The sequence below is a fragment of the Paraliobacillus sp. X-1268 genome (assembly GCF_003426095.1).
In the GTDB taxonomy this organism is placed as follows: domain Bacteria; phylum Bacillota; class Bacilli; order Bacillales; family Amphibacillaceae; genus Paraliobacillus_A; species Paraliobacillus_A zengyii.
Genome location: NZ_QJSK01000020.1, coordinates 1 through 50,639 on the forward strand (window position 1 = coordinate 1; position 50,639 = coordinate 50,639).

At 34.2% G+C, this 50,639-nt stretch carries 55 protein-coding genes and 1 pseudogene; 14 read left to right on the forward strand and 42 right to left on the reverse strand.

What is annotated here, in order from left to right; translation table 11 throughout:
* Positions 1 to 106: 106 nt before the first annotated feature.
* The 4 genes from D2K62_RS15695 to D2K62_RS15710 all read right to left on the reverse strand — a co-directional run bounded on the left by D2K62_RS15695 (position 107) and on the right by D2K62_RS15710 (position 4,540).
* Positions 107 to 1,387, reverse strand: a complete 1,281-nt coding sequence (locus D2K62_RS15695; protein WP_117161723.1) for an ATP-binding protein — start codon at positions 1,385 to 1,387, stop codon at positions 107 to 109.
* Positions 1,384 to 2,517 carry an SIR2 family protein gene (locus D2K62_RS15700; RefSeq protein WP_112180334.1) on the reverse strand — a complete coding sequence of 378 codons (1,134 nt, stop codon included), beginning with the start codon at positions 2,515 to 2,517 and terminating at the stop codon, positions 1,384 to 1,386. The genes D2K62_RS15695 and D2K62_RS15700 overlap by 4 nt, the downstream gene beginning before the upstream one ends.
* A gap of 371 nt (positions 2,518 to 2,888) precedes the next feature.
* On the reverse strand, positions 2,889 to 3,467 hold the full coding sequence (locus D2K62_RS15705; RefSeq protein ID WP_157967895.1) for a hypothetical protein: 579 nt from the start codon (positions 3,465 to 3,467) through the stop codon (positions 2,889 to 2,891).
* 188 nt (positions 3,468 to 3,655) lie between these two features.
* Complete coding sequence (locus D2K62_RS15710; protein WP_112180332.1) at positions 3,656 to 4,540, reverse strand: helix-turn-helix domain-containing protein; 885 nt, start codon at positions 4,538 to 4,540, stop codon at positions 3,656 to 3,658.
* Positions 4,541 to 5,744: 1,204 nt separating this feature from the next.
* On the opposite strand from D2K62_RS15710, the gene D2K62_RS15720 reads away from it, so the two are divergent.
* Genes D2K62_RS15720 through D2K62_RS15730 form a run of 3 tightly spaced genes read left to right on the forward strand, consistent with a single transcriptional unit; the run spans position 5,745 to position 8,981 of the window.
* Positions 5,745 to 6,806, forward strand: coding sequence for an arginase family protein (locus D2K62_RS15720; RefSeq protein WP_112180330.1), 1,062 nt, complete (start codon positions 5,745 to 5,747; stop codon positions 6,804 to 6,806).
* A gap of 3 nt (positions 6,807 to 6,809) precedes the next feature.
* Complete coding sequence (locus tag D2K62_RS15725; RefSeq protein ID WP_112180329.1) at positions 6,810 to 7,754, forward strand: hypothetical protein; 945 nt, start codon at positions 6,810 to 6,812, stop codon at positions 7,752 to 7,754.
* Positions 7,755 to 7,763: 9 nt separating this feature from the next.
* Positions 7,764 to 8,981 carry an MFS transporter gene (locus D2K62_RS15730; protein ID WP_112180328.1) on the forward strand — a complete coding sequence of 406 codons (1,218 nt, stop codon included), beginning with the start codon at positions 7,764 to 7,766 and terminating at the stop codon, positions 8,979 to 8,981.
* A gap of 225 nt (positions 8,982 to 9,206) precedes the next feature.
* Here D2K62_RS15730 and D2K62_RS15735 read toward each other — a convergent pair whose 3' ends face one another.
* From D2K62_RS15735 to D2K62_RS15765, 7 genes are all read right to left on the reverse strand, one after another.
* Positions 9,207 to 9,770, reverse strand: a complete 564-nt coding sequence (locus D2K62_RS15735) for a hypothetical protein (RefSeq protein ID WP_117161724.1) — start codon at positions 9,768 to 9,770, stop codon at positions 9,207 to 9,209.
* A gap of 122 nt (positions 9,771 to 9,892) precedes the next feature.
* On the reverse strand, positions 9,893 to 10,339 hold the full coding sequence (locus D2K62_RS15740; protein WP_117161725.1) for a thermonuclease family protein: 447 nt from the start codon (positions 10,337 to 10,339) through the stop codon (positions 9,893 to 9,895).
* A 49-nt stretch (positions 10,340 to 10,388) separates the two neighbouring features.
* A complete protein-coding gene (gene dnaB / locus D2K62_RS15745; protein ID WP_117161726.1) occupies positions 10,389 to 11,684 on the reverse strand; it encodes a replicative DNA helicase in 1,296 nt (431 codons plus the stop codon).
* Positions 11,681 to 12,004 (reverse strand): hypothetical protein, encoded by a 324-nt coding sequence (locus tag D2K62_RS15750; RefSeq protein WP_117149116.1) that lies wholly within the window; start codon positions 12,002 to 12,004, stop codon positions 11,681 to 11,683. Before D2K62_RS15750 ends, dnaB begins: the two co-directional genes overlap by 4 nt.
* Positions 12,001 to 12,549, reverse strand: a complete 549-nt coding sequence (locus D2K62_RS15755) for a DnaD domain-containing protein (RefSeq protein WP_157967896.1) — start codon at positions 12,547 to 12,549, stop codon at positions 12,001 to 12,003. The genes D2K62_RS15750 and D2K62_RS15755 overlap by 4 nt, the downstream gene beginning before the upstream one ends.
* 206 nt (positions 12,550 to 12,755) lie before the next feature.
* Positions 12,756 to 12,953 (reverse strand): helix-turn-helix domain-containing protein, encoded by a 198-nt coding sequence (locus tag D2K62_RS15760; protein ID WP_112180322.1) that lies wholly within the window; start codon positions 12,951 to 12,953, stop codon positions 12,756 to 12,758.
* A 209-nt stretch (positions 12,954 to 13,162) separates the two neighbouring features.
* The gene (locus D2K62_RS15765; protein WP_112180321.1) at positions 13,163 to 14,314 is read right to left on the reverse strand and encodes an AI-2E family transporter; all 1,152 of its coding nucleotides are present in this window, start codon (positions 14,312 to 14,314) and stop codon (positions 13,163 to 13,165) included.
* Positions 14,315 to 14,562: 248 nt separating this feature from the next.
* Here D2K62_RS15765 and D2K62_RS15770 point away from each other — a divergent pair, with 248 nt between their 5' ends.
* Positions 14,563 to 16,932 (forward strand): polyprenyl synthetase family protein, encoded by a 2,370-nt coding sequence (locus tag D2K62_RS15770; protein ID WP_112180320.1) that lies wholly within the window; start codon positions 14,563 to 14,565, stop codon positions 16,930 to 16,932.
* 187 nt (positions 16,933 to 17,119) lie between these two features.
* Here D2K62_RS15770 and D2K62_RS15775 read toward each other — a convergent pair whose 3' ends face one another.
* The 4 genes from D2K62_RS15775 to D2K62_RS15785 all read right to left on the reverse strand — a co-directional run bounded on the left by D2K62_RS15775 (position 17,120) and on the right by D2K62_RS15785 (position 20,110).
* Positions 17,120 to 17,569 carry a VanZ family protein gene (locus D2K62_RS15775; protein WP_112180319.1) on the reverse strand — a complete coding sequence of 150 codons (450 nt, stop codon included), beginning with the start codon at positions 17,567 to 17,569 and terminating at the stop codon, positions 17,120 to 17,122.
* A gap of 145 nt (positions 17,570 to 17,714) precedes the next feature.
* Entirely contained in the window at positions 17,715 to 17,876 is a 162-nt protein-coding gene (locus tag D2K62_RS18985; protein ID WP_198663149.1) for a hypothetical protein, read from the reverse strand.
* A gap of 183 nt (positions 17,877 to 18,059) precedes the next feature.
* Positions 18,060 to 18,410, reverse strand: coding sequence for a hypothetical protein (locus D2K62_RS15780; RefSeq protein WP_232824170.1), 351 nt, complete (start codon positions 18,408 to 18,410; stop codon positions 18,060 to 18,062).
* Positions 18,411 to 18,742: 332 nt separating this feature from the next.
* On the reverse strand, positions 18,743 to 20,110 hold the full coding sequence (locus D2K62_RS15785) for a hypothetical protein (RefSeq protein WP_117161727.1): 1,368 nt from the start codon (positions 20,108 to 20,110) through the stop codon (positions 18,743 to 18,745).
* 308 nt (positions 20,111 to 20,418) lie between these two features.
* Here D2K62_RS15785 and D2K62_RS15790 point away from each other — a divergent pair, with 308 nt between their 5' ends.
* Positions 20,419 to 20,550: a DUF4023 domain-containing protein gene (locus D2K62_RS15790; protein WP_112180317.1), complete on the forward strand. Its 132-nt coding sequence runs from the start codon at positions 20,419 to 20,421 to the stop codon at positions 20,548 to 20,550.
* Between the two features lie 48 nt (positions 20,551 to 20,598).
* Here D2K62_RS15790 and D2K62_RS15795 read toward each other — a convergent pair whose 3' ends face one another.
* The 3 genes from D2K62_RS15795 to D2K62_RS15805 all read right to left on the reverse strand — a co-directional run bounded on the left by D2K62_RS15795 (position 20,599) and on the right by D2K62_RS15805 (position 22,613).
* Positions 20,599 to 21,354 carry an AAA family ATPase gene (locus tag D2K62_RS15795; RefSeq protein ID WP_117149111.1) on the reverse strand — a complete coding sequence of 252 codons (756 nt, stop codon included), beginning with the start codon at positions 21,352 to 21,354 and terminating at the stop codon, positions 20,599 to 20,601.
* A gap of 311 nt (positions 21,355 to 21,665) precedes the next feature.
* Entirely contained in the window at positions 21,666 to 21,944 is a 279-nt protein-coding gene (locus tag D2K62_RS15800) for a hypothetical protein (protein WP_117149110.1), read from the reverse strand.
* Between the two features lie 36 nt (positions 21,945 to 21,980).
* Positions 21,981 to 22,613, reverse strand: a complete 633-nt coding sequence (locus D2K62_RS15805) for a DUF3990 domain-containing protein (RefSeq protein ID WP_112180314.1) — start codon at positions 22,611 to 22,613, stop codon at positions 21,981 to 21,983.
* Positions 22,614 to 23,116: 503 nt separating this feature from the next.
* Here D2K62_RS15805 and D2K62_RS15810 point away from each other — a divergent pair.
* The 4 genes from D2K62_RS15810 to D2K62_RS15825 are packed head-to-tail and all read left to right on the forward strand — an operon-like array spanning position 23,117 to position 25,611.
* Positions 23,117 to 23,704 (forward strand): DNA-3-methyladenine glycosylase I, encoded by a 588-nt coding sequence (locus D2K62_RS15810; protein ID WP_112180313.1) that lies wholly within the window; start codon positions 23,117 to 23,119, stop codon positions 23,702 to 23,704.
* On the forward strand, positions 23,694 to 24,008 hold the full coding sequence (locus D2K62_RS15815) for a nucleoside triphosphate pyrophosphohydrolase family protein (RefSeq protein WP_112180312.1): 315 nt from the start codon (positions 23,694 to 23,696) through the stop codon (positions 24,006 to 24,008). Before D2K62_RS15810 ends, D2K62_RS15815 begins: the two co-directional genes overlap by 11 nt.
* 21 nt (positions 24,009 to 24,029) lie before the next feature.
* Positions 24,030 to 24,935: a helix-turn-helix transcriptional regulator gene (locus D2K62_RS15820; protein WP_117161728.1), complete on the forward strand. Its 906-nt coding sequence runs from the start codon at positions 24,030 to 24,032 to the stop codon at positions 24,933 to 24,935.
* A gap of 22 nt (positions 24,936 to 24,957) precedes the next feature.
* Positions 24,958 to 25,611 (forward strand): hypothetical protein, encoded by a 654-nt coding sequence (locus D2K62_RS15825; protein WP_117149109.1) that lies wholly within the window; start codon positions 24,958 to 24,960, stop codon positions 25,609 to 25,611.
* A gap of 155 nt (positions 25,612 to 25,766) precedes the next feature.
* Here the strand turns inward: D2K62_RS15825 and D2K62_RS15830 are convergent, their stop codons facing one another.
* The 10 genes from D2K62_RS15830 to D2K62_RS15870 all read right to left on the reverse strand — a co-directional run bounded on the left by D2K62_RS15830 (position 25,767) and on the right by D2K62_RS15870 (position 35,110).
* The gene (locus D2K62_RS15830) at positions 25,767 to 27,098 is read right to left on the reverse strand and encodes a 2-hydroxycarboxylate transporter family protein (protein WP_117161729.1); all 1,332 of its coding nucleotides are present in this window, start codon (positions 27,096 to 27,098) and stop codon (positions 25,767 to 25,769) included.
* A complete protein-coding gene (locus D2K62_RS15835) occupies positions 27,095 to 28,306 on the reverse strand; it encodes an NAD(P)-dependent malic enzyme (protein WP_117149107.1) in 1,212 nt (403 codons plus the stop codon). Before D2K62_RS15835 ends, D2K62_RS15830 begins: the two co-directional genes overlap by 4 nt.
* Positions 28,307 to 28,526: 220 nt before the next feature.
* Entirely contained in the window at positions 28,527 to 29,252 is a 726-nt protein-coding gene (locus D2K62_RS15840; RefSeq protein WP_117149106.1) for a response regulator, read from the reverse strand.
* Positions 29,242 to 30,849 carry a DcuS/MalK family sensor histidine kinase gene (gene dcuS / locus D2K62_RS15845; protein ID WP_255421375.1) on the reverse strand — a complete coding sequence of 536 codons (1,608 nt, stop codon included), beginning with the start codon at positions 30,847 to 30,849 and terminating at the stop codon, positions 29,242 to 29,244. Before dcuS ends, D2K62_RS15840 begins: the two co-directional genes overlap by 11 nt.
* 377 nt (positions 30,850 to 31,226) lie before the next feature.
* Positions 31,227 to 32,210, reverse strand: a complete 984-nt coding sequence (locus D2K62_RS15850; protein ID WP_117161730.1) for a DUF3231 family protein — start codon at positions 32,208 to 32,210, stop codon at positions 31,227 to 31,229.
* Positions 32,210 to 33,061 carry an NAD(P)/FAD-dependent oxidoreductase gene (locus D2K62_RS15855; protein WP_232828034.1) on the reverse strand — a complete coding sequence of 284 codons (852 nt, stop codon included), beginning with the start codon at positions 33,059 to 33,061 and terminating at the stop codon, positions 32,210 to 32,212. The genes D2K62_RS15850 and D2K62_RS15855 overlap by 1 nt, the downstream gene beginning before the upstream one ends.
* A complete protein-coding gene (locus D2K62_RS19210) occupies positions 33,049 to 33,312 on the reverse strand; it encodes an NAD(P)-binding protein (protein ID WP_232828035.1) in 264 nt (87 codons plus the stop codon). The genes D2K62_RS15855 and D2K62_RS19210 overlap by 13 nt, the downstream gene beginning before the upstream one ends.
* Positions 33,313 to 33,870: 558 nt before the next feature.
* A complete protein-coding gene (locus D2K62_RS15860; RefSeq protein WP_117161731.1) occupies positions 33,871 to 34,209 on the reverse strand; it encodes a DUF1048 domain-containing protein in 339 nt (112 codons plus the stop codon).
* Positions 34,210 to 34,223: 14 nt separating this feature from the next.
* On the reverse strand, positions 34,224 to 34,550 hold the full coding sequence (locus D2K62_RS15865; protein ID WP_112180305.1) for a PadR family transcriptional regulator: 327 nt from the start codon (positions 34,548 to 34,550) through the stop codon (positions 34,224 to 34,226).
* Between the two features lie 209 nt (positions 34,551 to 34,759).
* Positions 34,760 to 35,110, reverse strand: coding sequence for a DUF2200 domain-containing protein (locus D2K62_RS15870; RefSeq protein ID WP_117161732.1), 351 nt, complete (start codon positions 35,108 to 35,110; stop codon positions 34,760 to 34,762).
* 577 nt (positions 35,111 to 35,687) lie between these two features.
* Here D2K62_RS15870 and D2K62_RS15875 point away from each other — a divergent pair.
* The 4 genes from D2K62_RS15875 (at position 35,688) to D2K62_RS15890 (ending at position 37,565) form a co-directional block, all read left to right on the forward strand.
* Entirely contained in the window at positions 35,688 to 35,774 is an 87-nt protein-coding gene (locus D2K62_RS15875; protein WP_112180303.1) for a YjcZ family sporulation protein, read from the forward strand.
* A gap of 218 nt (positions 35,775 to 35,992) precedes the next feature.
* Positions 35,993 to 36,439 (forward strand): hypothetical protein, encoded by a 447-nt coding sequence (locus tag D2K62_RS15880; protein ID WP_117161733.1) that lies wholly within the window; start codon positions 35,993 to 35,995, stop codon positions 36,437 to 36,439.
* Positions 36,440 to 36,746: 307 nt separating this feature from the next.
* Positions 36,747 to 37,310 carry a hypothetical protein gene (locus D2K62_RS15885; protein WP_117161734.1) on the forward strand — a complete coding sequence of 188 codons (564 nt, stop codon included), beginning with the start codon at positions 36,747 to 36,749 and terminating at the stop codon, positions 37,308 to 37,310.
* 57 nt (positions 37,311 to 37,367) lie between these two features.
* A complete protein-coding gene (locus D2K62_RS15890) occupies positions 37,368 to 37,565 on the forward strand; it encodes a hypothetical protein (RefSeq protein WP_117161735.1) in 198 nt (65 codons plus the stop codon).
* 173 nt (positions 37,566 to 37,738) lie between these two features.
* Here D2K62_RS15890 and rsgA read toward each other — a convergent pair whose 3' ends face one another.
* The 14 genes and pseudogenes from rsgA to D2K62_RS15960 all read right to left on the reverse strand — a co-directional run bounded on the left by rsgA (position 37,739) and on the right by D2K62_RS15960 (position 49,562).
* The gene (gene rsgA / locus D2K62_RS15895) at positions 37,739 to 38,782 is read right to left on the reverse strand and encodes a ribosome small subunit-dependent GTPase A (protein ID WP_117161736.1); all 1,044 of its coding nucleotides are present in this window, start codon (positions 38,780 to 38,782) and stop codon (positions 37,739 to 37,741) included.
* 167 nt (positions 38,783 to 38,949) lie between these two features.
* Positions 38,950 to 39,404, reverse strand: a pseudogene (locus tag D2K62_RS15900) (GNAT family N-acetyltransferase).
* 364 nt (positions 39,405 to 39,768) lie between these two features.
* Positions 39,769 to 40,515: a class I SAM-dependent methyltransferase gene (locus D2K62_RS15905; RefSeq protein WP_117161737.1), complete on the reverse strand. Its 747-nt coding sequence runs from the start codon at positions 40,513 to 40,515 to the stop codon at positions 39,769 to 39,771.
* 240 nt (positions 40,516 to 40,755) lie between these two features.
* Complete coding sequence (locus tag D2K62_RS15910) at positions 40,756 to 41,229, reverse strand: GNAT family N-acetyltransferase (RefSeq protein ID WP_117161738.1); 474 nt, start codon at positions 41,227 to 41,229, stop codon at positions 40,756 to 40,758.
* A gap of 192 nt (positions 41,230 to 41,421) precedes the next feature.
* Positions 41,422 to 41,940 carry a DinB family protein gene (locus D2K62_RS15915; protein ID WP_117161739.1) on the reverse strand — a complete coding sequence of 173 codons (519 nt, stop codon included), beginning with the start codon at positions 41,938 to 41,940 and terminating at the stop codon, positions 41,422 to 41,424.
* A 210-nt stretch (positions 41,941 to 42,150) separates the two neighbouring features.
* Entirely contained in the window at positions 42,151 to 42,717 is a 567-nt protein-coding gene (locus tag D2K62_RS15920; RefSeq protein WP_117161740.1) for a histidine phosphatase family protein, read from the reverse strand.
* A 232-nt stretch (positions 42,718 to 42,949) separates the two neighbouring features.
* Entirely contained in the window at positions 42,950 to 44,203 is a 1,254-nt protein-coding gene (locus tag D2K62_RS15925) for an aminopeptidase (protein WP_117161741.1), read from the reverse strand.
* Between the two features lie 161 nt (positions 44,204 to 44,364).
* Positions 44,365 to 44,559 carry a hypothetical protein gene (locus D2K62_RS15930; RefSeq protein WP_117161742.1) on the reverse strand — a complete coding sequence of 65 codons (195 nt, stop codon included), beginning with the start codon at positions 44,557 to 44,559 and terminating at the stop codon, positions 44,365 to 44,367.
* Positions 44,560 to 45,206: 647 nt separating this feature from the next.
* Positions 45,207 to 45,743 (reverse strand): HAD-IIIA family hydrolase, encoded by a 537-nt coding sequence (locus tag D2K62_RS15940; RefSeq protein WP_117161744.1) that lies wholly within the window; start codon positions 45,741 to 45,743, stop codon positions 45,207 to 45,209.
* 475 nt (positions 45,744 to 46,218) lie between these two features.
* Entirely contained in the window at positions 46,219 to 46,488 is a 270-nt protein-coding gene (locus tag D2K62_RS15945; protein WP_117161745.1) for a hypothetical protein, read from the reverse strand.
* A gap of 179 nt (positions 46,489 to 46,667) precedes the next feature.
* On the reverse strand, positions 46,668 to 46,796 hold the full coding sequence (locus D2K62_RS19325) for a hypothetical protein (RefSeq protein ID WP_255421376.1): 129 nt from the start codon (positions 46,794 to 46,796) through the stop codon (positions 46,668 to 46,670).
* Between the two features lie 112 nt (positions 46,797 to 46,908).
* Positions 46,909 to 47,193: a hypothetical protein gene (locus tag D2K62_RS15950; protein ID WP_117161746.1), complete on the reverse strand. Its 285-nt coding sequence runs from the start codon at positions 47,191 to 47,193 to the stop codon at positions 46,909 to 46,911.
* Positions 47,194 to 47,417: 224 nt separating this feature from the next.
* The gene (locus D2K62_RS15955; protein WP_117161747.1) at positions 47,418 to 48,194 is read right to left on the reverse strand and encodes an SDR family oxidoreductase; all 777 of its coding nucleotides are present in this window, start codon (positions 48,192 to 48,194) and stop codon (positions 47,418 to 47,420) included.
* Between the two features lie 429 nt (positions 48,195 to 48,623).
* Positions 48,624 to 49,562 (reverse strand): helix-turn-helix transcriptional regulator, encoded by a 939-nt coding sequence (locus D2K62_RS15960; RefSeq protein ID WP_198671314.1) that lies wholly within the window; start codon positions 49,560 to 49,562, stop codon positions 48,624 to 48,626.
* A 107-nt stretch (positions 49,563 to 49,669) separates the two neighbouring features.
* Between D2K62_RS15960 and D2K62_RS15965 the strand changes: the two genes are divergently transcribed.
* Positions 49,670 to 50,161, forward strand: coding sequence for a cysteine hydrolase family protein (locus D2K62_RS15965; RefSeq protein ID WP_117161749.1), 492 nt, complete (start codon positions 49,670 to 49,672; stop codon positions 50,159 to 50,161).
* Positions 50,162 to 50,639: the final 478 nt, after the last annotated feature.

Here is a 50,639-nt window from a genome sequence, read left to right on the forward strand (position 1 = left end):
ACATCGAGTAGAAATAATTCATTTGAATGAAGATAGTTGGAGAATGAAGCATAGATCGACTATATTTGGTCAACAAAGTGTTTCAAATTAACAAGCAAAAATTGTGTCATTCTACTTGACGGTCACACTTGGATTCAATACGATGAATCAATGGATTTATATGATCGAATTGAGCGTATTTATTTAACATATCGTACACAAGATACAACTTTGCATTAATTATAAATTTTTCACACCAACCAATCTCTTTATCATCTAATTCCGAACACCATTCATATAAATATGAATAACCAGAAACATCTCTGTAAACTGTATGTATCTGCTCACTAGTATCAAAATAATAATTGCCGATAAAAAATTTGCCTTGATTTGAGTGCCATTGGAGTTCTCTCATCGTATTTAGAAAGTCTTCATGTCCAGACCTCATTTCATTTACTGAGATGTACTCAATTATTTCTTTAATATACTCAAAAACTTCTTTAGAAGAATGTACTAATGATTTACTATATAAAAACGGCAACCAATTCTTGAATCCCCAACCTTTTTCTGCAGCCCTTTTATTACTTTTTAATAACCTTTTTATAAACGGCTTTTGAGTTTGCTCTTTTGCGCTAAAAAGTATTGATAGAATCTCTGAGTTATAAAAATCTGATGATAAAATGTTAATTTTATTACCTGTATCAGCTTTAGTGTCTAATTTGATAATATTTAAATCGGAATTTTTCAACCCAAAAACTCCCTCGTGGGAATATTCGCCATTAAAATCTATTAAATGAAACGAACTTTTGTTTTTAAATTTAAAAGAATCAATATTAAACAATTCATTATAAACTTTAGCTAGTGTGTTAGATTTTCCACTACCTGTATTTCCAAATATCCCTATATGAGATGCAAAGAAACCATTTATTGAAAAAGTAATATCAATATTCTCACTTAATGACTTTCCAATAGAAAATTGCAAATTTGTATGATCTTCGGGGTTTCCTCTTCCATTATTTAAATATACATTTTCTATTTGTTTTTTTGTGGGAATAAATGCCAAGTTACCTATCATCGGAAGATGCTTTATACCACTATTAAATGTATCATTTTCAATGAAACCTACAATTTGAACTTCTAATAACCTTAAAATAGACCCTTTTGAAAACCGATCATCGACTAATTGTTCTCTTTTTTTATTTAATAGATCTTCAATATATTCTGCCTCTATTTTTCCTACTAGGTCAATAAATCCCTTTTTAATAATTATAAAACCATTTACTGAAATATTATTTATTATATCCCCCTTATATATAAGGGTAGATTGATTCATATCTTTTTCCACTTGAACTTTTATTCTTGTTCCTCTTACCTCTACTACGTTTCCTATTTGCAAAGGGGAACTCATTTTACAACACTTCCAAACAAAAGTTCATTGAATTCCATAAAATCTATTGGTGGCATGTCTTTTGATGGTTCAATTATTACAACATTATTATTTTGAGCACTACTCAATAATTTTTCGATTATACTAGCATCTCCTTGCTTATAAACAAAAATGTAAACTCTCAAGTACGGATTATGTAATGATCTTTTTATTAAATTACGGATATGTTCATCTGCAAATGAAAAACCAAAAACAATTAGTATAGTCTGGTCTTTTTCCAACTCATAACTTAATAGACGGAGCATACTATAATAATATTCGTCTAATACTGTATTTTTGAATTTAGACTTTTCAGGATTTACTATCATTAATTTTTTATATTCATTAAAAAATCTTTCTAATGATTCTTTATTCCTTTCAGCTATTTCCATCATATTTGACTCAACATCTTCTGAATCACTCAAGTTCAAATAATCTGATATTATTTCCTGATCCTTTTTGGTTAACGTTAAATTGCTAGCAGCATCGCGAACTTTCTCTAATAGGCTTAACCTCATCTTTATTTCAATCTTTTCTTCATTATCCTCAATTAATTTATCCCACGTTACTGACCCGTGACATTTTATTAAATTAATAGTTGATAATTCTTTTTGATAATTATCAAACACACCATTTTTTGAAACTGTTTTATGAAAATTCTCTGAATTAAGGTTGCGAGTAAAATAACCACTACCTCCGTCATTGAAAATGAATGACGGATTGTCTTTTAACTCTAAATCTATAGCTTTTTCAAAAAAAACGTCATAATTTGTCGTGAATATATTAGCTCTCTTCGGAGAAATCCTTGAATTACGCGCATTCATAATATTGCATAATCTATTTATAAACACCCTATACTTAGGTGTAATAGCAAATTCGCATTGATATGTCTCATCTAACAACTCGATATTTTTATCTACAACCTTGTTGAAATAATGTAAATATATCAACTTCCGTATAGAAGAATTATCATCGACTTTTTCTGATAATACTTTCTCAATATTACCTAGAGATGGGAAATATGGTATTGATGCTCCTGAACCAATTAGAAAATTAATATTTTTCTCAGCTATTTGATTTTTTAGTTCTGTTAAGATTTTATTAATATCCATTTCTCTCCCCCTATTAGTTTTTAAGTCTATATAAACAGTTGAAAATTAAAATAAATATAAAGTTTAACACCATCAGTTCATTCGTTCATTCAAATATTGATCTCTAGTATTCTATTCTAGTCCATTTATACTAACTTTTAAATATAATTAGCAGAATATGTTGATTTTTTGTATAAACAAACCGAATTTATTGTTTTATGTAGAAATAATATTAGATTCTCCCCTAATATATCCTTTAGCAATTGGAATGGTCACAGCAGTTTCCTTCTCACTATTTAGCTATAGTAAAAATTAAAAGAGACTGCAATAACTCAAAGTTATCCAGCCTCCTCTCTTTGTGTGTTTTTTTATATAATAAAAATATTTTCACTTTACTCTGTTAGTATAATCTCATTTTCTATGCTATTGGATAGTGTTATGTTAAGTACTTCCTTTACTTGCAATACAATTTCAATTAACTCTTTATGGTCAAGAGAAATTTGTTCTTGGGAATGTGCTATGTTATTTCGCAGTTTTTCAACTTTTTTAAAGAAAATTTTGCAAACCTGTTTAGAAGAAAAACCTAGTTTATCTCTTAGATAATCTGATTTTTCAATAATAGTCCCTTTGTCACATATTTGAATACTATCTATAAGTGATAAGGCTTCATTCTTATTACGTCTATCCTTAAATAATTTATTTGCGAGATTTACTCTTAATTCACTCAATAAATCTTTCCAATCATCATTTTGATACTCACCTTTAATTAACTCTATTAAACTCATCTCTAATATCGAGATAAGACTAAATGCTAACATTCTTATTGGTTGTTTATGTAAATCAGCAACAGTAACTAACTTTGTAACTCTATCTTTTTCTAGAACAAAGACACAATCCTTCTTTTGGATGATATTTAATACTTCCGTTAATGAAGTTGAATCTGATATTAAATCTCCCACTTCATCTGACAAGGCCACTAATATGCGTATCTAATACACGTAGCCTTGGCTCTTCTTCTCCTGGTTTAAACCGTTCACCGTAATGACCTCGATCGTCAAAATCAACTACCTTTAACCATTTATCTTCTAAAAAAGCCGCTGTCGATAGACATCTAGGGGGCCCACTTTATTTTTTATCCATTGACTGCGGCCAAATTCTGTCAAAATCTTGAACAATTCTCAACCTTTTCCTTATCTAATATTTTGATTAAATGCTCCTTTTTTGTCAATTCAAATATATACCGTGCATGCGATATGAACTTCTGCCCCTCCTCTAATTGATTCAGTTTTAGTAAATTGTTCCCCTTTTGATAATGTAATTCACCAAATAGATAAAGAGAATCCTGTTCAACGCATAGTTTAATGGCGCTTTCTGCATATAAAATCGATTCCTGATTTTGATTTAAGTTGGTTAACGTTTTCGATAAATTATAGTAAATACGGATTTTTATATTTTTGTCTTGGAATAATTGGAGTTGCTCTAAGTTTTTTAACGTTTTTCGATAAATCTCTGCAGATTTTTCATAATGATCAAGTTCATCATAAATGATTGCAATACTATTTAGAATCTCTACTTGCCTTTCAGAATAAATACCGTTAATGGTAGGTGTTAAGTCTAGAGCCTTATAAAGATTAGATAAGGCAAATCCCTCTTCTTTGTAGATATGAAAATGACTAATTGCTTCATGCCAAAGTAGAAATTGTTGGTTTCTAGCTGATTTTAAAATAGGATTATTTTTTTCTTGTTTAATCATCCAAAGGACTTCTTGATAATCTTTATCTCGAATGTGTTTTCGCACAAAATATAGAAATTCTTCAACATAATCAAATCTAGGATTATTTACTAGTGAAAAGAAGTAATCTAGTGTGACACCCAGCCGGCTTACAAGCTCTGCTAAAGTGCTACTCAACGGTAGTATATCCCCATTTTCAATCTTACTAATTTGAGCCTGGGTGCAAATCTCATCGGCTAGCTTTTTTTGAGACATTTTCATTTCAAGACGCAATTTCTTCAATGTGGTTCCAATAGCGGAATAATCACGCATGCTTTGACCTCCTACGCTAAAAATCTAAATATTCCTACAATTATATATTAACACATATAATGGATGATAAGTTAGATATTGTATTCTAAATAAGTGAGACTTGATTTTATGACAAATTCGAGAAATTTTATTATGTATTATGATGAAAACAGTTAAGAGAAGGAGGGGAATAAATGAATCGTTTTCTTAAATCAATAATGGTTATTTTACTTACTCTCAATTTACTAAGTTTTTATTCAGTTTCTCAGGATCACGATCAAAATCTAGCTAGTCAAGGTGAAGATTCTATTTCATACGATTTACCCCATGAGCATTGATTGAAAGTCTAATAAGACTTTTAATAGATAATCCTAAATAAAGGAGGTGAGATTCATGAAAAATATTGTCCTAAAACCAGTTAGTGAAAATGAATTAAGAAAAATGGAAGAAAAGCGTAATGCACAAGGTCGCTGTGCACAAGGACGTTGCTAACAATGCAAGGTGTAGAGGACAAATGTCCTCCACACCTTTTACCTATTGAGTTAATTTAATTCATTTTATATAGATGGTACATGAATAACTTATTTTTCTATAAAAATAGAAGTAAATAAGGAAGGATTTTTGATGCTAAATTGATAAAAATTGAGGGAAGATTTTATGAAAGTTTTACTTATTTTGATAGTTTATATTTTTTTTACATTCATTAGTACTTACATTCATGAATTGGGGCATGCAATTAGTGCTACTATTTTTGGGGCAAAAAAGGTAGTCATTACTAGTAAACGTTCAGGGTTTCAATTTGCTTTTAAAACATTTTTTGACTTTAAACGAAACATGAGCAATTTTGAAAATATCTTTATAAGTATTTCTGGAGTGTTATTACAGTTGTGTTTATCATTTATTCTAGTTACTCAACCATTCTTTACGGTATTTACTTTAATATCACTCATATATATGCCAAAGGTATTAATAAATATCCTACCATTCTCTGAATTGGATGGAAAATTCGTTATATATTCAACACCCTTGAAATATAAGAATATTGTCAGATTTTCACTACATTTAATGTTTTATTCTGGTTCGACTTTTTCTCTGTATTTACTCTTGAAACTTATATCAGAATTAACGAAATACGAAATAATGACGTACGGAACACTATGCTTTTTATTATGGATTCGAATAAGCATTAACATTGTAAACTATTTACACGAAAGAAGGTTACAATATGGGAAAACCTAAATATATTCTTGAACAAAATAAGCAGGGTGAACTTTTTATTAGTGATGATAAATTGGAGAGTTTTTGGAAAACAGAGAAAAATCATATAACAAAAGATCTTATAGAATACAAAGAAGATGTTTTTTTTAATTTTCCAGGTACGCTTGTTTCTAATAAGAATGTAGTGAACATAATCGGAGTACCCTATTCAGGAGGTTCAAATCAGCTATCATCCGCAGTAGATGCATTTCCAACCATGCTTAGGTACTTAAGTACGAAGACACCAATATACCCTACGATAGATGGTGTTAAAACAAGTGGCATATTTGATATTAACAAACTGCAAACAATACTTGATGATTGTTTGATACGAGATTTAGGAAATATTGATTTCAAGGAATTTTCTGTAGAAGAACTAGAATCAAAAGTTAAGAGTTATATAAAGAATTGTATAGAAAATAAATCAAAATTCTCTTTTATAGGTGGAGATCATTCCATTACTTATTATATTTTAAAAAATCTACAACTAGGTGAAAGAAATGTTACTTATATTCATTTGGATGCCCACTTAGATTGTGGAATGGATCCTTTTAGGTTAGATAATGATATACACCACGGTAATTTTGTGCGGCACTTATTAACAAATAACATAGTTGATCAAGTGATCCAATTAGGAGTAAGAGGGATGAGAGCAATAGGTCAATACTACCAAGATCCAAGGCTACATACTATTCCAAGTAAATATTTAAATAAGGAATCCGTAAATAATCTGTTAAGAGAGCACATCGATACGAATACCTTGGTTTATGTCTCATTTGATGTAGATGTATTAGATCCTAGTGATTTTCCAGATGTTGATTTCCCTTCACCTGGTGGACCTTCAATAGATACTGTTCTTGATATAATAGAGTGCTTCCATTCAATTCCTAATTTAATAGGCTTTGATTTTGTAGAGGGAAAAGGAACATCTGCTGTAGATGATATTCCTTATCATTATGATTTGTTGTCATACATTTACACTAGATTATTAAATGTTTTGAGTAAAAACAAATTTACAATTGGAGGTTAGAATATGAATTATGACTCACTAATGCAAGAGATCTCAGAAATGCTAAAACATGAAAAGAAACAAGGTCTCCTCCATCATGACTTTATGGCACTTGTGAATATAGCAAAAGAACTGTTACCACTTGGTTATAGTATAAATAACATAGAGGATATTTGGACCAAATATCGATTAAATAACCTAGAGCAGAACCAATATCGATTAGATCCTGATTTGTTTGAAGGATTTGATGAAGTAATTGGTGAAGAAAACATTATAGAGTGTATAAAGAACAAAGGCGTTTTTGGAACTTTTCACTATGGCGCCTATCGGTATGTTCCATTATATCTCAACAATTATGTTCAAAGTAATGTCTCTTCTTTAGATATAGTGGTAGATAGAGACTCTTTCGAAAGTGAAAATGGTCTTGTGAAATGGAAAAAACTTAGAACTAAAGCAGATGTGAATTATATTATCTCTGAAGAGTATGGAAGTGGTTTAAAATTATTGCGAACACTTAAGCAAAGGGGGAATATTCTTTTGTACTTAGATGGTAATACTGGTTCAGGAGAAGATTCTAATCCAATGTCTTGTAAGCATATTACATCTAGAGTAAAAATGAGAAGTGGAATCTATAGACTGGTATCTTTACTCAAAAAGGATTTATGTATTATTGTGGCTGATCAACCAAAAGAGGGATATAACAGATTAATTGCCTACAAGCCTTTTTCTGTAAACAAGCGTAATATTGAATTAGGTGTTGAGGATAGCTATTCACTTTTTAGAAAGTCTATTCTAGAAAGACCAGAATTATGGCGTTTTTGGTATAGACATCATAATTATGTTGAACAATGGCAAGCATTATTTATAAATAGTGTAGTACCTTCTCCTCAAGTGCAATGGGTTGAGGAGGAAACCGGATTAGGAATTGATTTAAGGACAGGAAACGTTTATCAAACAGAAACTATTTGAGGTGCAACAATGAAAATTTGGAAAAACAAACGCTTTTTACTACTGTTTTTTGCACGATTTATCGCATTAATTGGAGATGGCATGCTTTTTCTTCTTTTACTTAAAATGTTGGAATTGCTTGGAACAGGGAGTGTTGGTATTTCTATCTACTATTTATCAGCAGGAATACCAGCGTTTTTGTTTGCCATCCCTGCTGGTGCATATGTAGAAAAGAGTAATTTGCAAAAGACAATGATCGTAACTGATGTGATAAGAATAATTCTGATTGGAGCATTTGTTGCAATTGATTACTTCTTTGTTTCTTCACCAGTGTTTATCTATCTACTCTTATTTTTAATTACCATTAACGATATGTTCTTCCTACCGGCCAGTCAATCTCTATTACGATGGGTAGTACCAGAAGAACACAGACCTCAGGCAAATGGACAATTACAAGTTGCGATGATGACTGGAAAATTACTTTCTTACTCCTTAGGCGCATTCCTACTTAAGGTAGGAGTTCCTTTAAACACCATGCTGTTTGTTGTGGTATTGACGTTTGCCCTATCTATTCTCCTCACGCAGTTTATACGACCCTTTGTTAGAAATGCAGAAGATACGGGTTCAAAAGCGCTTCAAATGGCAAAAGAAGGTCTCGTCTTTATTAATAAAAGGAAAACAATGAAGAAATTATTTATCCTATTCGGCCTAGCATGGCTAATTGGTTCATCTATTGATATTTTTCTTATCTCGTATCTACAGAATGAGTTGGGAATGGGAACTGAAAATCTTTACATCATTACAACTTTTTCTCTCGGAGGGATTATCACGGGGGCCTTTATAGCGCCAAAGCTCTATCAGACGTTCAATAAGAAAATTGGTTTTTACTTGCCAAGTCTCTTATTCGGCTTAGCTATATTGGGGTATGCTTTAAAGCTCCCACTAGTCATTTTATTATTCTTATTAATGATCGGCGGTATAGCGCAAGGCATTTTCCTCACCTTTCTCAATACCTATTTGCAGGAAGTCACAGCACAGCACTATTACGCAAGAGTGTCCAGCTTTTACACGTTATTAATGAAAGGAGCAAGTCTGCCAGGATACTTTATCATCGGTCTGTTGATCACCAACACTAGTGTAATCACAGTTGGATATATAATTGGAATTTATATGATTGGATTGGCTATATTATCCTTCATGATCTTACCAAATATGAGCAGGGGCGAGAGCGTAAGGGAGAACAGCTGAAAATAATAAAGGTGCGACTTACCGAATAATCTTGTTTAACGTTTTTTACGAACAGTGTCTGGCACTGTTCGTAATTTAACCGGAGAGGCGGAAACAATTTTCTTAGCTTTAGGTGCCTGGCACTTCCCGAATAATCTTGTTTAACGGAATTTTGATTATATATCTTTATCGAGTTCTAATAAAATCAATCATAACAAATCCGCCCAAAGCGTTACACCTTCAACACTAATTAACAATCTTAACTTCTTTACTAATCCCATCACTTTTGTCGCTATTCATATAGTCATTCATTACCTTTGTTGCTGATGAAAGTAGCTCTTCAATGTATGGATCATTATCAATATTTAGTGAAAACAGTGCTTGTCCGAATAGTACATCGACTTTACGGATATCCACTTCTTTACCAACATACATTAGATCAACTAATGATATAAGTTCTTTTATTGCACCTTCCCTTAAACGTTCAAATTTATCTTTTTTTATGAAAATGAAGTCCTCTTTCCGTTTACTTTTTTCGAGGGAACTTTCCATGATGGTTTTTATGTAAGGATAAAAACTACTTAAGCTAGTTGCTCGTTCTAGTGCTTGAATAGATAAGTATGAAAACTGGGCATTGTCAATTTCATATAGCGAAGAATATAGCGCAAATATCTCCTCTACATCCGCTAGGGCATCTCGATATAAGTAGTTTTGAATCCTTGAACTTTTAGTAAAATAAGAAATTAGTTCTTCTGGCAATTTCAATCTAGATACCGCTTCAACTGGCATTAATTCACCTAACTTGGACATATAGACCTACCTCCATTATACCTCTTTGAATTTTCACTATTGGTTTTATGTGAATTATATCACATAAGGTTTTAAACCGTAACTTTTATTTTAAAGTGTGAAACCTATTAATCAAGTCACCACTATAGACTGCCGCTCCCCCATATCCCCTTGCAGCCATCCTTTGCATTCATCTGTGCATTTACATACCGTTGATAATGTTTATATGGCGGATGATAGACATAGGCTACATGGGCTAATCCTTCTTCCAACAACAACTCATTTAGCATCACTCCATCAAGCCATAGATAAGCTAGCAATCTACCATAATTGTCATACCTCGGCCCATCATATTCCAACTGCACCTGTTTTCCTAGCAGTATCTGTCTCGCCTTGGCAACCGCTTCTGCACCAAGGGGTTCGTCTGGGATATCCGGGTGGACTGTTTCAGGTGCATCAATTAACAATAACCGTACATCAACACTATTTCCGTTTAACTCCACTTCGATCGTGTCAGCATCAATAACTCGTTTTACCAATGCCGTATCTAATGATTCCGGTTCAACCGCTATCTGCTCGTTCGTTTCCATCTCTGGTTCCACTCCCTCGTTTACGAAGTAGCATCTATCATCAAGCCTTCTATGCTTCTTGATATTTTTCGCTCATTCCATTATTTATCAAATTTTGAAACCGTCCAAATTCCTTGAAAAAGGCTAACTCCACAATTCCAGTTGGGCCATTCCGTTGTTTTGCCAGAATAACTTCCAAGCTGTTTTTATTTTCTGCCTCCCGATCGTAATAATCGTCCCGATAAAGAAAGGCAATTACATCTGCATCTTGCTCAATGTTGCCCGATTCTCTTAGGTCAGACATAATCGGTCGTTTATCTGGACGCTGTTCGACACTTCTGGATAACTGTGACAGGAGCACAATTGGAATATTCAACTCCAACGCTAGTAGTTTTAACTCCCTGGTTATTTCTCCTATTTCTAAATCACGCCGTTGCCTCTGGGTGTTTGGTGTGATTAGTTGCAAATAGTCAATAATGGCTAGATGCTTTACATCTGGATAATCATGAGTGGTTTTTCTTAGCGATGCGCGAATATCACTGATCGTACGGTTATGTTCCTGAATCGAAAGCTTCCAGTTGGAAATCTCACCAACTGCATGGATTGCGGTGGCATAGTCCTGTTCACTGAACATTAAGCTACGCCACTTTTGATTATAGATAGTTGCTTCAGCTGATATTAGTCGCTGGAGCAGTTGTTTTTTTCCCATTTCTAAGCTGAAAAAAGAACTCATTCCCTGATTGCGGCAATGTCCTGCAGCTATATTTAAGGCAAACGCTGTTTTTCCAACGGATGGACGAGCCGCAATGATTATTAATTCACCTGGCTGCAGGCCACCGGTCATGTTGTCGAAATCGGTATAGGACGTTGGCAAGCCCGCGGATGCGCCTTCTCCCGTGAAGATCATGTTTGAGATTTCTTTGAGACAATCCGTGTTATCCGTTTCTTGCTTCTCCATGCCGACCTCCTGATATGTCTGCAAGGACGCAATCAGTTTTTTTAATCCTGCGTCGCTTGGTTTGGTGGCATACTCGACTGCTAATTCACGCGATTTACGGTGACGATATGCTTCGAAAATCAGTCGCTCGTAGTGAACGAGACTTTCTGTGCTAGGGACTGACTCGGCAAGTTTTAACAGATAAGTCGTACCACCCACTTGCTTGATGGCCTCCTTTAGATTCGTCGTCACCGTAACCAAATCAATCGTTTGCTGCTTTTGTGCTGCTTGTTGCATCGCCCGGAAAATAAGCTTGTGTTTCTGGGATGCAAACTGTTCTTCGGTGACCGTTAAATTGCTAAACAACGTGCCTTCCAACAAGACGGAACCTAATACCGATTCTTCCGCTTCGTAGTTTACAAGATTCATTGACTCATCCCCTTGAAAAGTGTGTCGAGTAGCTGTTTAAACTGAAGTTTCGTTTCCTCAGGGACTTGGGCTGCTTCCTTTTTCCATTGCCGCATTTGCTCTAGATAGATATTGGGTGCTGGTGGATAGGCAGCGATTTCTGCAAGGGTCGGTGGATATGGGTACGCCGCTGCATAGGCAGACAGCTTTTCTAGGACATTATTGTAGTCCATCTGCTTTAACTGTGGCAGCAGAATGTCTACTTTTCTTTTCGTGATCACAAACTTTGGATATAGCTCCGCAATCGTATCTATAATATCAAATGCTTGATTCGCATTCATGACTGCATCCCCCTACGAATTTCATCTAACACTGCCCGATTTTTACTTTTATTTGTGACAAAAAACTGGGTCGATCGAGATCCCTTTTTCTGTAGTTGATAGTTTGTCGCTTGCTCCAAGGTCGTTACGCCTGCTTGTGCCCATTCTTTTAAAATTGCTTCGAGATAACTGTATGTTCTGCCACCTTTTTGTGCGGCAAGCTTAATCGCTTCGATCACAATTGCATCGCCTAAGTCATCACACCAGGCAAGAAATGACTCGCGCACAATTGGTTTGATGATGCCGAAGTTTTGTTCATAGACTGTATAAGCATTTTGTTCCTTTCCTCTTCCTTCTTCTCTGTTTTTTTTATCTATTTCTTTTTCTTTATGTATGTCCCGTGTTTCGTTACCGAATGGCACCGGGTTTGGTTCCTCGTGTTGTACTTCGAATTGTCCGCGTGAAGCTGGTGATAAGTTTTCAAAATAGGCAACCAATGATTTCATTTGATACGATGCCGCTTTGCCTTTCACACCTGGTTCAAAACGAATCAATTCATTTTCCATCAGTACTTTTCTCGATTCAGATATTCTTTGGCTCGATAACCCTGACAAATTTCTGATGATTGAATTTGGGGCATTAAACGTCGCCATCCATCTAGCATTATTATTCAGCACCATCAGCGTGTGCCATAATAGCACCACATTAGGCGGAATTTCATGAAATGACATCCATTCTTTAAACGCATTTAGTTCCTTAATATAGTTCATCTTCATTCCACGCCCTTTCTTACTACAGACGCACGCGCTTTTTCACGAACCCAACCATCAATCGCTTCTTTTGAAAAAAGAATTTTCCGCCCAAACCGAATATGTGGCAAGCTCCCCTCGCTAACCAAATCATAAATCGTATCCGTATGCACCCCTAAATACTTTGCTACTTCTTTCACCGTAATCGTACAAGTTTCCATTGTTTCATCCTCCTCTATTTTGTCTTTCATATGTATAATCGTTAGCAAGCAGATGTTAGGTGTCTACGTCCGATCAAATAGGTTGGGAGAATTTCAGTCTAGTAAATGGAGAGATCAATAAAAAAGTGCCAGGTACCTCGTCTGGACATATGTCCGAACGTGGTACCTGACACTGAAACTGCGGTATATTTTTCAAATTTTGCTATCAACTATTCTTCCATTTCATAATATCCGCGGTCTTCTCCATAATACTTGTTATATCGTTTCTTAAACTTATAGAAAATATAGGAACCAATTACTTTTACGATCGCATAGCCTGGAATACCAAGAATGACACCGATAACCCCAAATAAATTACCTGCAATCAATAATACAAGAATAATGGTTAATGGATGAATTTTCATCGTTCTCCCCATGATGTTTGGAGAGACAAAATTCCCTTCTAAAAATTGCACTGCAATCCATACAATTGCTAGCTTTAGCAACATAAATGGCGAGGTAACGATTGCAATAATGGCAGCTGGAATAATGGCAATAGTCGGTCCTAAATAAGGAACAACACTTGTCACTGCTGCGACAATAGCCAATATGAATGCATAATCGAGTCCTATGATTAGGTAACCAATAAATAATAGAATACCAATTACGGATGCGACAATAATCTGGCCTTGGATATAAGAACCAACTTGCGTATCGATATTAGTTAAGATTTGCTTGGTATCCTCTCTAAATTTCGGTGGAAATAATCTAACAGTATAATGTTGAAATCTTTTACCATCCTTTAATAAGAAAAACAAAATAAATGGAAAGGTTATAATAGATACAATTGTACTTGTAATCGTACTAGCAATACTCTGTATCCCTTGAAAACCATTAGAAATATAACTTCCAATTAATTGTGGTAATTCGCCTAATCTCTCCATTACCCAGTTATAACCATTATCATAATAAGGACCTAAAAAGGAATTCTGTACCCAATTTGTCGTGCTATCTCCAAGCTGTTTTAAGTAGTTTGGAAAAGATTGAACTAAATCTTTTATCTGTGCTTCGATAGCTGGAGCAGTTAACAAGATAATTCCAGTTAAGGCACCACTTATACCGAGAATAAGAATGATAACTCCCCAAATTCTTTTAATCTTCAATTTCTCAAGTAAATCTACAATTGGATTTAATAAATAGTAAGCAATAAATGCTAAAATTACTGGTGTTGCTATGGTAGATAAAATGACTTCAAGTGGATAAAAGATAAAAGAAACTTCAGTATAAATATATATGGTAATACCAACCAAAATGAAAAAAGCTAATATGTAAAAAATATTCTTTCCACCAATTAATCTTAAAAATCTATTTTGTTCCTCCATTTAATACGCCTCCTTAAAAAATAATATACCTTTTCTTTTAATGTACCCATAGTGTTGAATAAAGAAACATGGTAGCAGGGGACTTTTGTCGCTTCCCCACCCGTGGGGCGAAACGAGGTATACTATTCAGACACATATAATGTTAGAATAATTGATAGCAATAGAGAATAACTTGAAACAAATACATAGGTTATTTCGTATTTTGTATTACAAAAATAAATCCACATCATAAATCGAGGTTATGTATAATGAATCAACCGATAGCCACACATACAGAGTCATACTACCGAATCGCTGAAGAGAAGGCTACACTGTACTTTGAAGCGTTATCTAATCAAGTGATGCAGAAGACGTATGTCCCTACTCTTACTGAAGACTTTCATCTTTGGAAACAAAATCATATTCGGCATCATTTATTACGCGCCCCATTTTCTTTTGGACAAAAAAAAGCGGAAAGACTAGGTTATCATGCGTATATGCAATGGTTGAATAAAACAGGTAAGCTTGATCATTACCTCGAACGAAGTATTGCCTATATCTATATGAGAGATTTAGGAAAGGCACTCGATGAGACAGCTACACAGTTAAGTATTGAGCGTGCTGTGAAGAATATAAAAGACCATATGCTAACAGAACTTGGAAACAACAAGAAGGAGAGTCTTAATCAGGTAGGCTTGTACCGTTGGGCTCAAAAAGAAGGATTAGAGTCAGCTACGATTTGGGTGATCAACAAACTAAAGCGAGTAGCTGATCATATTCCTAGCGGGATGGATGCAGAACATGCACAACGTAAATTGATTAAAACGATTGCTGGAGTCGTTATGCACGCATATGAAGAAATGAATGATTCTATAACAGAAGAAGTCCGCTCGAAAAAATTGGATGAGGCAATTCGATTAGGATATTCGTATGGTCTCACGTATCCATTTATTGATGATCTTTTGGATGCCAATGTCCTTACCTTACAAGAAGAAAAGCGATATTCTGATTTAATACGTACGTCATTAATCACAAGAAATGTACCAGAGTTGAGCAATTGGACAGGAAAGAATAAAGAACTCATTTCATTTATTCATTCAGAATTAAAAGAAGCCTTTGAATATATTAAAGCGCATCAAGACCCAGAGACGATTGATGCGTTTTTTGAACAAGCTTACGTTTTCTTCCAAGCACAAGAAGTAGATCGTGATAAAGATTTATCTAATCCAAATTACACGAATGAAGAGCTTTTTATACCAGTCATCTTAAAGTCAGCTTCTTCTAGATTAATCGTTCGTTCGGTTATAAGTGCAGAACAAGATGAAGGATTCGACCAACGCACGTTTTATTATGGGATATACAATCAGTTAGCAGATGACTTTACTGATATGTTTGATGATTTAGATGAAGGAGCGGTAACACCTTACACGTATTATTTGACCCATCATGAGAGTCGACCGGATCTGATTAACCCGTTTGAGCTATATTGGGCGGTAATCGCTCATTTAATCCACGATGTATATCACTCCGATCTAAAGACTTGTGAAGTCATTTTAGACCGGGCAATTAATGGTTTAAAACGCTATAAAAGTAGAATGGGTAGTAAAGCATACAACGAAGTGATCCAATTGTTCTTTTTTGAACAACCTGAATTTAACAACCTTATTCAACAGATGGTCAAAAAAGCGGATGATGTGGATTTTTTCGATAAATTACTTCGAGATGATATTATTCTAAGTTTTAAAAAGCAATCGAAGGAACAGGAAGCGTTTCTAGATACGTTCAAACATGTGCGTGGACAAATAAACAAGTATTTACCTATTGCTAAAAGTAGTGCATTACCTTTTGACAGTATTGTTGAGGGAGCAAATTATAGTTTAGAAGGTGATGGGAAAAGGTTAAGGCCAATCATGACATGGGTAATGGGTGTAAAAGAATTTGGTTTAGCAGAGTCTGCCATCGTTCCTTTACTGAAATCACTAGAATATATGCATACGGCGTCACTAATTTTTGATGATTTGCCATCGCAAGATAATGCTACGTTCCGAAGAGGTAATCCAACTCTTCATGAAGTACACAACGTTGCAATCGCTGAATTGACGGGACTCTTTTTAACGCAAAAGGCAATTGAAGAGCAAACACGCTTAGATCAATTTGACTCACATCTAGTACTTCAATTGATTCAATATACAGCAAAAGTAACAGCGGATATGTGTAAGGGGCAAGCATTGGACTTGGATGCTAAAGGCAAGCAATTGCGTTTAAAAGAATTGAATCAGATGTGCTTTTACAAAACAGGCATTGGGTTTGAAGCATCCCTCGTCATCCCTTCTATTCTAGCTAAAGCAAGTGATGTTGAAATAGCTGCATGGAAAAAGTTTGCTTATCATGCTGGTATAGCATTTCAGATAAAAGATGATTTGCTAGATGTAGAGGGCGATCAGTCTGTAACTGGAAAACCAATTGGGAATGATGCGGATCATGATAAATCCACGTATGTTTCAGTCCTCAGCGTAGAAGGTGCCAAGAAGGAGATGTGGGATCATTACTGCATTGCTCTCGAGTTATTAGAAGAAATCAGTCCTAAAAGTCCTTTTTTGAAACACTTTTTGCATTATATAGTAAATCGAGACCATTAACGGTTAGCTTAGTTAAACGAAAATCTGTCATACGATACTATCGCAAAAGTCCATTCCAATCTATGAAAACATGGTGTTGATGGCGGACTTCTCTAAAAATGCTCGTCATCATGCAGCAGGACTCAATATCAAACTTGTAAATGGTATTGAATTACGATTTTCCCTAAAATCGTCCCATGCTTCCACTCTATAATCCAACAATCGCGAGAAGGTTTTGCAAATTTTCTCGTGTTGGTTCTTGGAGAATAACAAATGGCCGTTGATTAAAATAGATTAAGCCAAGAAACAAAGGGACCAGTATAATGCTGTAAACAGCAAATAACTTAAAAACAAAACGATTACGGTATTTAATCATATATAATACAAGCAATGGTACTGATAATCCTACTGTAATACCTAACAAATTTGCAATAGCATCTAGAAATTCGGCACTCCTATTTGGTAGCATATATTGACGATACTCTTCCACTGTGCCAACCGTCACTAAAAAAACCCAAGCAACACTTATTCTTTGTTTAACAGTTTGATTATGCGACATGGCCACAACAACTATCCCAACCAATAGTGAAATAATCCCATAACTAAAAAGATGCATCTGCTTATCCATACCAAACATTACATCATAATAAAATTCCATTGTCCTCATCCTTTTAAGTTAAGTGTAACCACAGCCGACGGATCATAGACATAGTAAGCAGGGGATGATTCTCTGCTTCCTTTTTGAATAAAAAAGTGTCAGTTTCCAGGCACCTCTTGAAGAAACGCACCTATTAGCAAAAAATCTATTTCTTTCTAATTTCCTTGATTTCATTACGAATTTCTTTTAAATATTCATTTCTTTCTTTTGATCTTTTTAGTAAAGTAACTACAAAATATATCCCAAAGCCTAAAATACCAACATAAAGAAGAATATATAAAAAGTTAAAAAATACAAGTTGTTCCATTTCAATCACCCTTTCCTGCCATTAAGATTTTATCATATAAATTTAATATTCTTCTTAAACTCCCTCAGTTAGATTCGATATGCTCGCTTATTCGCAGGATTTCAAATCACTTCTAAGAACTAGGATTTACTTGTGTAGACGAAGCCTTCTTCAACTAAAGTGACACCCGTTACTTCAAGAACTTTATTTCTTTAAACTATCCAATAAAATATATCCAAAAACAACGCCAGCGATTATTTGAAATGTTGGACTATCAAGCATGTTCATCTCTGGTACTTTAATCGATACTGCTTCTAAATCAGCAAATGGTAAAAAAGACATTGCTATTATATAAAAAGATGGTAATCCAATCGCAATAAACTTTATCCAATCAAATGTCCATTGTTTATTCTGTTTAATTTCAATTATCAACTTTGGTAATCTTAGTAAGAGTCCAATAACAACAGGAAATATAGTTGCATATATTACAACAGGCATTAAACTATATCTGATAAGGGATTCCTTTACAAAGAAAACCTGAAATTTACTTGCCAAATAAATAATAAATCCAATAACAACTGTCGAACCAAAATAATAAAAAAACCTTTTAATAAAGCAACCCCCCATTGAAAAAGATTTACTTACTTATATATGAATATAATTACTTTAATATTTCAATATCCAACAAACTTACAGGTGGTGACAGGCACTCAGGCGAAAAGTGATTTTATCACCTCTATAAAACAAAGATACACTATCTAGAAAAGGTAGCAAATGGTTGACACTCCTCGAAAATATAAATCGATTTTCTTCGTGTGATGCGAACTCTTTGAAGCTTTCTTTGTCTTGTGGGAACAACAAATGTTTTCGATGGGCCAAGTCTGTCCCTATTTGATTTTATCTAGTTCGTTGACAAATGCGGGTTTGCGCTCATAGGTTTGCTTTAGTTCGTTGACCAATTCTTGGAATATTGACTCTCCGCACGCTTTTTGGTATATTTTCAATTTCCTACAAACGTTTCGATACATTTTTCTGTCTGTTGCTCGCTCTGCTTCGCGCCTAATATATTCTGTGAATAGTTGATTAAGTTCATCCGGATAATCATTCGTTAAATACGGATAGAGTTCTGTAATTGTCATTGGTGATTCCTTACAGTATTTAAGCAGCTTATCTCCTCGGTTCTCTGCTTTTGCCATGTATTCATAGACATATGGTAGATGGTCTGATTTGTTCTCCAACACATCGAATATCTCTTCTACTACAGTTTTCCATTTTTCAGTAGGATATAAATCTTTCAACCTACCATATGCATCGTATTCATTATCATAAACAAACTCCAGGAGGATTTCCTTTTGTTTTTCAACTTCATCTTGTGCTTCATAGACTTGTAAACGATATTGCTTCCATTTTTTCACGAGGCCAAGATATTTAATATCGTTGTTTTCTCCATCTTCACACAGTTTTACAGCAAACGAAAAATCCGCCTTTTCGATTGCTTTCTCAATGGCCATTTCCCTAAAGTTTTCAAATTCCAAATTTTGATTGATAAACTGATTCGCCTCTTCCAATTCCCCATTACGTTCCAGAATTTTAAACTGAAGCTCTTTCAGTATTGTTTGATCATAACTCGACGACCAAGAAGAGGTCGTTGAAGCTTGTGTTAAAAGCTTATCCAACGTTTTCTCCAGCATTTGTCTAGCAGAGGACCTGGCAGAATAAACCGTACACACATCTAACAGCTCATGACGGAAATCACTCCAGTCATCATAGCGCTTATGCATTGCTTCCTTCAAAATTAGCTGAAAGATACTATCCTGTTTGTGATGATCGCTAGATAGAAGCACCAAAGAAGAGCCATCCCTAATAAGAGTGGTACTTTCATTAATTATATAACCAACTTCTCCATTGGAATCATCCGCAAATTGAAGCATCTCAACAACTATTGAAAGTATGGCAATTCCCAAGTGGACAGCTGTCTCTTCTTCTCCACTGACAAGCTTCTCCCTACCTTTTTGAAGCACAAGCTCGGCTCCTTTTAGTGCAGCATATACATTCCCCCGAGAGATGAACCCCTGCCTTTTATACGCATTAATATACTTTCGAATTAATTGTTTACTAGCCTTCACTTCATCATTAGGGGTGAGTAGCTTATATTCCACTTTTTGCTTCACATTTTCATCACCCTTGACTAAATCCATAACTAATTCAACCAAGTCCTCTTTCGAAAGCGTCGAGACCTTTTTATGTAGGTTCATCCTGTCATACCCCTTCCAAAACAAAGCTGTTTTTTTCAGTTTACCACAACCAGTGGGACATGGGCACAGGTTTACTGTCGCAGTAGGAAACCCCACATTTTAATCTACACAACCCTTAAATTGGGGTTTCTATTTACTTTTATACTAGGATTTAAACGGGAGGAACATTCCATGATATGTAAGGATACGCTGGAACTGGTTTTCATCCATCAAAATGATACGCTAAACCTCCGAATTCCATCTGGGAGTATGTATGAATATTGTTAGGGAAGGTTAACTTAAACTTGAGTCGAGAAGGAGGTGTTTCTTTGGATACACATGAATTTGTAGAAGAATTTAATAGAAACAAAAAGAAAGCAGAACAAAATAAGAAGCGTCAAGGCAATGGTCGTCCAAGCAATAAACTACCTAGTAAGAAGCACAACGATAGTAATAGCTAAAAGTAAAAGGGTGATTTGATTTAACATCGAATCACCCTTTTTGCTCCATTATTGAAACAAATGATGAAGTAGTCGATCTTTATCCTCAAAAAATTGTTTCATAATAGTATAATGAAATGTATCTTCCAAACTAACTTCAGTCATTCCTTCTTCATTCAATTGAATGATCAAAGCATTTGGATACGCCATAATGATAGGAGAATGGGTAGAGATAACAAATTGAGAGCCTTGATTACATAACTCATTGATTCTAGATAACATAGACAATTGTCTTAATGGGGATAAAGCCGCCTCTGGTTCATCTAATATATAGAGACCATTGCCCTGAAACCGTTCCGTAAATGCTGCGAAAAAAGACTCTCCATGGGATTGTTCATGCAATGACTTTCCTCCAAAGGAATCAATGACACTTGCACCAGAGGAGGGTTCATTATCTAAATCCTCTATATTGGTTGCAACATTATAAAAGGTTTCAGCTCTAAAGAAAAAATGATCTTTTGCTTTATTAATTCCCTTAACTATTCGGAGATATTGATCTAAATTCGAGTGCGAATTATAACTGGAAAAGTTAAAGTTTAGCGTTCCACCTTCTGGGTTGAAACCCAATGCAATCGCAATGCCCTCTAGTAACGTAGACTTCCCCATGCCGTTTTCTCCAACTATATACGTAACATTTGGATGAAGCTTTAACTCACTAAAGTTCTCGATTACTGGGATGTTAAATGGGAATTCTTGATAGGAAGGAATTAATTCTTTTTTGAGAGAAACCTCCCTAATATATTGTGTATCCTGATTTAACTTCATATTATCTCCACACCTTTTAATAAGCCAATAGCTAAAAATCCAACAAGGCATTTCATATTTAAGACCCTTAGCTTCATTTTAAATCCAGTTTAACATGAATTTCCAATTAAATTAAACGGGACAAGTAAAATGAGACAAATCTAATCCTGCTTGTATTTAACAGTAATCAGCATACAGAATTAACAGAAGAGATGTTAATTGGTTTTTTTGATGGTGATAGTATTCGTAGTTTATTAACTGGGGATATAAAAATGTTTTTGGATTGATTGTATTAAAAGAACCTATTTTAAAAGTAGTTAAAATAGGTTCTTTTAATATGCATGTTCCGCCGTAGCAGCTTCTTCGTAAGTTCCATTTTTATAGTAATCTTGGACTATTATCATTTCTGCAATTTCCTCGGGCGCTAAAGCTCCACCTTGTGGTTTATTTAATATTATTTCAATATTACTTTCATACTTCTTTATCAATGACTTAGCTTTAGTGTTTACATTTTCATTTTTTTCAAAATCTAATTGCCTATAGATTTCTACTGCGCTTGATTCAATTAACTTTAACATTTTAAGTATTTCATCTTTTGAATGTTTATCCATAAGTTTTTACACCACCCTTTGCTAATTATATACCCTTCACCTAAACTTTAAAACTGGTTTTAGATATTTTATCGATTTTTCCCCAAAAACAATTTGCCGATAATCCGGAAACCAATTTGATTTGGTAACCTCGCTATAGAAATCCTTAATTGGTAATATCCCAGTATGTACATCGTTAGCATAACTTGTTATTGCGTTTCCATCGGCAACTGGTCCAATAATTATATCCGGATGATTATGACAAGGTGAAGTTATACAATTTTTCTTATCCTTCATAACTCTATGGAATGCAATGAATTCAGCCCATTCTATTCCATCTTTATTAATATTGCCATCAAAATAAACACACTTTAACGAGGTATCTTGATTTATCTTTGGGTTTACATGAATCTCGATTACTACTGGACGTATATTTGGCAACTTGAACCCGTCAGCTTTTGTCTTTGCTCTTGCTTGAACTTGTCTTCTGCAAACACGATTATCATATGAACAATAAAAACCTTCACCAAAATCTAAAGAAATTGCTAGGTTCTGCTTACCAAATATATTAAAACCTCTTGATCTTATTCCATGCTTATTAATATCTAAAATTCCTTTTGTAGTTGTCCCATGAATTATCCTTCTTGGTATTTGAAATTTAGTTTCGTTTACTGGGTAATTAAAATTCATTCCTTCGCACCTAAATTCATCTATTTTCTGAATCCAAACTATTAGTAAATAATTGTTAATTATACACTAACTAACCAACGTTTTCACTACTTATTCTTAATTGGATTTTAAAATATCACTCATAAAATAGGTAATTGGACTAAAACAATTTATATTCTAAGTAGTATGTTATTGAGTACACAATTAGAAACCTAAGCCCCCCCATCCTTTTTTAGGATGGGTTCGAATGGAATTAGAATTCATTCGTATTTGCCGATTCGATTAATGATTGAATTCGAATTTATCGAATTGGTTGTCGTATGCCACTTTCCTTTATAATGATCAGATTTTCTATTTAGAAAGCTTAAGATATCACAATTTTTTGATGCTTCATAATTGCATTAACAATTTAAGTCTGTTGGAAGCAGAGAACCGTCACCTGCTTTCTTAATTTTTTAATATGACAGACCCTTGTCTTATTTATAATGGTATAGTTGTTATAGATTGAAAAGGAGGTAATGGAAATGGGGACATGTTCCTGGCCTGGAAATAATCCAATTATGCAAATGTACCATGACGTAGAATGGTGTGTGCCGACCACATCCGACCAATATATTTTTGAAATGCTATCATTAGAAGGTGCACAGGCTGGTTTGTCTTGGAGTATCGTACTAGCGAAGCGAGAAGCTTATCAAAAAGCTTTTAATAACTTTGATATTAGTTATTGTTCGACACTGACGGATAATGATTTGACGCATGTACGAGAGCACTATACTGTCATTAAACATGCTGCTAAGCTCAAATCCGTGAGAAGTAACGCACAAGCGGTCTTAAACATACAAAAGGAGTTTGGAAGCTTTTCAACCTTTTTATGGCAGTATGTCGATTTTAAGCCACTGATCAATCATTGGGATATAGAAGGACAAATCCCTGCACAAACAGCATTATCAATTCAGATTAGTAAAGACTTAAAGAAAAGAGGATTTAAATTTATTGGTCCTGTTACGATGTACTCCTTTATGCAAGCTATTGGCATGGTGGATGATCATGTAACAAGCTGTCCTTACCACACGTTAAACAAAGAAAGGAAGATAATAGAAAATGGAATTTAACAATGCATCGAATCGTTCGTTACAAATTAGAAAGGCGTATCACAAACTTGAGGAAAAACATCATGGCTCAGAATGGTCCGTAGAGGAAGATGCACTTGCATTCCTTACCGATGCGGCACTTGTTGGGAGATTAGCAATGGCGCAACAGGAAAGATGGCCAACTGGGACTAATCCAGAAGCAGATTTAGAGCATAAGATCGCGGAGTCCATTTGGTGGCTGATGGTTTTGGCAGAGCGAATGGGCATTGATAGTGAACAAGCAATGGAGAAATTTTTAAAGAAAAAAGAAGAACAATTCTTATAAATCGAAGCAGGAGGATTTCACATGACCATTAGTAGGCATTTTGAAATCATCTATATCTTATTGGAGAAAAAAGTGGTTACTGCAAAGGAATTGGCCGAGCAGTTTGAAGTTTCAACACGAACGATCTATCGAGATGTGGATGTGTTAAGTGGTGCAGGAATCCCTATCTATGCGAATAAAGGAAGAGGCGGTGGGATTTCACTTTTAGAGGGGTATTCCTTCAATGCTTCGATGTTAACGAGTGATGAACAAGAAGACATATTAGTTGGCCTGCAAACGTTAACCGTCACGGATTTTCCAAATACAGATCTTATCTTAAAGAAAGTAGCTAGGCTGTTTAAAAAGCCTACAGCAAAATGGATTGACGTTGACTTTTCTCCATGGGGAAGTGGCGAAAAGAAGAAACAGCTATTTATTCTATTAAGAGATGCGATTATCCAACAGTTTGTCATTCAATTTCGTTATTTTAATTCATACGGTGAGCAAAGTATACGTGATGTAGAGCCGCTTCAATTATTATTCAAACAAAATGCGTGGTATCTTTCTGGATATTGTTTGTGGCGAAAGGAATATCGTATTTTTAAGATAAGTCGCATGGATCAAGTGTCTGTTTCAGAGCAAACATTCATCTTGAGACCAACAACAGAAGCGATAAAAAATGCAGAAAATCAAATTGGGGAATCTGCCATACCGATAACGCTTCGAATTTCCGCACAAGGCGCGTATCGGGTCTATGATGAGTTTAACGAACAGATGATTACGCATAACGAAGACGGCTCATACACCGTTGCAGTAAATTTCCCTGTTGATACATGGTTAGATAGTTATCTTTTATCCTTTGGTACACTACTTAAAGATGTCCATCCTCCTTTTTTACGTGAAAGATTAATGGCAAAACTTGATGAAATGAAGCAAAATCTTGAATAATTTATATGGGAGGGTTTAATAAATGAACGAACATAACCAAAGTAAAGAAAACAGTAATAGCACAAAAAAAACTACCTTGGAGAACATTCCAGACGTAGATCACTTTCATGCTGCTGACTTCCCAGAAATCGGGCTGACTCCAGAGACCAACTATATTTCAATATTAGGATCAGGAGCACCTGGAACTCCTGCGTTTTATCGCAAGAAATCGTTTATTTCTGATCTGGTAAGTACACTAACATATACGGAACACGTTTCAGATACTTTGCCTATCATCGAAATACTCTACTGGTACCCAGAAGACGCACCAAAAGTTGATATTGCGAATTTTTACAGTATTAATCCGATTTCCTCTTTACATTATCGAATTATGGCGAAGATTAACGATCAAACTACAATGAATGACATCACACTTGCACGTCGATCTGCTGCGAGTACAGCTGACACCACCAATGAAGTACTAGAGCTTTTTACGCTTCCAAAACAAATGGTGATTCAAGTAATGCACCACGGACCATTTGCCAACGAACTTGAAACACTCGAACAACTTGGAGCAGTAGCTGATTATCATGGAGTAAGTAAAAATGGACCGCATCACGAAATTCATATAGATCCGTTCACTCGTGATACACCCCAAGACACGCTGCGCACGATCTTGCGTGATCCTGTGATTTAGATATTGCTTTCTATCACAAGCATTTCAGCAACTTCAAAGCGAATTGACGTGGGGGTAACTTAAAAATTAAAAAGCTAACCGACAAGGTATTTCCCCCTCACCAGTTAGCTTTAAATTATAAGAAAAATGAGATTGATATTATTCAATTACTATCGTTAAATAAATAACGGAATGAGTAGGCCAGCTAGTAATAAAATCAATGCGCCACCTAAACGAGAAGAAATTTGTGCAAATGGCATAAGTTCCATACGTTTTGCTGCAGAAAGAACGGCTACGTCGCCTGTGCCTCCCATATTTGCCATACAAAGTCCAGCAGTAATTGCTGCTTCAATTGGATAAAAACCAACAAGTTTCCCTAATAATGCTGCTCCAATAGTTGCACCCAGAATAACGCTTAACACAGTTAACACATACTGTAACGTTAATGCCTCTAACACTGTACCTAAATCGGTATAAGCAACACCAATACCAAATAGTAATGCAAAGGTCCAATTTTTCGCAACGAACTGGTACCATTGACTAGCACCTTCTACAACCTGGATAGGGATGATATTGGTAATCTTTGAAGCTGCTACAAGTATAATCATAATTGCATAAGCATGGATTGGAATAAAACTGCTTAACAATGTTCCAATCGTAAAGAATGTTAGTGCTGCTAATAAACCTGCACCCATTTTCTGAATGTCGTAATTAAATTGTGGCTTTTCATATTCGAATCCTTTAACCAATTGTCCATTACCTGTTAGTGAAGGATACATTTTACCGACTTTATCCAATAAACTAGCTAATACAATTGCGAATACATTTCCCAGTGCTAACGCTGGAACTAGTACTGAAATGTAGTAGCTGGGCTCATTTCCAAGTAACTCTGAATAGACCTGACTCATAGGAACTGCACCAGCACCCATTCCACCGCCCATAATTGGCATTGCAATGACTAGTACCGCTTCTTGAAGTGTAAAGCCGACCATTGAACCGATCAATCCAGTAAGTGCCATTGCCCCTATTACAGCTCCTCCAATCGGTAGAAAATAACGTAGTCCAACTTTAATCAATATTTTTGAGTTCATTCCTAAAATACTACCAGTGATTAATGCTGCAATATAAAAATTAAGAAATCCGCCAGTTTTCATAAAGTCCGTTACTGATGTTGTGATTGTTTCCGGTAAAAATCCAGCATACACCATGTAAGCGGAACCAAAAATAGCTACGATAGCACCTCCTCCGAGGTAGGTTTTTACAATTGGTAAACGGTCACCTATCCAGCCAAATAACTCACCAAGTATAATCATTACAAGTAAACTCCCAATCATCCCTCCTGGAAGGTTACCTGTATACATACCTACTAACGTAACTGCCGCAAAGAGGGCAAACCACATAATTGGGATATGAAATATTGTCATTTTATTTTCGCCAAGTGATTGCTTTTTGTTATTATTATTTTTATCTGTACCTTCTTTTGATAGATTTCTTGCTAGTTCTGTCATGAAAGTCCCTCCTCATCTTCTTTCAAAACGTCTTCTTTTTCTTGAATAGCCGTTTTCTTTACGGCTGTTGCTACTAATCTAGCAACTCGTTCATCGAGTGCATTCGGAATAATATAAGTTGGACTTAATTCTTCATCGGTAATAACTTCGGCAATTGCCATTGCAGCTGCTACTTTCATGTTCACCGTAATATCTTTTGCTTTAGCATCTAGTGCACCTCGAAAGATTCCTGGAAATGCGAGTAGATTATTTACTTGATTTGGATAATCCGATCTACCAGTACCGACTACAGCTGCCCCAGCTGCTAATGCTTCCTCTGGATAAATTTCCGGAATCGGGTTCGCCATTGCTAGTACAATCGCATCTTTTTCCATTGCTTGAACATGCTCTGCTTTCATAACCCCTGGGGCTGAGACACCAATGAATACATCTGCATCTACTATTGCATCATCTAATGTTCCAGTGATACCGGTTAGATTCGTGTGTTCTGCAATTTTAGATTGTGCAGAGTTTAGCCACTTTTCCCCTTTACAGACAACACCTTCTAGACTCACTAAGGTGATATCTTTAAAACCAGAATGTATTAAAAGCTTGGCAATTGAAATACCTGCTGCACCAGCACCATTGATTACAACCTTTACTTTATCCACTTTATGTTCTTTCTTAACAACCCTTAAGCCATTATATAATGCTGCCAAAACGACGATAGCTGTTCCATGTTGATCATCATGAAAAACTGGAATATCTAATTCTTTTATTAAGCGCTCTTCTATTTCAAAGCATCGCGGTGCTGAAATATCTTCTAAATTAATCCCGCTAAAACTTGGTTGTAGTGCTTTAACAATGTTTACAATTTCATCTACATTTTGTGTATCTAAGCTAAGTGGAACGGCATCGATATTGGCGAATTTTTTGAATAGAATACTTTTCCCTTCCATAACTGGGATTGCTGCTTTTGGACCAATGTCCCCGAGTCCAAGAACAGCAGTGCCGTCTGTGACAATCGCTACCATATTTCCTCTAGCTGTTAATTCATCAACTTCTTCTGGTCGATCAATTATGGCCTTACAAACATCTCCAACACCAGGCGTATATACTAGACTTAAATCACTTTCATTATCTATGTTTACTTTACTTGTAATTTCTAATTTACCTAAGTTTTTGCGATGAAGTTTGATTGCTTCTTCTCGTAAATTTTGTTTATTCATATTTTGCCCCTCCTTGATTTGTAATCGCTTACACAGTTACTAGTTATATAGTATCTCTACATTTACATACTTTAAAGTTTATAAAATTAATAAATCCTTTTTGCAACTAAAAAAAGCAAACTAATTTATTATATAACAATACAACAGAAGGTATTTCACTACTAGAGGATAATAGAAGAAGTCACACAAATGCCTTAATCACAAACAAATGACGCAAACATCATTTGTTTGCGTCATTTAAATAGATTGCTAATTGTTCACTATTGCCTTTATAAGCGTACGTGTAAACTGGCCTCCCAATTCCATAAGTAAGTGTTTCTTCTAATACATCAATTTCCACTAAAAACACAAGGTACTTGCGCACGGAAACTCTCGAGATTCCTGTTGAATCAGCAATTTCATCTGTCGAAAAAGATTGCATTTTTTTGATCATTGGGATAATAATTAACAATGTGCTTCTTGTTAATCCTTTTGGTAATGCCTTCTGTTCATGTATTTTCTCTTGTCTATAGTTTAATAGTCTTTGATCAAGTTCCGTTTGATTTAAATTCTCTTGTCTATGGAATAAGTCGAATTTTTCTTTGTATAGCAGGAGTGCTTTTTTAAAACGATCAAATTCAAAGGGCTTAATCAAATAATCAACCGCACCATAGTGTAAGGCGGTTTGAATATTATCGGTATCGGTTGCAGCAGTAATTAGGATGACATCTATCGGCAAACCCTTTTCTCGTATTGTTGATAACATTTCAAGCCCGTTTTGCCCTGGCATATAGATGTCTAATAGAATCAGTTGTATCTCGTTTGCTTTCTCCTCGATTAGCAGTGTCGCTTCTTCGACTGAACGTGCAATTTCTACTAAACTAAATCCTTTAATTTTATCCAGATAACGCTTATTAAACTCTGCTACCATTGGATCGTCTTCTACAATTAACACCTTAATTGTCATTTTCCACCCCATCTTTCATTAAATCAGCGTCTATTTCCACTTCAAAAGTGGTACCTTTTTCACTTGTATTAATTTTATAGTAACCATTTAGTCTTTCGATACTTTGTTTCATGAGATAAAGCCCAAACCCTCTGTTATCTCCTTTTGTAGAAAAACCTTTTTCAAAAATTTTCTTTTTATTTTCTTCCGTTATCCCTGGTCCGGAGTCAGAAATGGTTATTTTAAATTTACCATTTTGCTCTTTCAATTCTACTGATAGTTCTTTAATTTCACTTGAAGCTAGTGCTTCAATCGCATTATCGATCAGGTTACCAATAATTGTTATGATTTCTTGACTAGTTTCCACACGTAGCTCATGCTTGATACTTGTATCTCGTGAGATTGTAAATAGGACGTTTCTTTCTCTCGCATAGCTCATTTTCCCCATTAGAAAACCTGCCAATACAGGATCTTTGATACTTTTAGTAATTAATTCCGTATCCTGATTTCTAAGATCAACAATCTTGCGTATAAACACGACTAATTCATCATAAGCTTCCATTTGAACCATACCAAGAATAACATGGAGTCGATTCATAAATTCATGTGATTGTGCACGTAGCGCCTCAACGTAGGTTCTTACACCAGTTAATTGTCTTGCCAACTCATTCAATCTGGTTTTATCTCTAAACGTAACAATTACACCGACAACCTTATTGTTTACTATTAATGGTTCACGATTTGTTAAAATGGCTATTCCATTTAATACATGTTCCTCATCAAGCTCTGATTTCCCCGTTTCCATAACATGTCCTAGTTTAGTATTAGGTAAGTAATCTGTTATTTTCATTCCAATCGGATCATCATGTAAACCAGCTTTTTCAAACAAACGGCGTGCTGATTTGTTGACCAATGTAATTTTTTGATATTCATCGACTGCCAAGATACCCTCATGAACGCACTGTAACATCGTACTTCTTTCTTCCAGGAGCTTCGAAATTTGATAGGGTTCAAGTCCAAATAGCATTCGTTTTATGTACGTAGCAAGTAATAATGCTCCTATAATGCCAACAATTATTCCAAGTAGACTTCCTCTTATAATATTACGATGGTTTTGATGTAACGCAAAGTCAACGATGTCTAATGAGATTCCCACAACAATAGCACCAATTTGGTTTCCACTGTTGTCATATATCGGTGTAAAAGCTCTAAGAGAATCACCAAGAGTACCTTCAGATATCGATACATACTCTTCTCCTTTGAGAACAGCTTTTTCATCCCCACCGACAAAGGGTTCTCCAATTCTTTCGGGATTAGGATGTGAATAGCGAATCCCATTTATGTCGATCACAACAATAAACATCATTTCAGTTATTGATTGTACTTCATTCGTATATGCTTGCACAGCTGTCGTATTTTCTTTCTTTATTAGACTTTCTTTTACAATCGTTGATTCAGCAACTGTCCTAGATACAATCTGTGCCTTTTCTTCTTGATTGGATCTAATTCGATCACTTGTTGTAGTAGTGATAAGGATGTCAGTAACTAGTAAGGAAATTAAAACAACCATGCACCCAAACAATGTAATAATGGTACTTAATTTAAATTTTCGTTTCACAAAACCACCTCCTATCCTAATAAAAAAATTATATCAAACTTTGATTTACCTGAACCAATTGTTTCTAATGTAAGTTTTTGTACTTATTGAATGAAAAGAATGACAGCACAAAAATAAAGCGCTAACATATGAATTTAAAGTGTTTAACATACTCTCATTAATAGTGGCTATGTTTTACTTATAGCAGATTTTAAAAATATTTAATGCCTTTTGTAATTAAAAAAAGCATTAAATATTTTCTTTACTATTTATGTCAGTATGTTTAAAAATTCTCTATATCACGTATTCTGACATCTTCACGAAACTCATAATAGCTTTAGCTTTTACTGCTATATCATCGTAGTGCATTCTTTGTGAAATGACGACTTTTTAAGGTCTCAGGATTTTGCTCCTGGTACCTTTTCCAACCATTCTTTTTCGATCAGAAATCGGGTGACTTTTTCAGAAAAGGCACCAGCTTTAACAGTTTGTGCTGAATACGTTGAAACTAAATCATGTTTCATTGCAGCACCGAGAGAAAAGCCATATTGGGACAATAAAGAACCAAGTAAACCAGCTACATGTGTAACCATGATTCGGTCTGATAATACTCTTTTCTTTGAGTCTGTTATTTCTGCTGCTAGACTAGGGGCTATTGGTAAATCATCTTTCTCTAACAATTCACCCAGTACATGATATTGTTTTTTTGCTACTTTAATCCCTTTTTGAAACAAATCAAGTATTTCGTCAGAATCAGAAGTTTGGCTAAAACCTCTACACATTGTTTCGATGATCATGAGGAGGTCCATGATTTGATAAAGGTTAGCAAGCTCCATGCTATTAATTGGGCGTTTATCTCCCTGCCACCCATTTAAATAATCAGGTTTTTGAATATACTCAGGAGTCGACGGGGCAGGTAATGTCGGCGTTCTCCAATACACCCCTTTGTTGAGAAGCATATCTACTACTCGCTCATGTAGTTGCAGAGTAGATAGCACACAATTTCTATGATATGTGCGAATATCTACTCTTGTTGCTGAAGCTAATGATTTGGAGTGAAATTCAAGACCTAGACGAGTACCATTATGCAAATAGTGCAGTAAAAAACGATCAGAAAACAATTTAGCTGAGCTTTTATCAATATCCGTTTCGGAAAAGCCAATTGCGTTCGGATACCCGTCGTTATTAAGTAATTTTTTCCGTTCGACAAGGATTTCATTTGCACTCTCTAGCGCATGTGTATATAAATCCTTTATTTCTTCATCCTCTGCTTGCTCACGAAATACGGTTAAATACCACTTTGACATTTCATTAATAGAATAACCTGTCCATAGATAACCAAGTTCAGCAGAGGTAAGGTGCATTTCTTTTGGGCTTCTCATTATCTGGTCCCTTCTTTTTTCATTTTTATATAGGGGCGAAGTAAATAGCTTGCAACTTTCAGTGGGCTAATGCGCTTCGTATGGAACAACTTTTCTCCCCAGTAGCCTTGGAGTGAGTGAATAATTAGATCCAATCCCTTATTTGATAATTGCTCCATCGACCTTCTTAAAACAATTGAATCTTGATAGCTCTGACGAAGTGGTTTCATTAGTTCCTCATACTTCCCTAAACCGCACAAATCATAAGCTGCATAAATTCCACTTAATATAGATGCATACTGTCCATATCCCATAAAGGGCATCGTGGTTCCAAAGCAATTTCCAACGTGAAATGTATTTCCTATCCGTCCTGACTTGCAAATTCCTATTGGGTAACCAGTAATTTGGAACTGATCGGTTATTGGTAATTCCTGTTTTAACTGAGAACGGACTTTTTCGTAAAAAACGCTCCATAGATTGTTGATGTTTACAGCTTCATTTTCAGGTAAGTCTGGGATAGCTATTGAGATATTTGCTTCTTTCTCTGAAAATGGAATAAGATAGCAGTACCCAAAAGGTGCTAAGTCATAATCAATCCAAGTCAAGACAGTATAACGGTCAAACGTCCCTTCAACTGTCACCCCTTTTATCGAAACAGTTAAGTCTTCTCTAAAATTTCGTGTCTTCTTTGCATAAGCACCGTCTCCAGTTGCCATCACCACATGTGAATGTTTACGAATCAATTGTTCATATGTTTCATCTGAATTAAAGTGAATTGATGATTTCGTTTGTTCTTCTAGCTGTTTTTCAAATGAATCTTGTTCCCTACCACGAATATTCGTGAAACCTAACTGACCTTCTATAATTGCCATTTCATTCTTTGAAAAAACTCTATCTTCTGGATGTTCGAAGTCGGTTTAAGATAAACCCCATATTTTTCTGAAAATGATTCAACACAATCATGAACTGGTCTTGTGAAAATAGACAGCAGCGCCTCTCCGTTAACAAAACGATCCCCTACTTTACTCCGTTTTTCATATATCGTTGGCGTAACACCATTTTTTTCAAGCGTAATAGCACAGGCCAAACCGGAGAGGCCAGCCCCCATGATAGCAATATCCATTTCGGACCACACCTCCTAAATTTTTCTATAGTAAGAGCGTTCCCCGTGAAAATTAATACATACGCTATCATTCACAACTAATTGGAAGTTATTTTCTAGTTAGAAGTTAAGCTGAAATATACTCATAAGCCATTTTTAAATAACAAAAAAAGATACCCGACACTCCAAAGAGACAATTGTCCATTTAAAGTGGCAGGTATCTTTATTTAAAATTACTTACTAGATATTCCACAAACATAATTTTACCTTATGAAACGAGACTATGCATACCATCAAATCAATCAGTTACCACAACTACTATTAATTCGTATATTGTTTTATGATTTTTTTGATTTCTATAATCCCTTTAATTAACATGGCTATGCCTAATGGGACTAAAATAACAAAAAACAGACCTAAGGTTATTTTATTGAAGGCTAATAATAATAGAAGGAATACCGTTATTAGCATAATAAAGCTTAAATATTTGTACATATAATCCTCCCGCTGAAAAAGTGCATTAAAAAATATTAACTATAAATGTAATACACAAATAGAATATACTATTTCTATCTTACTTTAGTCACGAGCAATCGTATTGTTTAACTTAGCACTATATTTGTCCTTCCATGTTTCCGAGTCCTTCACTAGTTCATCACAGAAAGCAGCCACATCTTCACCCGTAAGGTCAGTGACTTTCTTACCTTCTGCTGCACCTTCCTCAAACATGTCTAAAATGCCGTTAAAGATACGACTAATGTCATTCCATTCGGTAAGTCCACCAGCTGTCCACATATATTTTTGGATCGCTTTGTAAGCGTTATGGTATTCACTTGGAAGTGCCTTCGCACGTGCCTCCATCTCTTTCCATTCCCGCTTATCATTCATACTACCAACAATTTTTTCAAAAATACGCATATTCATTCTCCTTTTTACTTTATTTTAGTTTTGAGTTCGTTAATTTTATTTGAAACAAATTCCCACTTTCTCCAAAAAGTTTCAAGCTGTTCTTGTCCTGCTTTATTTAGTGTATAAAATTTTCTTGGTGGTCCCTTAGTGGAGGCTTTTTTCTCGATTTCTACCAGTTCGTTTTTTTCAAGCCGCATGGTAATCGTATAAACTGTACCTTCAACCACATCAGTGAAGCCAAGTTCTCGTAGCTGTTGCGTAATTTCATAACCGTAAGTTTCGCCACGACTGATGATTTCAAGCACACACCCCTCAAGAACCCCTTTCAACATTTCTGTGATATATTCCAAAATTATCGCCTCATTTATATTTCACTATATTTTATAACAACGGTAATAAGTAATACTAGCTACTAGTATATAGTAATACAGAATAGCGTGAGTTGTCAAGAGGAAGCAGGTGACGGTTCTTTGCTTCTTTAATCAAGCTCTAAATCTGTTCCCATAAAAAAATGAGCCAACAGGGCTCATTTTTGATAAAGATTTCATTAAAATAAATACTATTTCCGCAAAATTTTCTCCATCGCTTTTCCTTTTGCTAATTCATCAATCATTTTATCCAAATAACGAATTTCTTGCATAGTCGGTTCTTCGATGTCTTCCACTCGGATACCACAGATCACTCCTTTGATCAAAGCCCGGAAAGGATTTAGTTTGGGTGCTTCCGCAAAGAAGGTCTCAAAGTCTGTCTGTTTCTCAAGTTGCGCATCTAATTCGTCCTGGCTATAGCCTGTCAACCAACAGATAATTTCATCGACTTCTGTTTTTGTACGACCTTTCTTCTCAGCCTTCTTAACATAATGGGGATAGACACTTGCGAAGCTCATTGTATAAATCATATGCTTGGTCATGATACACATCCTAAGTTTTTGATTTTCTTTATTTTATCATGAAAAATAGGCGGACAACATCTAATGGAAACAGGGGACGGTTCTCCGCTTCATTTTAATCCAGTATATTGATACTTTTCAATTTTTTGTTATCATATATATATTAATAATTAATTTGTAAAGGCGGAAATCGGTAATGAATGAACTCTTAATCGTTTCTATTTTGGCATTTCTATTTTTGACATACAAGTTTATCAACGTATTTAAAACTAAGGAAGTACCTAAAAACAATAAAATTTTTGCCTGGTCTATGTATGGCGTTTGTATCATTGGATTAATTTCAGTAAATATACTATTTTAGTCAGACCTCTATTTTGAGGTCTTTTTTTTCGATCATCAAACTCATTATCCCCAAAAATTCCCCAATAAAAATTACCGTACTCTGGAGTTTTGTATAAGCATTCAACTCTTCTTTCTAAAAACTGTTATAGTGCGGAAAAGTCTGTAGGAATAAGAAAACCATCCCCAGAATCCTTTAATGTCCAATCAAGTTTTTAAAAAAATAATACTATGTATTGTTTAAAGGAGGTGAATTCTTATGGGATGTCAAAGTAATGAAAGTTTTGTTTTGATTGTTGTATTATTTATTCTTTTGATTATTGTTGGTGCATCTTTCTACTCCTAAACCATAACACCACCATAACCTAGCAATGTATTTTTCATTTCCTTACTGAAGGGCATATTATCTGCTCTTCAGTTTTTAGCATGGTTTCTCCTCTACACAAATTTTTCAACTATCTTTTTCCAATTTCACATAGGTATTCACACATTTAAAGTAGTCCAAGTTTATAAACGAATGCCTAATGAATAGGATGGTATGGATAAAAGTTAAGGAGTGATATTTTGTATTCGAATGATGAACAACAACAATATTGGAAAAGTGATTGCCAGGACGTTTATTCTTATGGAAATTTAGATGAAAGACAACTTATTCCTAGTTTCCCATGGGCAGGTGGCACGATGCAACCCTCACCAGGTTTTCCAGGTTCACCACCGCCATTTGCACCATCTGGTCAAGGTCAAGGACCAGAAACTGGCCCTCCTTCTTCACCACCACCATCCTATGTTCCCGCCCAAACTCAGCAAGCTCAAGCGTTTGCTGTTGATCCAGGGAGTATTAGAAGGTGTTTATTCAGATTTACGTATGTATGGATGCGAGGTTTTCAAGAATTTTGGTTTTATCCAATCTTCTTAGGTCGAAATTCTGTTTCTGGATACCGCTGGAATGGTTTTAGATGGGTATATTTTGGAACAAGCTTACGACAAATTCAATCATTCACTTGTATTTAAAAAAGAAGAATAAAAATGATAGTGGCGGAAACGTCCTTAGGCTTAGAGCTAATTCTAAGTCTATTTTATTTAGTGCCAATAAGTAGAGTTACTAGTCTATTTTTCCACCTCTTAATTTTCAGTTTCATAAAATAAGAAGGATTTTAACGCTTCATTATAGAAGTCCTAGTATAATACGAAAAAATCTAAAGGAAGCAGGGAACCTTCCGGGATCAGTAATAAATTCTAACTTTCTTAAAATCAAAAAATTCAATTAATAACGTGCACATAGAATTGCTTCTAAACCACCTCGGGAAGTGCTGATCTAATGGATAGTACGAATAAACCAAAACATTACTTGATTATTGGTATCGTCTTTATTTTATTAGTGGGATTAATCGTTTTTCTTGGAGGTAAGCAATGGTTTTTTGTTGATGATCGTGGCAAAGAGGAAGTGATCGAACATGTCTTGAATGAACAATTTTCCACAGCTGATGAGGAGTTAATTCGTTTAATCGAATCTCCTGAAAATGCAACGATCTTAGATGGCACTAATGAAGTGGTGCCTGAAGAAAGTACAGATTTAAATGTCTATCTTGAAGAGAACTTTGGTGCTTATTTTACAGAAGATATCTATCAAGAATATCTCACAACATACGCCTTTATGTATCAGGTGCCAGCATATTATTCTAATCACACTTTGCGAGCCGACGACATAAGGTTGGAAAAAAGTGATAATGAAGATGGACTATACAATTTCACTCTTAGTGTTTCCTATGGTGAGAATGAAGAAGCCGTGGTAAGCGGGCGAGCGCGTGTGAACGATCAAAAAGTGATAAGCTATTTTGAAATACTAGAGGATGGTGGATTACAACAGGTACTTAGTAATTAAGCAGTATTGCATTTATGCTAACATCGTAAAGTGATTTATAAATGGAAGGAGATAAATATGAAGGGGACCGAAAAAGTGATTGTCGCTATAGCGGTTGTAGTTTATTGTTTAGCATTATTGTTTTATATAGGTTTATTATTATTTGGCAATGGTGTTGATTCATCTATTCATGCAGTTTTTATTTCAACACTTTTTCTTTTTATTATTCTTTTTATTATTAAAAAGAGTAGAGAAAGAAATCCCAAATTGAGATAATAGAAATGCAAACTCTACTTTAAAGATATCTGTAAATCAAAGTTCTGACTTTTAAAAACAAAGAGCCAGTATACATTTTAATGAATAAAATAATGTGTATACTGGCTCTTCAAAACTTTTTTTGTTGAACTAACGCTTTTTTTAGTTTAATAACATAGGGGCAATATTCTTCTTTAACAATAGTCCCTATTTTTTTTACGAAGATTTTTCATATGAATTCGAGTTCCTATGTGTGTACCATATTTGCTTTTTAAGTCTAAAAATTTGAGTTCATTTTGTATTTTCATATAGCTTTTAAATCGTTCATCAGAAATTAATTCGGTATCGAGAGCTTCTTTAATAGCACATCCTGGCTCTTTATCGTGCTTGCAATCACGAAATTTACATTCATTGCCTAAATCCAGAATATCTTGAAAAACTTCACTTGTAGATTCTTCCCCTGACCAAAGTTGAAGTTCACGCATTCCTGGAGTATCAATAATGATTCCACCATCTAGTATAAGAAATAACTCTCGATGAGTAGTTGTATGTCTACCTTTAGAATCCGTTTCTCTCACACTTTGAGTTTTTTGCACATCTTTACCTAATAACCTATTAATTATCGTAGATTTCCCTACTCCAGATGAACCTAATAAAGATATTGTAATTCCCTCTTTAGAAAAAGCCTTAATAAATTCAAGCTCATCATTATGTGTATCAATGGCAATAACAGGTGAACCAAAAGCAATGTCTTTAACAGATTTTATTTTAGCATCAACGTCTTCACTTAAATCTTTTTTGGTCAGTATAATAATAGGAGATGCTCCACTTTCATAAACCTGTACTAAGTATCGCTCCATCAATCTGATATTTAAGTTGTTTAATGCATTTACTAAAAAAACGAAATCAACGTTAGCTGCTATTAACTGTTCTTCATTAACATCTCCAGCAGCGTGACGGGATATTAAACTTTTTCTTTTCAAGACCTGGTTAATTACACCCTTGTATTCTTCAATTAAAGGGGTAAATAAAACCCAATCTCCAACGCACGGAAGATCTCTTGAAGTTGAAGAATGGTGGTACACCTTTCCTGACAAATGGCAATAAAATTCTCCTTCAGGTGAAAGTACCTTGAGAATTCCATTCGAGCTTGTTGCTACTCTTCCAATTGAATAATCGATGTTTCTTATTTGATTACTAAAAAATGATCCGAACCCTAACTTCTGAAGTTGATACAAGAAATTTCCTCCTTATATTTTGGAGGGTCCTTAACGTTTAAAACGAACTCCTCCATTTGATAATGTATGAGGTGTTTTTTGTTAAGATATTTTTCATAAAACATCACGCTCCTTAAAGTAAAAGAACCAAAGAATGGTCCCTTCTTATTAATTATTCTATCGACCTATTACTCGGTTATAATTTTTATAACTGCCATTTCCTTACCGAACCTATGCCCTTTATCAATAAAACCCAAACTCGAGTATAAATTATGTGCTCCCAAATTGTCAGGATGATAACCTACAACAATTTTTTTGCATTAGGTAATTTAGCCATTTCTGAAATCATTAACTTAGTTGCAGTTTTACCTATACCTTTTCCTTGGAATTCTTTATCTACCATTATTCTATATACCCAATAACCATCAAGTTCTTCTTGAACAGAATTGTACATCAAAAATCCAACTATTTTATCTTCAACATAAATTGCATATGGCTTTAGTGTAGGCTCAAACTTTGATTGAACTATTGATATAGCATTAGGCTCCATATATTCTTCTTGTTCTGTTGATACCTCTAATTCACAACAGTCGTACCAGTTTTCTGCATTTAATTCTACAATTTTCACATTTTCTGTACTCATAATTTTCCCCTTTCAAAATTCGGGGAAACGCTAAACAATTTTTAATTAGTCGTTAACCCCTTATAGTCATTAATAATAGAGATTCTATTGTTTGTCATAATGAACGCCTCCTTTAAAAACTATTCCCTAAAAATATCTCACTTAGTTTTTAGATTTTTTAATTATACCATTTTTTCACAATGTTTATTATATTTTCCTTTCTCCCTGTATTCTTCTGCTCATTCGTTTAACAATGACAGCATCTTTTTAAAATTTCATCCGTTACTTCGATTATTATATTTCACAACCTAACAATTCACTTTATTTATATAGTATCTGATAACTGACTCATTCCAAATACTTTTTTTAGATTAAACTATCATTCTCACTTCTTTGCTATTATGAGAAACCTTTTAGAATTTGTTCGAATTCCTTTTTCAGTTCTATGGTTTTCTATGAAATCATTCAATATTTCAAAATCAGTACTTTTTTCACCAAAATTAGGAATGGTTGGTGTATGTTTTAGTAAGAATATGAGGTCTTCGGGTCTTTGGTAGTATTCAATAGCATCATTTTCGAAGTATTGAATTTCAGAAAAACCAGATTCTTTTAATTCTCGCACATACCTTGCTAATAATGTCCCATTCTCTTCAACTAATTTCCCTCGATTAAATGCTCTTTTTATATTTATTTTATCTCCCTCACCGACTTGTTGAGTTAAAAAGTATCCGCCCTTTTTCAGTACTTTATTAACCTCCATTGAACTAAATGGTGCGTGACGGCAAGTGACAACATCAAAAAATCCAGCAGGAAATTTTAATTTGTCAGAAGACATTTGAGAAAATCGAGCATTTAATATACCAGCTTTTTTAAAATTAGTTTGAGCTGTTTCAATCATTCCATAAGATGAATCTATACCGACTAAGAAAAGGAACGAAGCAGCAATAGTTAATACGTTTTCTCCTCCACCTGTTCCAATGTCTAAAAGTATGTCTACATTTGATGATTTTTTCTTTACTTCTTCATTGAAATCCCATGATACTACTTCTGATCTAACCTGTAATTTACTGAAATCCCAGCCGTTTGTTTTTCCAACTTTGTCATAAAAGCTTTTATAGTCAAATTCAATCATAATTTATATCCACCTTTCAAGTGTAAAAACCCCAAGACACAGTGTTCAGTGTCTTGGGGTTTAGTTTGCATAATGACTACCGCCACTGTTCAAAGTTATAGTTTTCGAAAAAATGGCAAACTTCACCCTTTCTGGCTGGTACGCGTTTTTTCCAGCCCGAAAACTAATTACTTCGAACAATATGGTTAGACATTCCGTCACCTCATTTGAAATATTAAGATTATTATAACTTATAATAATTTAATTGTTAATATATAACTTTTCCTTCTTCGATAATTCCCAATCAATTACTTTTTCTGTATATCCAACTTTTTTCATACCCAATTTTTCTAAAACTCGAATAGAACCATAATTATCTTGCAGTGTATCAGCTATTACTTTTTCTACTTTAGATGTACTAAAAGCCCATTTTATTAATGCTTCAACAGCTTCCGTAGCATAACCATTATTCCAATAATCTTTGAGGAAACCATAACCAATTTCAACTACTCCGTTTTCATCTGGTTTCTCTTTAAAACCTATATCTCCTACTACTGTATCATCAGATTTACGAACAACCATCCAACTCCCCCAGTTTAGTATAGAAGAATCTTTATTTAACCGCTCCAAATAGTTTGATATTTCAGGTCCATTATCATAGTTTTGGTTTATAGCAGTTTCGACTGTTTCTGCTGTACAAGATATAATTCTTAATCTATTTGTTTCAATTTCCATTCGTGTGTCTCCTTTTGTTTTTAGCTTACTAATCTAATTTACAAACAAATAGTAGATTGCTGCTATAGCTACTCGGCCAATAATGAAAAAACAAAAACATTTACAGCAATTTTTTATTAAAAGTAATTTCTTTAGCCATGTTCATCACCACTTTTCTTCTAAATAATCTTGCCAGTAGCGTCATAACAGAAGCTACATGTTTTTATGAACCCTCAACTCCACTCCCTTTTCTTTCAAAAACTCATCAATTTGCTGTTTATGGTGATTGTCATGCCATTGAAATCCTGCTATATAATTAAAAATGGTATGCGGGTAACCTGAATACTTATCGATCTCTTCTCCATTCAGTGTGAACTTTGCAAAAAACTCCTCCTCATCTTTTTTTCTTAACACAGATGCAAGCCGAGTTCTTTCTTCAAGTTTTTGTTGAAGTAAGTTCTTTTGTGATACACCAGATAATGCGTATTTTGCTGCTTGTTTATTTAATGTTTCAAAATCAATACTTTCAATGACTGCATTAGTTTTCATTTGTGGCAACGTTTCTTCGCGAATGTACCTATCCCAAAATGATATATGACTAAAGATCTCCGCTATAGACCATTTACCTTCTGCAATTGGTTCAAAGAAAAGAGTCTCCTCAATTGCCTTCAATGAACTCACATAGAGGTTAAAGCTTTCAAAGTCATTAATTAGGTCTTCTGTTGTGTACATTAATATCACCCCATTCGTTTATTATCTTTCAGCTAAACGATACCGATATAGCAGACTCAGATCCTTATTCTAAGGCAACCTTAATTTTCACTAAATTGATCCGATTCTTGAACTCAAGTTACACACACAAATTTTCAATTAACTTGCTTCTTTAGTAGAATCAAGACTGTATTCAGCATATTAAAGTAAGCACCCGTTAGTAAAATAGCTTTAATTCCACAATCTTTTTACAAACTGAAGTTTTGTATTTAAAAATTTCAACTCATATATATCTGGTTTAGATGTGCTTTCCCAAAAATTATATCCGTACTCGGCATTGAAATAGTTCATAATAATTGTCATTACATTCCCGTGAGTCCCTATAACAACCGTCTTTCCCTCATAATTATGTAAAAGGTCTTTGAATACAGGTAAAGCTCGATTTTGTACGTCTCTTACAGACTCTCCGCCTGATAAATAGAAATCAATATCTTCAAAGGATTTTTTTATAGCCTGTTGTATTTCTTTTTCTGGTAGTTTATAAGACCCTTTTAATTGCCTTTCTTTCAATTCTTCAAATAATTTTATTTCTATATTTTTAGCATTGGCAATTCCTTCAATTGTTTGTATCGCTCTTGTATATGGACTTGAAACAATTACATCAATTATCTTGTCATTCATTACATTCGTGACATTCTTTGAATCTGTTTCACCTTGGAAGGATAGTTTCCTTGTTCTTTCTTGTCCAAAAACAAATGGCGATTTTGCGTGTCTTATCATATAAACAGTGGTATACATCTTTCTCCCCCTTAGATGCTTCTTCAACTAAAATCCAAGAAGGCTACATGTCTTGTTCAAGATAAGCCCATTTATTTAAAAATAAGCATTTCCCAATCTTCTAAAAGTCCCCAAGTAATTGCAGATTTTCCTTTTAAAGATTTCATTGAGGAATACTGTCCAGTTTGTTTTCATTATAACTAGCACTAAGTATAATCCACAAAAAATCAGTTTTCTCTGTTTTGTAGACGATTTAGAATTGGAATTTCCCATCCTTCATTAGCAGAACTTCAGTTCCACCTTCTTTAATACCCACTACTTTCATATCTTCGGTACCAAAGGTCACATTGACTAACAAAAGTGAAGTATTCAGACCCGCTGCCTTCAACTCTTCTTCAGATTGGTCAATGCCATTTTGAATATTGGAAGGAGATGCATTTCCGATTCCAATATGACAGGCTGTATTTTCATCAAACAAGGTATTGTAAAAAAGAGTATCTGCCTGAGCAAGAGGAGATTTATTAGAGACCAAGGCAATTTCACCTAGATAATGCGAACCTTCGTCTGTTTCAATGAGATTTTGTAACACTTCTTGTCCCTTTGCGGCATAATAGTCGGTAATCCGTCCATCTTTAAAAATTAGATAAAATTCATCGATGACACTTCCCCCAAAGATAAGAGGTTTAGTACCTACCAATTTGCCATTCACCTTATTTTTATGGGGAGCGGTAAATATTTCTTCCGTAGGAATGTTCGGAAAGAAAGGTAATCCATTTTCATCTATGACACCCCCACCGATATAGCGATGATTTTTAGGTAGACCAACTAATAAATCAGTTCCATAGTTATTTGTAAAATGCAGGGCTTCAAATTGGCTCTTATTTAGGATTTTTTTTCGAGACTCGAAAGCTCCATTGTGACTCTCCCAATCTTTTATAGGATTTTTTCCATCTGCCCGAGATCCTTTTAAAATTAATTTCCATAATGATTGTAAAGCTTCTTCTTTACTTAGGTTGGGAAATACTTTAGTTGCCCATAAAACGTGCGGGACAGCTAGAATACACCAGCGTACCTCGTGGAATCTGATTTTCGCATAATGATCCCTCAATTTGGTACGAGAAGCTTTTTGGAAACGACTTATCCTCTCTGTAGAAATCTCCTTAAAGACATCTAAGTTTTCCGAAATAATATGGATGTAAGCAGCACCAGCATCGTTCCAATCCTTAAAACGGATAGCCTGCCATTCTGAAAAGTGATCGATGACACTATCTGCTGCATTTAAATAAAATTCTTTGGTAGACTGTTCATCTGTCCAATCTATAAAAACATTTGAAGCTCCTGCTTCGTAGGCTACCGTTTGGATTAGACGTGCAAACGTAGCATTTTGTATATCACTATGAATAATCAATAATTGATTTTTTTGCAGATTTACACCAGCTCGTACAGCAAGTTCTGCATACTTTTTTAACTGTGCTTCACTTATAAATTCATATACTCCTTTAATCATTTAATATCTCCCCTGTGATGTTCTTGTATAATTTGACTACAGAACCATGAACTGCTTGAACTAAACTGCTTCGTTAATTTAACAATGGTCAGCGATAGCTCATTTTACTATTGCACCCTATAGTTTAATAAGCCATAGTTAGTTTTGGGATCAATTCTTTTTTATTTACCTTTTTCCTTATATAATTTATCTGCTCTTCGAATACTTAAAAATAATAATATATATGAAGGAACAATAAATACAACCCAATACTCATTGTCTAATGTAGCTGCGGTTATTACTGCTATAAGACTTAATATAAAAGAAGAAATAATTCCGATAGAAAATTTACTATCTTTAAAAATGGATAAATTCATATACTCGCCTCCTGATTCTTTCTATTAATTCAAGGTTGACTTTAATGATGGAATTAACAAAAATATAAACCCAACAAATGAAACCGCTACAAGTGACTTAGCGATGATTGAATCATGATTTTAATAGATGACTCGGTTGTATAAGAGAACTATTTTGGTCCTTATTTTCTTATACTATTTACCTGCCAGTAAGTTGAACAATTGCAGCGACAGTTTGTTCAACTATTGCCCCCGTTTGTTCAATAAGATTGAATTCATTTGGTATTTTCATTATTTATTTTTTTATTCCTCATAATACTATGAATGACCAATCCGACTAAAAAGATAAATAATACTGTAAATACTATCCCAGAGCCTATTTCCTGATTACTATAGTTTCGATAAGCATAAAGTGCCATCGAGATAGAACTTATTATTAAAGCCAATATTATTAACGGATGGATTTTAACCTTTTCCACGAAACCTCTCCCCTTTCTTATTCAATAATCCTGGCCTTTACTTGAATAAGAATATAGGAACAATCGAAGCGACCAGTCCTTATTTACTAAAGAACCCGTTTATTTAAGTATATAGATTAACAACTACCTGTTAATTGTAATATCTTTCTCAAAAAACACTCGCAAAAACGTAATTTTTCAATATACAAATTAATTTTGAATGTTAAGCCACTCTACTCCATCTTTGAGGTTTTCTGCAATATATTCAATTTTTATATCTTTTATTTTGTCATAGTGTTCATTTAATGCTGATTGACCTGCCCCTGTTTTTACAAGTATTTTAATACATTTGACTTTAGCACCAGCTAACATATCACTCCATCTGTCCCCAATGACTACACAATTTTCCAAGTTTAAATTATATTTTTTTGCACCGTTGATAAGCATAGCTGTATTTGGCTTTCTGCAAATGCAACCTTCACTATGGCTATGTGGACAGATAAAAACATCATCGAAACCAAATCTAATTAGTTCCTCAGTAAAGTCCTGTATAGTTGCTTTCCTTTCTGAAATCCCTGGTTGATTGGTAAATGAGAATAATTTTACACCAGCTTTCTTTAGTTCATCTATCAAATTTTGTGTGTATGGAAATAATTCAAATGTTCCTGGATAATGTACAGTGTCATCTCCTCCAATTGTTCCATCTCTGTCTAAAAATATAGCTTCTATTTTCCGTTCATTTTTCATTAGCTCTTCTCTCCCTGTACATGTACTTACTAAATATTTACATGAAAATTTAAATGTCTTTTGATTAGGCGTCTTATTGAAGTAAAGCACCCATTACTTTAATAACTTTTTATATATTCTTCTCGTAAAAGACCGTACACATCTTCATGTTTTTGCTTTATTTCGTTCTCATTTTCTTTACATTTATTATCATTAAAGCACAAACTATTATTGATGTGATGTATAAAAAGATAGAGACAATAGGTTTATGCAAGAAACTAATATCATTTGAATGAAAAGAATACCAATATAGAAGGACTAAAAATATAAATGGTGATAGTGTTTTCATATATTCACCTCATTTCCTTTCTTTCATATAACTATGTTTTTAATCATTTACTTTTTTTAACTAAATACTTCGTTAGTGAAACAAGGGTGCATTCACCTTATTAAAGTAAAGGCACCCGTTTGTTTAAGTGTTTTTCTTCACAAGTAGCTATTCTTTATGTGCCTGTTTTGGATAAATTAAAACATTATCAACAAAAATATTGCAATTTACTGTGAACCAACCTCCAATGCTTACTTTAATATTTTCAGTGAGATCATTACTGCTTTTTAAGATACCAGTCAAAGTCGCTCTTGTTAGTCCAAGACCAATATTTACGTCTTGTAACTTTCCATCAACATATAACTTTTCCCCATTAAACCAAGTATTCACTACTTGAATTTGGTGTCCTTCATACGTAGCTTTAAATACTTTTTTCATTTTAAAATCCCTCCTATCCCTTGCTATAAACACAAATTAGATACAAAAAAGTTTAAAATTTTCTTTTAATTAACTTGTTATAGTGCCGCACCCGTTACTTTAAGTGTATTTCTTCTGTTTTACTTACATAAGCGTCCCTGTCTTACTGCAGGAACGCTTCCATTAATCAATGCTGTGAACTATTTAATAATAAAAACCGAAACAAAACCTGCGATTATTACACATATAAAAATAAACCCATATGTATCAGTAAAATCTTTCTTCTTGTTTAAGTCTCCTAAATCTTTATCTTTCTTGTCCAAATTCATTTTTATAACCTCCCTTATTCAACATTCCTGCGGCGTTACTTCAATAAGCAATAAGAGCTGTCAAATAGACAACTCCTTGTTCTACTAAAGCACCCAATAGTTGAATAAAAAGTTAGATATAATTTGAAAACACGAGAATAATAATAAACATAATTAAGTAAGGAAAACCGAATGTTGCAACAACTAATCCAACATATCTATCTTCACGTTCATCACTTGGATTTGAATTAACATTATACTCTTTTCCTCGAATTAGAGTTCTCAAAAATAATGCTGAAATTATTACAGTTCCAATCGAAATTACAGCTGTTACTTTCAAAAATAACTCAATACTAAATATCGAAATTATTGCTATTAAACCTAGTGATATTAATCCATATAAAAATGATTGTTTCAAACTTCCACCCTTCCATTTTAATTTCCTTTTAATAGCTATTACGAATCTTTATCAAAAAAGTTTCAATCATATCCCACATACCTGTTAATACAAAAGGAGATGCCAATCAATAACTCATTGTTCAGCTCTTGCTACCCGTTACTTTAAGTACAATAGTTCACAAACTCATAATACTACTATTTTATACAACAAAAAGGCTCCAAAGTAAGTGCCTTTTGTTTAGTTTATCTTTTAAATCCACCTTCTGAATGTATAATCTGACCTGTAATCCAATCTGCTTCATCACTCACTAGAAATTTAATGGTTTTTGCAACATCTTTTGGTTCCCCCATTCTACCAAAAGGAAACATCGGTTTTAATTGAGTTTTTATTTCCTCTGTCATCCAGCCAGTATCAGTTGGACCTGGATTTATTGCATTGACTGTTATACCTAACGGGGCTAGTTCAGCCGACAATGTAATAGTTAGAGCATCAATAGCTCCCTTTGTTGTTGCATAAGCTAATTCACCAGGCATTGGTCCTTGAAACTGACCTGAAGTAATATTGACTATTCTTCCACCTGATTTCTTATCAAACCTTTGAGCAAATATACCACTCAATAATGTCGTCGCACGAACATTTACCAAGTAATGTTTATCTAATACTTCGGCAGTTAAATTAGAAAAATCGTTATTAGTTGAGTAAGCTGCGTTATTAATTAAAATATCAGGATAGCCAAGTTGGTCAACAACACTTGTTAGAAGTCGTTCAGCTGCATCTTTTTCAGTTAAATCTAACTCCATACATGACACCTTAACTCCTTTTTGCATTAATTCTTTTTTTAACTTTAATGGTTCATCTAATTTAATACTCCAAGGCATTTTTTTATCATATTCCGTCCAATAAGTAAAAAAGATATGATAACCCGTCTCAGCTAACTCCTTACAAATAGCTGCTCCAATTCCTTTAAGACGGCTTACACCTGTAATAATTGCAATTTTATCTTTTAATTGGTTCATTATAATATTCCTCCAAATGAAGGACGCATAAATAAGGTCAACAGGAGATATAATTGTCCCACTAAAAAGCCAGACACATAAAAGGTATCCATTCTTTTAAAAAGGGTTTTTGAAACCAAATAATGCAGTCCTTGAGTGATTATAGATAGTCAAATAACCCTCATTAATGAGAGTAAAAATTAATCTATCCAATTTCTAATCATTACAAGTTCATCCACATTAGAATCTTTATCCCCTTTCAATATATTTCCACTGTTTTATTTTAACAAAAAAAGAAAATATCACAACATTAAATTTAAGTGCAATTTTATGTTGTTCTAATTCAAGTAACTCCCCCTTCGTTTAACATCATTTTTTACAAAAAAAGAGCTGCAACATTGCAACTCGTAATTTTACTAAAGCACCCATTAGTTGAATAAGCTCATTTGTTTCCTATACCAAATCAGGGTATAAATCACTCAACACTAAAATTTTCTTTTTTATTTCAGCTCTTAACTGTATGGGTTCAACTACTTTTGCATGCTTTCCCATTTGTATGAAATAGTCAGCCAAAAAGTCTATTTCTGTTTCACTTATTGAACCCTTAATGACTCCATATCCTTTACTGTCTATTGATATTTGATAATATAGCGAAAGATTAGATTTATATTTTTCTAAACCTTCTGGTGTTAATTCCACAATAAGCTCATACTCTTTTTTTGTTGTTAAAATGTTAATAATATCATTTAAGTTGGTTTCTTTTAGATTCATCTTGTCATTTCTTACACTTAATCCGAGCTCTGATATTCTATCGCAACGAAAAAGTCTAAATTCCTTCCTAAGATAACAATACGAAGGACAATACCATCTTCCATACTGAGAAAATAATCCAACTGGTTGAATTTCTCTTTTAACCCCCAAGTAAGAAATCCAAAGCGGCTCATTTCCTATTGCCGCCATAAACAGCTCTTTTAATAGGGGACTTTCTTTACTCTGATTATCTATTTTAAAATCAATCTTGTTTTTGATTAAATCAATTTCATCTTTCATCTTTCCGTTTAGGTTCAGATAGAATTTTTTTATGATTGAATTATATTCCGATTCAAAAGGTAGGCTAATAAAGTGTTTTAAAGACAAAAGAGCAAAAAAGATAGAGAAAGTTTCCTCTTTTGTAAAAGAGACAGCAAGTAGATTCTTTTCTTCCAAAACTTGATATCCACCATTAGCTCCTACCTTTGAAATTAATGGAACCCCTAAAATACTTAGTTCTTCTAAATCCCTAAGAATCGTTCTTCTTGAAACATTAAATTCATTTACTAAATCATCTACCTTAAACTTTTTGACTCGATTAATATACAACCTTAATTCATTTAATCTAATTGCCTTACTCAAGATTTTCATCCTTTTCTAATTATGTCATCATTTGTCACTATTACATTATATACTGAAGACAGTATCGAGTTAAGAGAATTTTCATAATTAAATTAGGAGGAAGTATTATGCAGAAAAAAGCTTTAGTAATAATTGATATTCAAAATGACATGACAAAGAATTACAAAGATATCATTGACAATATCAACAAATCAATTGATTGGGCGGTCGAAAATAATATTCATGTTGTTTATATAAGACATGAGAATTTGTCATCAGGGACGAGAACTTTTAAAACAGGTACACGAGGTGCCGAATTAGCTCCAGATTTGAAAATAGTATCAGAAAATGTTTTTACAAAATATAAAGGAAACGCATTAACAAGTGTAGAATTCACAGACTTTATTAGTAAAAATGAAATAGACGACTTCTACCTCACTGGAGGAGATGCTATTGCTTGTGTTAAGTCAACTTGCTTTAACTTACGTAAATCAAACTATGGGGTTAGTGTACTATCAGATTGCATTACCAGTTATGATAAAAAGAAAATTGATGGTATGATAGACTATTATGAAAGTAAAGGAAGCGAGATAATTTCTTTGAATGACTTAGTGATTTAAGAGTTTTCAGGTCCATTTAATCGTCCAGAGGGCAAGGGTACGAGTTTGTCACAGTTCCAGAATTGTTGAATATTCCATTTAAGAAATAGAATATATCTCTTACATTTACCTTTAATATTTTCTTGAAGGCTTTTTCTGCAATACTATTTGGGGTACCATCAACATGTTTACAAAAAGCACATTTATTGCATTAAAAAAGAAGACATATTCCCTGGGCTAAAGGGAATATGTCTTCTTTTTTAAGACACTCAAACTCTCAACAATTAATAACCATATTTTCTTCCCCATATCACTACCCCAATCACTGATTACTGACACTCTATATAGTCGCTATTATTATTTTTCTTATTGATACAGATAGGTAAGGGTTTGAAGTTATCGCTCCCTTTTCCCCCTGTTCACACCGTACATGCGACTTTCACCGCATACGGCGTTCCAACTAATCCAATTCATTCAATTCTATGTATTATTAGATTTG

Bases quoted from the DNA above. Each gene is read 5' to 3' on its own strand.
- D2K62_RS15835 (WP_117149107.1), bottom strand. From the start codon at position 28,306: ATGAATAAACAAAATTTACGAGAAGAAGCAATCAAACTTCATCGCAAA.
- D2K62_RS15840 (WP_117149106.1), bottom strand. From the start codon at position 29,252: ATGACAATTAAGGTGTTAATTGTAGAAGACGATCCAATGGTAGCAGAG.
- D2K62_RS15785 (WP_117161727.1), bottom strand. From the start codon at position 20,110: ATGAACCTACATAAAAAGGTCTCGACGCTTTCGAAAGAGGACTTGGTT.
- D2K62_RS15730 (WP_112180328.1), top strand. From the start codon at position 7,764: ATGAAAATTTGGAAAAACAAACGCTTTTTACTACTGTTTTTTGCACGA.
- D2K62_RS15765 (WP_112180321.1), bottom strand. From the start codon at position 14,314: ATGGAGGAACAAAATAGATTTTTAAGATTAATTGGTGGAAAGAATATT.
- D2K62_RS15750 (WP_117149116.1), bottom strand. From the start codon at position 12,004: ATGAATGCGAATCAAGCATTTGATATTATAGATACGATTGCGGAGCTA.
- D2K62_RS15805 (WP_112180314.1), bottom strand. From the start codon at position 22,613: ATGAATTTTAATTACCCAGTAAACGAAACTAAATTTCAAATACCAAGA.
- D2K62_RS18985 (WP_198663149.1), bottom strand. From the start codon at position 17,876: ATGGAACAACTTGTATTTTTTAACTTTTTATATATTCTTCTTTATGTT.
- D2K62_RS15915 (WP_117161739.1), bottom strand. From the start codon at position 41,940: ATGTACACAACAGAAGACCTAATTAATGACTTTGAAAGCTTTAACCTC.
- D2K62_RS15770 (WP_112180320.1), top strand. From the start codon at position 14,563: ATGAATCAACCGATAGCCACACATACAGAGTCATACTACCGAATCGCT.
- D2K62_RS15760 (WP_112180322.1), bottom strand. From the start codon at position 12,953: ATGGAAACTTGTACGATTACGGTGAAAGAAGTAGCAAAGTATTTAGGG.
- D2K62_RS15815 (WP_112180312.1), top strand. From the start codon at position 23,694: ATGGAATTTAACAATGCATCGAATCGTTCGTTACAAATTAGAAAGGCG.
- D2K62_RS15925 (WP_117161741.1), bottom strand. From the start codon at position 44,203: ATGATTAAAGGAGTATATGAATTTATAAGTGAAGCACAGTTAAAAAAG.
- D2K62_RS15855 (WP_232828034.1), bottom strand. From the start codon at position 33,061: ATGGCAATTATAGAAGGTCAGTTAGGTTTCACGAATATTCGTGGTAGG.
- D2K62_RS19210 (WP_232828035.1), bottom strand. From the start codon at position 33,312: ATGGATATTGCTATCATGGGGGCTGGCCTCTCCGGTTTGGCCTGTGCT.
- D2K62_RS15700 (WP_112180334.1), bottom strand. From the start codon at position 2,517: ATGGATATTAATAAAATCTTAACAGAACTAAAAAATCAAATAGCTGAG.
- D2K62_RS15735 (WP_117161724.1), bottom strand. From the start codon at position 9,770: ATGTCCAAGTTAGGTGAATTAATGCCAGTTGAAGCGGTATCTAGATTG.
- D2K62_RS15720 (WP_112180330.1), top strand. From the start codon at position 5,745: ATGGGAAAACCTAAATATATTCTTGAACAAAATAAGCAGGGTGAACTT.
- D2K62_RS15830 (WP_117161729.1), bottom strand. From the start codon at position 27,098: ATGACAGAACTAGCAAGAAATCTATCAAAAGAAGGTACAGATAAAAAT.
- D2K62_RS15920 (WP_117161740.1), bottom strand. From the start codon at position 42,717: ATGTATACCACTGTTTATATGATAAGACACGCAAAATCGCCATTTGTT.
- D2K62_RS15825 (WP_117149109.1), top strand. From the start codon at position 24,958: ATGAACGAACATAACCAAAGTAAAGAAAACAGTAATAGCACAAAAAAA.
- D2K62_RS15755 (WP_157967896.1), bottom strand. From the start codon at position 12,549: ATGGAAAATGAATTGATTCGTTTTGAACCAGGTGTGAAAGGCAAAGCG.
- D2K62_RS15965 (WP_117161749.1), top strand. From the start codon at position 49,670: ATGCAGAAAAAAGCTTTAGTAATAATTGATATTCAAAATGACATGACA.
- D2K62_RS15820 (WP_117161728.1), top strand. From the start codon at position 24,030: ATGACCATTAGTAGGCATTTTGAAATCATCTATATCTTATTGGAGAAA.
- D2K62_RS15775 (WP_112180319.1), bottom strand. From the start codon at position 17,569: ATGGAATTTTATTATGATGTAATGTTTGGTATGGATAAGCAGATGCAT.
- D2K62_RS15940 (WP_117161744.1), bottom strand. From the start codon at position 45,743: ATGAAAAATGAACGGAAAATAGAAGCTATATTTTTAGACAGAGATGGA.
- D2K62_RS15710 (WP_112180332.1), bottom strand. From the start codon at position 4,540: ATGCGTGATTATTCCGCTATTGGAACCACATTGAAGAAATTGCGTCTT.
- D2K62_RS15905 (WP_117161737.1), bottom strand. From the start codon at position 40,515: ATGATTGAATTTGACTATAAAAGCTTTTATGACAAAGTTGGAAAAACA.
- D2K62_RS15725 (WP_112180329.1), top strand. From the start codon at position 6,810: ATGAATTATGACTCACTAATGCAAGAGATCTCAGAAATGCTAAAACAT.
- D2K62_RS15795 (WP_117149111.1), bottom strand. From the start codon at position 21,354: ATGAAGTTAAATCAGGATACACAATATATTAGGGAGGTTTCTCTCAAA.
- D2K62_RS15870 (WP_117161732.1), bottom strand. From the start codon at position 35,110: ATGACCAAGCATATGATTTATACAATGAGCTTCGCAAGTGTCTATCCC.
- D2K62_RS15800 (WP_117149110.1), bottom strand. From the start codon at position 21,944: ATGGATAAACATTCAAAAGATGAAATACTTAAAATGTTAAAGTTAATT.
- D2K62_RS15860 (WP_117161731.1), bottom strand. From the start codon at position 34,209: ATGCGTATTTTTGAAAAAATTGTTGGTAGTATGAATGATAAGCGGGAA.
- D2K62_RS19325 (WP_255421376.1), bottom strand. From the start codon at position 46,796: ATGAATTTGGACAAGAAAGATAAAGATTTAGGAGACTTAAACAAGAAG.
- dnaB (WP_117161726.1), bottom strand. From the start codon at position 11,684: ATGAATCTTGTAAACTACGAAGCGGAAGAATCGGTATTAGGTTCCGTC.
- D2K62_RS15850 (WP_117161730.1), bottom strand. From the start codon at position 32,210: ATGAGAAGCCCAAAAGAAATGCACCTTACCTCTGCTGAACTTGGTTAT.
- D2K62_RS15890 (WP_117161735.1), top strand. From the start codon at position 37,368: ATGAAGGGGACCGAAAAAGTGATTGTCGCTATAGCGGTTGTAGTTTAT.
- D2K62_RS15910 (WP_117161738.1), bottom strand. From the start codon at position 41,229: ATGGAAATTGAAACAAATAGATTAAGAATTATATCTTGTACAGCAGAA.
- D2K62_RS15930 (WP_117161742.1), bottom strand. From the start codon at position 44,559: ATGAATTTATCCATTTTTAAAGATAGTAAATTTTCTATCGGAATTATT.
- D2K62_RS15945 (WP_117161745.1), bottom strand. From the start codon at position 46,488: ATGAAAAAAGTATTTAAAGCTACGTATGAAGGACACCAAATTCAAGTA.
- D2K62_RS15740 (WP_117161725.1), bottom strand. From the start codon at position 10,339: ATGGAAACGAACGAGCAGATAGCGGTTGAACCGGAATCATTAGATACG.
- D2K62_RS15810 (WP_112180313.1), top strand. From the start codon at position 23,117: ATGGGGACATGTTCCTGGCCTGGAAATAATCCAATTATGCAAATGTAC.
- D2K62_RS15695 (WP_117161723.1), bottom strand. From the start codon at position 1,387: ATGAGTTCCCCTTTGCAAATAGGAAACGTAGTAGAGGTAAGAGGAACA.
- D2K62_RS15875 (WP_112180303.1), top strand. From the start codon at position 35,688: ATGGGATGTCAAAGTAATGAAAGTTTTGTTTTGATTGTTGTATTATTT.
- D2K62_RS15885 (WP_117161734.1), top strand. From the start codon at position 36,747: ATGGATAGTACGAATAAACCAAAACATTACTTGATTATTGGTATCGTC.